The organism is Aeromonas sp. CA23, from assembly GCF_002587065.1.
Classification (GTDB): Bacteria; Pseudomonadota; Gammaproteobacteria; order Enterobacterales; family Aeromonadaceae; genus Aeromonas; species Aeromonas bestiarum.
Genome location: NZ_CP023818.1, coordinates 2,497,412 through 2,555,082, shown reverse-complemented (window position 1 = coordinate 2,555,082; position 57,671 = coordinate 2,497,412). Strand labels below are relative to the sequence as shown.

Genomic DNA, 57,671 nt, shown 5'->3' with positions numbered 1-57,671 from the left:
TGCGCTCTTCAGCATGGCCCAGCCACTACTTGCCTCACTGATCCCTGTGGCCGCCTGGCTCATTTTTACCCATGCAGCCACCGACACCCACAGGGTCGCTTATCACCATGTTGCGGGACCGATATTGGTTGCCGTCAGTCTCTGCACTCACCCCTTTCTCGCCTTGCCACTGGATGGGATCATTACAGCCATTTATCTGTTTTATGGCATCGCGCTGGTACGCTACTCCGCCAAAGAGCCGCTGCTTATCCATGTCTCATTCAGCCATTGGGAAGGCGTGAAAAGGGCAGAGCAGGTGGCGGGCTGGATGCTGTTGTTCTCTGCCATGATAGATGCGGCTATCTCACTCGACTTTGCGGTTAATCAGGGCGGATATTCCCTTTATATTTTGACGCTCGCTCACCTGGTGCTGCTGCCCGTGCTGGCAATTGCCGTCATCATGGTGAGCGTAAATACCCCCGCTGTCGAAGATATTGCCCAGCCGCAAATACCGGAGATTCCCAGGGCACCAAGCTCGGAGTCATTATTGACACAAGAGCGGGCCGACGAGATCGTGGCAAGAGTGGATAGATTGATGCGAGAAAAAGCCAGCTACCTTGACCCGGATCTGACCCTGGCAGCGCTGTCACGCAAACTGGGTATTCCCGCCAAGCAAATCTCGATGGCGGTCAACCAGGTACACCAGAAGAGCATCTCCAGAGTGGTCAATGAATATCGCATCGAGCATGCAAAACAGGCGTTGCTCACCACGGATGAGACCATTACCCACATATTGATGAATGCAGGCTTTCAGACCAAATCCAACTTTAATCGCGAGTTTTCCCGCATCGCCGGCCTGACCCCCAGCGCCTTCAGAAAACAGAGCGAAGCACGGCTCAGGTGATACGCAGCGAAGCATGATCGCAGGCATGAAACAGTCGCCAAAAGCCGGCCTGCCTGCGACTTGGCGGTAACAGAAGAGAGCGACCTCATCGTCCATTAATATATGGGATCAGCTTCATCCAGCATGGAAGAGGGGATAGTTGCACACGTTTTGGCCACCTTGAATGCCATGGCGGCATTCTCTACAATGACGCACTTTTTATCCATTTCAGGTCATATTGATGAGCGATACCAACACCAAGCCGGCACTGCCGGATCGCCTTGCAGGCAACCCGCGCAGCCCGCACCATGTCGCCGCCTGTTTCGAACACCAGATTGGTATTCGACTCAATGGCAAAGAGCGCACCAACGTCGAAGAGTATTGCATCAGCGAAGGCTGGGTAAAAATCCCCTCCCCCAAGGCGCTGGATCGTCGCGGTCAGCCCATTCTGATCACCCTGAAAGGTACCGTTGAGGCCTTTTATCTCTAAGTGAGTCAGGCGCCTGTCGCCAACAGGGTAAAAAAACAAGGCCACCATTCGGTGGCCTTGTCGTTTCTGGATTCTGCCCACACCAATAAGTTGCGGCAGAATCGGCGGCGCTTACACCCCCAAGCGGTCGCGCAGGGTATACCAGGCGGCGCCGGCGGCGGTGAAGGGGATGCGGAACAGGCGGCCGCCGGGGAAGGGGTAGTGCGGCAGCTTGGCGAAGGCATCGAAGCGCTCCGCCTGACCACTCAATACCTCGGAGAGCAGCTTGCCCGCCAGATGGGTACAGGTGACGCCGTGGCCGCTGTAACCCTGCATGTAATAGATGTTGGGGCCGATGCGGCCAAACTGCGGCAGGCGCGACAGGGTCAGCAGGAAGTTGCCGGTCCAGGTGTACTCCACCTTGACGTCCGCCAGCTGCGGGAAGGTTTTCAGCATCTTGGGGATGATCAGCCGCTCGATATCCGCCGGATCCCGCGCGCCATAGACAACGCCGCCGCCGTAGATCAGCCGGTGATCGCCCGAGGTACGGTAGTAGTCGAGCAGGTAGTTGCAATCTTCCAGGCAGTAGTTTTGCGGCAACAGGGCGCGGGCCCGCTCCTCCCCCAGCACCTCGGTGGCGACCACCTGAGTGCCGCAGGGCATGCTCTTGCCGGCGAGCTCGGGCACCAGGTTGCCGAGATAGGCGTTGCCGGCCACCACCACGAAGCGCGCCTTCACCGCTCCCTTGGCGGTCTTGACCAGGGCGGGCTGGCCCGGGGTGATGCTGGTGACGGCGGATTGCTCGAAGATCCTGCCGCCCTGCATGCGGATGGCTTCCGCCTCCCCCAGCGCCAGGTTGAGGGGGTGGATATGACCACCGCTCTTGTCGAGCAGGCCGCCGACGTAGCGATCACTCGCTACCACCTCGCGGATCCCGTCCCCGTCCAGCAGCTCCAGCTTGTCGTTGCCCCACTTCTGCCAACGGGCCTGCTGGGCCTTGAGCTCATGCAGCTGGCGATCCGTCTCGGCGGCAAAGACCCCGCCCTCCTGCAGGTCGCACTGGATGTTGTAGCGCTGGATGCGATCGCGAATGATCTGGCCCCCCTCAAACAACATGGAGCCGAGCAGCCTGGCCTGATCCGGCGGGCAGTTCGCTTCTATGGTGTCGATGTCGCGGCTGTAGGAGTTGACTATCTGGCCGCCGTTGCGACCGCTGGCGCCAAAACCCACCCGGGCCGCCTCCAGCACCACCACCGAATAGCCCTTTTCCACCAGATGCAGCGCGCTGGAGAGGCCGGTGTAACCCGCACCTATGACGCAGACATCGCACTCAAGCTGCTCGGTCAGGGTCGGATAGGGTGCGTGTTTGTTGGCACTGGCTGCGTAGTAACTGTTTACATGCTCGGTCATGATCCTGTTTCCTTACCGGTTCTTTTCCCAAACGAGACATAGTCTCAACACTAGAAGTTGGCCGGGGTATGGGCGCTGACGATGCGGCAGACCTGCCCCGACGGATTGCTGAAACTGTGGGGCTCGCCCGTGTCGATCACGTAGCTGTCCCCGGCACTGAGTTGATAGGCCTGGCCGGCCACCGTCAGGGTCACGGCCCCTTCCAGCACGGTTCCGACCTCCTCCCCCAGATGCTTGACCTGACCGCCGGTGTCGGTGCCGGGGGCATAGGTCTCCAGCATGAAGCCGAGCTGGCGACGGTTGTTGCCGTTGTGCACCAGCTTCATGGAAACCCCCTGACTGCCCAGCTCGATCAGCTGATCGGCCTTGATCACCACGCTCGGCGCGCGTCCCTCCTCCTCGGCGAAGAAGCGCGACAGCGGCAACTCATAGACGTTGAGCAATTTTTGCAGGGAGGCCACCGACGGGCTCACCTTGTCCTGCTCTATCATGCAGATGGCGCCATGGGTCAGCCCGCTCAGCTCGGCGACTCGCCGCTGGGAGAGCCCGAGACGACGGCGGGTGGCGGCGAGGCGCTCCCCCATGCTCTTGCCCATCAACGGGTTATCCGTCATGGTCTGCCACCTTGCCTCTCCTTGTGGTTGCTGCATCGCCCACCTCCTTGTGTGCCTGCGAACATATGTGGCGGCCGATCCGTTCGATTCGATGGCGCACCCGGTTAAAATAACGGGTCAATCTGTCGGGTGTGTTCGTTATCCTGCACGGCGCACGCCGTTCATTATTTTGCACACCCAGCACCGCAAAAACCGGTAAAATCGCCCTGACAGCTCCATTTCTAGCATGCGCAACCCAGTTTACTCAAATATATTTAACACTTGAAAAACATTTCAGCTCAATTTATGGTCTTCCTGTGCTTATTATTCTATACGGTGGCAGCACGGGATGACGTGACCACCCTGACCCACAATCGAGGCTTCTCATGTCAGCATCACAACCTGCTCTCTCCTTGATCAAATCCCTTGCCTATATAGGTGGCCGCTGGTGCGAGGCCCATGGCGGGCAGCGCTTCGAGGTGCACAACCCGGCCACCGGTCAGGTCATCACCCAGGTGCCCGACATGGACGAGGCAGACACCCGCCGCGCCATCGAGGCCGCCCACGCGGCCCAACCGGCCTGGGCGGCGCTCACCGCCAAGGAGCGCAGCAACAAACTCTACGCCTGGTTCGAGCTCATCCTGGCCAACCAGGATGAACTGGCCCGCATCATGACCTGCGAGCAGGGCAAGCCGCTGGCCGAAGCCAAGGGGGAAGTGGCCTATGGCGCCAGCTTCATCCAGTGGTTCGCGGAAGAGGGCAAGCGCGCCTATGGCCGCACCATTCCGGGTTTCTCCAGCGACCGGCGTCTGGCCACCATCAAGCAGCCGGTGGGGGTGGTCGCCGCCATCACCCCCTGGAACTTCCCCATCGCCATGATCACCCGCAAGGCGGGCCCGGCGCTGGCCGCCGGTTGCACCATAGTCATCAAGCCTGCCGCCGAGACACCGCTGTGTGCGCTGGCGCTGGCGGCACTGGCGGAGCAGGCAGGCATTCCTGCCGGGGTCATCAACATAGTGACCAGCCATCAGGCGGCCGCGGTGGGCAACGAGCTGTGCAACAACAAGACGGTGCGCAAGCTCTCCTTCACCGGCTCCACCCGCATCGGCAAGCTATTGATGCGCCAGTGCGCCGACACCATGAAGAAGCTGTCGCTGGAGCTGGGTGGCAACGCCCCCTTCATAGTATTTGACGACGCCGATCTCGATGCCGCCATCGCCGGGGCGCTCGCCTCCAAATACCGCAACGCCGGGCAGACCTGCGTCTGTGCCAACCGCATCCTGGTGCAGGACAGCGTCTATGACGCCTTCGCCGAGAAGCTCACCGCCGCAGTCAAGGCCTTCAAGGTGGGAGATGGCATGGCGGAGGGCACCCAGATTGGCCCGCTGATCAACCCGGCCGCCGCCAGCAAGGTGGCCGAGCTGGTCAAGCAGGCCACTGCTGCCGGTGCCGAGCTGCTGCTGGGGGGGGAAGCCCATCCCGCCGGCCCGCTCTTCTATCAGCCCACCATTTTGGGCAAGGTCGACAAGAGCAACCCCATTTTGCAGGAGGAGATCTTCGGCCCGGTCGCCCCGCTGGTGCGTTTCGAGACCGAAGCCGAGGCCATCGCCATTGCCAACGACACCCCCTATGGTCTCGCCGCCTACTTCTATGGCCGCGACATAGCCAGGGTGTGGCGCGTGGCCGAGCAGCTGGAATACGGCATGGTGGGCATCAACGAGGGGATCATCTCCACCGAACTGGCTCCCTTTGGTGGCATCAAGGAGTCGGGCCTGGGTCGCGAAGGCGCGGCCGAGGGGCTGGAGGAGTACCTCGAAACCAAATACCTCTGCTTTGGCGGCATTCGCTAGGGGCGGTTTTATACCGGCCCTCCCGGTCTCCCCCTTCTTGAGGGGGAGAGCAAACCGGGCCCGCCCTGCAGGGCGGGATAGTGCCAGCGCAGACAGACAGCAAGACAAGGACGAAGTGAGTGCTCCCCGCCGGGGAGGCTCGCCATCATTGAGACAGGGGCCCCTGGCCCCTCATGGAGGAAAACATGAGTCATGCAAACAACAACCAGGCCTGGCAAGCCCGCCGTGAAGCCGCCGTGGTCAACGGCGTCGGCACCCTGCTGCCGGTGTTTATCGAGCGGGCGAAGAACGCCGAGCTGTGGGATGTGGAGGGCAACCGCTACATCGACTTTGCCTCCGGCATCGCCGTGCTCAACACAGGCCACAACCACCCGAAAGTGGTGGCGGCGGTGCGTGAGCAGCTCGAAAAGTTCAGCCACACCTGCTTCCAGGTCACCCCCTACCCCGGCTATATAGAGCTTGCCGAGAAGCTCAACGCCCTGGTACCAGGATCCACCCCCAAGCGCACCCTGTTTCTCTCCACCGGCGCCGAGGCGGTGGAAAACGCCATCAAGATAGCCCGCGCCCACACGGGTCGCAGCGGCACCATCGCCTTCAAGGGGGGCTTTCACGGCCGCACCATGATGGGCATGGCGCTGACCGGCAAGGTAGTGCCCTACAAGACCGGCTTCGGCCCCTTCCCGGGGGAGGTCTATCACCTGCCCTTCCCGAGCGACTACCTGGGGGTGAGCGAGGCCGACGCCCTGGCCGCGCTGGATCTCTGCTTCAGCTCGGACATAGAGCCGGCCCGGGTCGCGGCCATCATTCTCGAACCCGTGCAGGGTGAGGGTGGCTTCTATGCCGCCTCCCCAAGCTTCATGCAAAGCCTGCGCAAGCTGTGCGATCAGCACGGCATAGTGCTCATCTGCGACGAGATCCAGAGCGGTTTCTGTCGCACCGGCAAGACCTTTGCCACCGAGTACAGCGACATAGAGCCGGACATAATGACGCTCGCCAAGAGCCTGGCCGGCGGCTTCCCGCTGTCGGCCGTGGTGGGCAAGGCGACCATCATGAACGCCGCCAAGCCGGGCGGTCTGGGGGGCACCTATGCGGGCTCACCCATCGCCTGCGCCGCCGCCCTGGCGGTGCTGGAGGTGATCGAGGAGGAGCGGCTCAACCAGCAAGCCCTGACCCAGGGTGAGCAGATCAAGGCCCGCCTGCACCAGCTGGCGGAACGCTTCGACTGCATCGGCGACATCCGCGGCCCCGGCGCCATGGTGGCCATGGAGCTGGTCAAGGGACGCGATGCCGGCCAACCCGATCCGGATCTCACCAAACGGCTGGTGGCCGAGGCGGGCAAGCGCGGGCTGGTGCTGCTCTCCTGTGGCGTGCGGGCCAACGTCATCCGCTTCCTGGCGCCCCTCACCGCCTCCCCGGCCTTGATCGAGGAAGGGTTGGGTCTGCTGGAACAGGCACTCACGGCCGCCAGTCAAGGCTAGATCCGCGCCGTTTTGCCAGTCGGTGCGAAAAATACCGTCAGATAACCGCAGGCCGCCCATCGCGGACGGCCTGCTCATACGGTATCATCGCCGCCCCAAAAAATGATGACAGGAGCGCTTGGCTCCCTCCAAGGCCGAGGCCCCCCTGTCACGGATCCTGCGCCTGCCCGCTGCGCGGGAAACCTGCACCGAATTCAAGGAGATAGGCCAATGGCTCCACGCCCGGCTCGATTGAAGCAAACCCTCACCCTGTGGCAAGTGGTGGTGATGGGATTGGCCTACATGACCCCCATGGTAGTGTTCGATACCTTCGGCATCGTCACCGACATCACCCACGGTCATGTCACCACCGCCTACCTGCTGGCCCTGGTCGGCGTGCTCTTTACCGCCACCAGCTACAGCCAGATGGTGCGTCACTACCCCTCGGCGGGCTCGGCCTACACCTATGCCCAGAAGGAGTTCTCCCCCGTGGTGGGCTTCATGGTGGGCTGGTCGTCCCTGCTGGACTATGTCTTCCTGCCGATGATCAACATGCTGCTGGCCAAGATCTATCTAAGCGCCCTCTTCCCCGGCGTCGAGCCCTGGATCTTCATCTGCGCCATGACGGCCCTGATGACCCTCATCAACCTGCGCGGCATCGATCTGGTGGCCAACCTCAACGGCATCATCATACTGATCCAGATCGCCATCATAGTGGTGTTCCTGGCCCTGATTGGCTATGGCATAGCCCAGGGTGAAGGGGTCGGTGCCGTCAGCCTGCAACCCGTCTACAGCGCCAACGCCGAGGTGCTGCCGCTGCTGACCGGCGCCACCATCCTCTGTTTCTCCTTCCTGGGTTTTGACAGTCTGAGCGCCCTGTGCGAAGAAACGCCGGAGGCGGGCAAGGTGATCCCCAAGGCCATCTTCCTGACCGCGCTGCTGGGGGGCCTCATCTTCGTGGTGGTGGCCTATGCCCTGCAGCTCTACTTCCCGGATGCCTCCCGCTTCAAGGAGCCGGATGCCGTGCTGCCCGAGATAGCCCTCTACGTGGGCGGCAAGCTGTTCCAGAGCGTGGTGCTGGTGTGTGCCTGCGTGGCCGTGCTGGCCTCCGGGCTCTCCTCCCACGCCGGGGTATCCCGCATCCTCTACGTGATGGGGCGGGACAAGGTGCTGCCCCAGCGCACCTTCGGCTACATACACCCCAAGTGGCAGACCCCGGTGTTCAACATCTTGCTGGTGGGCCTGCTGGCGCTGTCGGCCATCAGCTTCGATCTGGAAATCGCCCTGGCCCTGATCAACTTCGGCGCCCTGGTGGCCTTTACCGTGGTCAATCTGTCGGTGATCGCCTGCTATTACGTGCGTCAGGGGCGCAACAAGACCCTCAGGGATCACCTGCAATATCTGGTGCTGCCCCTGTGCGGGGCAGGGACTGTCGCGGTTCTCTGGTTCAATCTGGAACAAACCTCCCTTATCCTCGGCCTTATCTGGGCTGCCATAGGGGGAATTTATCTGTTTTTGCGCACCACCTTCTGGCGCGTATCCTTGCCGACCTATTGAGCCGCAACCCCTGCCACATCTGGGCTGGCGTCCATCTCCCGCACCCGGGACCGGACGCCATTTATTGATATAAACCAGGTCATTGATAATTCTCTTGCCTGGAATGGCCTTAGTGGCTTGTCTTCCCCCCCCATCTGGGGCAAAATCCCGCCGCTTTCATAACCGATGTGATCCCACATCGGTTATTTTCATTTTGAAAAAAAATCAATACCACTCGAGGCCGGAACCATTCCGGAAATGATATCAAGGTTCAGATGAACCTAATGCCGCAATGAGGAAAAACATGGGGCTCTTGTTTGCTTTGTCTCCGGTCGCCACCGGAACCTGCTTTGGTCGCCACGCGACCAACGTCTGTGGTTTGCATACCGATGTTGTGAGTACGCGAGAACCCGGTCCCATGGCCTCAAGCCATTCCACTTCCTGCCGTCCGTGCAAGGAGGAAGCCTGAATGAGCCAGCAGCAACCCGTTCGTCTGAAGAAAACCCTCAGCATGTGGCAGGTGGTGGTGATGGGCCTCGCCTATCTGACCCCCATGGCCGTATTCGATACCTTCGCCATCGTCGGTGACATCACCGAGGGCCGGGTCGCCACCGCCTATCTGCTGGCGCTGGGCGGCATACTGCTGACCGCGTTCAGCTATGGCCATCTGGTGCGCAAGTTCCCCTCTGCGGGCTCTGCCTATACCTATGCCCAGAAGGTGTTTAACCCCTACGTCGGTTTCATGGTGGGCTGGTCTTCCCTGCTCGACTACATGTTCATGCCGATGATCAACATCCTCTTGGCCAAGATCTACCTCACCGCCATGTTCCCGGGTGTCGATCCCTGGATCTTCATCTTCGGTCTGGTGACTGTGATGACCTTCCTCAACCTGCGCGGCATCAACCTGGTGGCCAACTTCAATGGCCTGATAGTGGTGATCCAGCTGGCCATCATCACCCTCTTCATCGGTCTGATGGGCTGGGGCATCTATCACGGCGAAGGCGCGGCAACCCTGATGAGCAGCCGGCCGTTCCACTTCGAATCCGCCAGCATGGTGCCACTGTTTACCGGCGCCACCATCCTCTGCTTCTCGTTCCTCGGCTTCGACGGTCTGAGCTCGCTCAGTGAAGAGACCCCGAACGCCGGCAAGGTGATACCGCGCGCCATAGTGCTGACCGCGCTCATCGGCGGCGTCATCTTCGTGGTGGTCTCCTACTGCCTGCAGCTCTACTTCCCGGATCTGGCCCGTTTCAAGGAGCCCGATGCCGTGTTGCCCGAGATCGCCCTCTACGTCGGCGGCGCCTTCTTCCAGAGCGTGGTGCTGGTGTGCACCACGGTCGCGGTACTGGCCTCCGGCATGGCGGCGCACGCAGGCGTGTCCCGCATCCTCTACGTGATGGGGCGCGATCGCATGATCCCGGAGCGGGTGTTTGGTTACATACACCCGAAATACCGGACTCCGGCCATCAACGTGCTGATGGTGGGCGGTCTGGCCCTCTCCGCCGTATCGTTCGATCTGGATACCGCGCTGGCGCTGGTGAACTTCGGTGCCCTGGTGGCCTTCACCTTCGTCAACCTGTCGGTCATAGGCCAGTTCTGGGTACGCGAGAAGCGCAACAAGAGCATCAAGGATCACCTGCTCTACCTGCTGCTGCCGCTGCTCGGTGCCGCCACTATCGGTGCGCTCTGGATCAACCTGGAGCAGAGCTCGCTGGAGCTGGGCCTGATCTGGGCGGGGCTCGGGGTCACCTACCTGTTCCTGCGCCTCGCCGTGTTCCGCATTCCCTTCCGTCAGTACGAAGAGACTGCCGACTCCCAATAAGGGACCGTGACACACAGCAAGAAAGCAGAAGGGGAGCCATGGCTCCCCTTCTTGTTTTGCACCCAGCCAGCGCCGGCCTGCCATGCCCGCAGCTGGCCTGCTGATCAGCCCTGGTTGATCACGGCGGTGGCGGCCGCCTTGAGCGGATCCTTGGCTACCGCCTTCACATCCTGCTGGGTCTGCTTGAGCTGCTGCCCGGCCTGGTTGACCTTGTGCTGGGTCGCCTTCATATCGCTCTTGCCCTCTTTGAGGCCGGCGGTCTTCTTGTCCAGCACGTCAGTGGTGTTCTTCTTCACTTCCGCCTTGGCTTTCTCTTTCTGCTGGCGCACCAGCTTGTCGGTGTCACAGTTGCCCTTGACCCCCAGGGTCGCATTGAGCGCCTCGTTCTTGACGGCCTTGTCGAGGTTGCACTCGGACTTGAACACGCTGGCCTGCGCACCGGCAGACAGCAGACCCAGGGAAAGACACAGTACCCATGCTCGCATAACAACATCACTCTCGTTGAGGGAAGGAAAGGAGGCCAGCATATAACCCTGACTCCCAGGTGCAAGCACCTGGGCCCGCGCGCCACCAAACGGGCCGAAATCGGCTCCGGCTCCGACACCGGTTGTCCGCCATGGACGGCGGCACGCCCCTCGTTACCCCGCGCACGGCCCCCTGCCGCCATGTCATCAAACCATCATAAAAGTGTCACCTTGTCATATTTCTGTCATGGAGCCTTGGTCTAATGCGCCCGTCCATTTTCACGCAGACTGTCCCAAGAGGCTTCATGCACAGCACCCCATCTTTCGCACAACAGCAGACCCGTCGTCCCGGCCCACTGTTCAACTGGCTCGCTGTCATCACCCTTATCTACCTGATCCTGGTGGCCGTCGGCGCCGTCTCCCACGGCTTCAAGGGCTTCTCCGGCGGCGCCGAGGGCGCGGCCCAGATCTTCGCCTTCGCGAGCAACCCCTTCGTCGCCCTGCTGCTCGGCATACTGGCCACGGCGCTGGTGCAATCGTCCAGCACGGTCACCTCGGTGATCGTCGGTCTGGTGGCGGGCGGCCTGCCCATCGGCATGGCCATCCCCATGGTGATGGGGGCGAACCTGGGCACCACCATCACCAACACCATAGTCTCCATGGGCCATATCCGGGACAGGGCCGAGTTTCGTCGCGCCTTCGCCGCCGCCACAGTCCACGACTTCTTCAACCTGCTGGCGGTGTTCATCTTCCTGCCGCTGGAGCTGATGTTCGGCCTGCTGCAAAAGAGCGCCGAGGCGCTGGCCAACCTGCTGGTGGGCTCCGCCGACATCTCGATGCAGGGGATGGATTTCATGAAGCCCCTCATCTCCCCCGCCCTCACCTTCATCGACGACCTGGTCGCCTTCCTGCCGGGCAAGGGCCCCGCCATCGCCACCATCCTCATCGGCATACTGCTGATCCTCGGCTGTGTCACCTGGCTCGGCAAGGTGCTGCAACGGGTGCTGGTGGGGCGTGCCCGGGATCTGCTGCACAAGGCGCTGGGCCGTGGTCCGCTGACCGGCATCGCCTCCGGCACCCTGGTCACCGTCATGGTGCAATCCTCCTCCACCACCACCAGCCTGATGATACCGCTGGCGGGGAGCGGCCTGTTCAGCACCCGTCAGCTCTACCCCTTCACCCTGGGCGCCAATATAGGCACCACCATCACGGCCCTGCTGGCGGCCACCGCCATCAGCGGCGCCGGGGCCAAGCTGGCGCTGACCATAGCCCTGGTGCACGTGCTGTTCAACCTGTTCGCCGTGGCGCTCATCTATGGCGTGCCCTTCCTGCGCGAGTTGCCCATCCGGGCAGCCGAGGGGCTGGCCCGGGTGGGCAGCGAGAACAAGCTGCTGGCGCTGGGTTACGTGGCGGGCCTCTTCTTCGCCCTGCCCGCCCTGATGATGGTGGCGGCGAAGTAATCCGCCCTCATCAGGCGAGGGGGCCGGTTCCTGGCCCCCTCGTCGTCTGTCTGCTGCGTCACATCCTCCCGCGTCCCGACTCGCCCTCCCTCCCCGACTGGGATAAGATGCCGCCTTCATTGCATTTAAGGAAAAACTGATGAAATTCATTCTGATCGCGCTGCTGGTTGCCGGTGTCGCCTACTACTTCTACTCGAGCAGCAACAACAAAAAGTTGGCGCAAGACAATGTGCGCAAAGGCGCCGAGTTCCTCGCCGGCAACAAGGACAAACCCCTGGTGACCACCACGGCCTCCGGCCTGCAGTACGAGGTGCTGACCCCGGGCAGCGGCACGGTCCACCCCACCGCCACCAGCAAGGTGAAGGTGCACTACGAGGGCAAGCTGCTGGACGGCACAGTGTTCGACAGCTCGGTCTCCCGTGGCGAGCCCATCGAGTTTGGCCTCAATCAGGTGATCGCCGGCTGGACCGAAGGGGTACAGCTGATGGTGGAAGGGGAGAAGACCCGCTTCTACATCCCCGCCAACCTGGCCTATGGCGATCGTGCCGCCGGCAAGATACCACCGGGATCCGTGCTGATCTTCGACGTGGAATTGCTGGGCATTCAATAAACCGACTGTGCCATCGGCAAGATCCCGCTGAACGCCCGCGCTCCTCTTCGACATGGCGCTGCCGGGCATTCAATAAGCCTGATGCCGTGATAATCAGACAAGGCCAGCGCCATGCGCCGGCCTTGTCGTTTATGGGATCAATCCCCCGGTTTTCGCCACAACTATCAACCTATAGTGAACAGTGCTTATACATGACACTGGATTGTTAACCATCAATCCTGGGCAGATAATGAGCTCATCGTCAGTGGCAACACGCCCTGACCCGGGTTTCTGGTACGCCGCGCGTACCGACACAGCTTATATGGAGTCTTGTCATGTCTATCGCCCCTGTATGGTTCATCTCTCACGGTGCCCCGGATCTGGTTCTGCGCGACCAGCCGGCGACCCACTTCCTCAAGACCCTGCGCCTTGGGGATATCAAGGGGCTGGTGGTGATCTCGGCCCACTGGTTCAGCCGCACCGAGCTGCAGATCAACGTCGAGCCCAACCCGGCGCTCATGTACGACTTCTACGGTTTTCCGGAGCCGCTCTACCATATTCGCTGGCCGGCGCAGAGCCCGCAGTGGCTGCAGGAGGCGGTGGGCGATCAGCTGATGCTGGCGGGCTTGCCGGCCACGCCGGTGCGGCGCGAACTGGATCACGGCGTCTGGTCGCCGCTCTCCCTGATGGATCCGGCCAGCGAGATCCCGCTGGTGCAGATCTCCATCCCGGCCAACTTCGACCCGAGCCAGCTGTGGCAGCTGGGCGAGGCGCTGCAGAGCCTGCGCGAGCAGGGGATAGGCATACTGGCCTCCGGCGCCATCACCCACAACCTGCGGGCGCTCGGGCCGGAAAACTCGCCCGTCCCCGGCTGGGCAAGCGCCTTCGTCAACTGGCTGGAGCAGACCATGAGCGAGGGTGACAGGCCCGCGCTGGAGGATTACCGGGCACGCGCGCCGGGGGCGGTGGAATCCCATCCTCACGACGATCACCTGCGCCCGCTGTTCGTGGCGCTCGGCGCCGCCGGCCAGGACAAGCCCCTCAAGCTGCACGACAGCTGGGATGGCGGTAGCCTCTACATGGGCTCCTACCGCTTCGGCTGACGCCGTGCAAATCGAGTCGATATGGCGGGCCTGTCCCGCCATTTTTCATGGTGCTAGCACTGACAAACAGGTAAATAGGGACTCATGGCGCGGGACTTTGCGGTAGAATCGCCCCTTTCGGGCGTTTTCTGACAGGCAGGGATGGTTGTCGCAACCCAGGTAGCATGATGAAGCTTACAAGATCCCTGTTCCTCCTCGGCCTGCTGATCTCCCTGCCGCTGCAGGCGCTGACCCTGCACAGCCGCCACTACATACAGAGCAGCTACGCCTCCCAGGTGCCGGCCGAGCAGCACTGGCTCAGGCAGGTCAAGGCGCTGCGGGTCGGCGTGCTGCGCCACGACTATCGTCCGTTCGCCATGATAGTCTCGGACAGCCGCTTCGAGGGGATCTCCGCCGATTACCTGAACATAGTGGCCAAGACGCTGCAAAAGCCGATCGTGCTGCAGGCGTTCGATGACAAGCAGAGCGCGCTGGCCGCCTTGCGGGCGGGCAAGCTCGACCTGGTCAATCTCGGCAACCTCAGCCTGAGCAAGCGCCAGCTGAGCGGCATCGCCCTCAGCCAGCGTTACTTCAGCAACACCCCCATCTTCTCGGCCTTGAAATCTGAATCCGGCCCCCTGCTGCTGCCGGGCCAGCGCGTTGCCACAGTGCAGGGGTACGTCGATCCGGCCGAGTTCAAGCGCGACTACCCGCAGCTCACCCTGGTCAGCTACCCCTCCAACGTGGCGGCCTTCGATGCCGTTTTCTTCGGGCGGGATCAGCTGCTGCTGAGCGACATCCACTCCATGCACTACCTCAACAGCGAGCGCTTCGACAAACTCATCCAGCGCCGCGAGGCACAACCCAGCCTGGCCCCGGACGGCTTTCGCTTCGCGGTCTCGATGCGCAGCCCGCACCTGCTGGCCTTGCTCAACCGCACACTGCAAGAGGTCAACGACGTGACCCGCAGCCTCATCTTCAGCCAGTGGAACGGGCCCATCCGCGACATAGTCGACAACCCGGCCGACATCTATGACGCCGCCGAGCTGGCCTGGCTGGCCAGGGCCAAGCCCGTCAAGGTGTGGCTGGTGGACGATCTCTATCCCTATGGTGTGCGGGATTACGACAACCAGCTCACCGGCATGTCGGTGGACATGCTGGCCAAGCTGAGCAAGCGCTCCGGCCTGACGTTCGAATTCGTGTCATTTCGCTCGGAGCAGGCCCGCAACGAGGCCCTGCGCAGTGGCGAGCTCGATCTCATAGGCGCCATCTCCAAGCCGGTGGCCGAGAGCTACCGGCTGCACGCCTCCATCCCCTACTCCACCGACGATATCTATGTGATAGTCGCGCGCAAGGGGGATGAGTTGCATGGCACCCTGGAGGAGCTGGCGGGCAAACGGGTGGGTTCGACTGACTACAACCCCATAGCCAGGGGCCTGACCGCCAGCCAGGTGAGCTTCATGGAGAGTGCGGACGAGGCGATGCGGGCCGTCGACAGTGGCCAGCTCGATGCCGCCATAGTGCCGCTCTACTTTGCCCAGAACGCGGTGGACTGCGGCCGGCTGGCCAGGATCCGCATCGCCGGGCCCGCCGACAGCATGCCCATCAAGATGGGCTTTGCCAGCATGCCGGGCCACGACATGCTGATGCGCATCATAGACAAGACCATACTCTCCATCTCCCCCAACGAGCTGGCCATGATGAGCTACGAGTGGCGCAACCGGAAACTACCGGCGCCCACCTTCATGGAGCGCAACGCCCACTACTTCTACCTGCTGTTTGCGGCCCTGTTCGGCCTGGCCTTGCTGCTGTTTTACCGCAACCGCATGCTCAACCGGCTGGCACAAGCGGAGCAGGCCTCCCGCCGCCAGCTGGAGGAGCATGTGCGTTTCATCGAGGCGCTGGGGGAGAGTCTGCCCCACCCCATAGTGGTGCGTGACACGGGCGGCAAGGTGATCCTCTGCAACAGCAAGTACCTGGCCATACTGGACGCCCGGCTGGAGCAGGTGCTGGGCAAATCCTTCGTCGAAGGGCTTCGGGGGCACATCAATGCCGATGCCATCGCCGCGCTGGAGCAGGATTTCCAGCAGGCGCTGCGAAGCGGCAGCCCCATCCTCTCGGATCGCATCTTCAGCAACACGGAGCGGCGCCAGTTCGTCTACCACTGGATGGTGCCCTACTTCGACGGCCAGGGGGCCATCAGCGGGGTGATCAACGGCTGGATCGATATCACGGAGCGCAAGACCATGGAGGAGGCGCTGCGCCACGCCAAGGAGCAGGCCGACAACGCCAGCCGGGCCAAGAGCGATTTTCTCGCCACCATGAGCCACGAGATCCGCACCCCCATGAACGCCATTCTCGGCATGCTGGAGCTCGCCATTCAGGATCCGGCGCTCGCGCCCCACACAGGCGAGCAGTTGCGCATCGCCTCCGAGTCCGCCAACGGCCTGCTGGATCTCATCGGCGACGTGCTCGACATCTCCAGCATAGAGTCGGGCCAGATGACGCTCTCCCCCGCCCCCTGCGAGCTGGCGCCGCTGCTGCAATCCGTGGCCCAGGTGTTCAGGGGCATGGCCGAGCAGAAGGGGCTGAATTACCTCGTCACCCTGGACGCCCTGCCGCGGGTGCTGATCGATCCGCTGCGGCTGCGCCAGATCATCTTCAATCTGCTCGGCAACGCCATCAAGTTCACCGAACAGGGGGAGGTGAGCCTCAGGGCCACACTCGGCGGGGACGCCACTCGCCCCCTGCTGCTGCTCACCATAGCCGACAGCGGGGTGGGCATAGCACCCGACAAGCTGCCCCTGCTGTTCAACCCCTTCTATCGCGCCCACGACCCTTATCAGTACGCGGGCACAGGCCTTGGCCTCAACATTGCCCGGATCCTGTGCCAGATGATGGGGGGCAAGATAGAGGTCAGCAGCCAGCTCGGGGTGGGCACAGAACTCAGGATCCGCCTGCCGCTGACCCCGCTGGACGATGCCGCCGCGCAGCCGCCCTCGCCCCGACACGGCGACGGGGTCAGATCCCCGGCACCGGGTGGCGCGGCGCAACTGCAGATCCTGGTGGTGGATGACAACCACGCCAACCAGATACTGTTGCGCCAGCAGCTCAAGCACCTGGGTCACGAGGTGAGCGTGCGCGGCAACGGAGTCGAGGCGCTGCGGGCCATCCAGAGCCACCCCTTCGATCTGGTCATCACCGACTGCCAGATGCCGCTGATGGATGGTTTCGAGCTGACTCGCCGCATCCGCGCCCGCGGCCATGAGCTGCCGATCTGGGGCTTCACCGCCCATGCCCTGCCCCGCGAGCGGGCGCTCTGTCTGGCCGCCGGCATGGATGATTGCCTCTACAAGCCCATAGGTCTTGCCCGCCTGCGCACCGCGCTCGCCAGCCTCAACCAGCTTGAGACCCGGCCCCGGACAGGCGAGCGGGTTTAACCCTGCATGGATGACTGCCTCTACCACATCCATCGAGGGCTGGCCCGCCTGCGCACCGCGCTCGCCAGCCTCAACCAGCTTGAGGCCCGGCCCCGGACAGGCGAGCGGGCTTAAGGGCTGGAGTATCCGCCCGCAAGCGTGTGTAATAGCCGTTTGTTTTCAGCAGGCGCGCACACTTCATGCAACTCAAACCGCTTCTCAAGGGGCGCTTTCAGCCCCACTGGCAGGCCGGCCACGATCTCATCGAACAGGTAGTCAGCTCCTGCATCACGGAGCGGCGGCTTATCCCGGAAGGGGAGCCCCTGATGCGCCAGGGGGAGCCGTTGCGGGATCTGGTGCTGGTGAAGAGCGGCCGCATCGCCATGGGCCACACAGCCATGAATGGCCGCCGCTTTCAGCTCGGCACCCTGGAGTGCGACAACCAGCTGTTTGGCGAGATGGAGTTCTTCACCGGCTACCGCTGCCAGCTCGACATCATGGCCGAGGAGCCGCTCGAAGTGGCCCGCATCGACGGCGAGCAGCTGGAGCAGGCGCTGGTCGCCCATCCCAAGGTGGCGCTCTTCTTCGCCACCGCCATCGCCATCGACTATCAGGACACTGTGGATATCTTCACCTGCCGCATGCTCTACCCCATCAGCTACAACATCGCCCTCGACCTCTATCACAGCCACTGCCACGACAACCCGGTGAGCGGCTTTCGCAAGGGGTATCAGGAGGCGGAGCGCTTCGGCACCACGGACAGGGTCTACCGGCGAGCGGTGAAGGAGTTGATGGACAAGGGGCTGGTGGTGCGCGGCGAGGAAGGGTTGCAGATCCGCGATCTGACGGGGCTCAAGGCGTTTCTGGAGCAACCATAAACAAAGCGGGCAACGCCCGCCGACAGGGTGCAATAACAAGATAAAAAGAGGGGCGGTCGATACCGCCCCTCTTGCTGTTTACTCTCCCGCTCAGGCCAGACAGGACTGGGGCCGAGCCATTTTCAGCGACGCCACCAGCATGGCGAGGATCAGGCCGTAGATCATCGGGATGGCATACATCACCGCCTGCAGACCTATCACCTGCTCGAACAGGGCGCTGATGGCCGGGCTGAACATGGCCCCGGCGCTGCCGCTGATGAGGATGTAGGAGACGTTCTTGCTCGACGCCTGGCGCACGAACGACACCCCATAGGCAATAAAGGCGTTGTAGAGGGCCGCGCAGACGAAGCCGTAGCCATAGGTGAGATAGGGCAGCTGGCTCAGGCTGTCGGTGGTGACGATGAGCGTCGTCATCCCCATCGCCAATGTGATGATCACCAGCAGGAAGGTGCGGATCGGAATGCGGGTGACGATGGCGGTCGACACCAGGGCGCCGAGCAGGGCCGCAGTCCAGTACTGGGTGATGATATTGCCCGCCTCCTCAAACGGAATGCCGAACTTGTTCTTCACGAACATGGGTGCCCAGGTGAGGAAGGTGTAGAGCGCCAGCATGCCGAGAAAGAGCCCCAGGCCGCCGCTGATGATGCCAAGGTTCCACTCCGAGTGCTCGTTGCCGGCGCTCTCGCCCCCCGCCTCGCAACTGCGAAAGTTGGTCAGCACCGCCACCAGCATGGTCGCCAGCGCCACCACACCCACCGCCAGATAACTCCAGCTCCACGCCATGGCGTGGGTCAGGGTGTAGGTGGTGATGAGTGGAAAGACCACCCCGGCCACGTTGAAGGTCGCATCCTGCACCACCAGCATGGTGCTCTGCATCCGCGCCTTCCAGACGCTCACCACCAGGGTCCCCGCAATGCAGAGCCCCACCCCGCCACACAGACCAATCACCGTCATCGCAGCCATCACCACATAGAGGGAACCGGTCAGGTGAAGCGATGCCGCCGCCAGCGCGATCAGGCCGTAGCAGAGCAGCGTCATCCGCTTGAGACCCACCTTCTCGATGAGGAAGAAGGCCGCTATGGTGCCCGCCAGCGCCCCGCCGTTGAGCAGGGAGAAGATGGAGGCCACCTGATTGACGTCGGCGCCGAACTTGGCGGCTATGGGGTCGATCAGCATGCCGAACTGGGTCGCAAAACCGGCCATCACGAAGTTGGCCAGGAAGCTGATGGCCGTGAGGGAGAGCTTATTGTTCATATTGGATCTCTCATAAGGGTCAGGGTGCGTGCAGGGTACAGCGGGGTGGCGGCGCTACAGCGCTGTGTGCAGCGCCAGCTCGATCATCTGGTTGAAGGAGAGCTGCCGCTCGGAGGCGCTGGTCTCTTCACCGGTCAGGCAGTGGTCTGAGACAGTCAGTATGGCGAGCGCCTCTATCCCCTGCTGATGGGCCAGCCCGTAGAGACCGGCTACCTCCATGTCGATGCCGAGCACACCGAACTTCTCCAGCGCCGGGATCAGGTTTTCGTCCGGATCGTAATAGAGATCGCCGGTGAAGATATTGCCCACCTTGACCGGAATGCCCTTCTCCTGCGCCTTGGTGAACGCCTTGTGCAGCAGGGCGAAATCGGCCGAAGTGGCCATCTGGTAACCGGCGCTGCGCTTGGCATTGGTCGGGGAGTCGGTGCCCGCCGCCTGCGCCAGAATGACGTCACGCATCTGCACGTGGCGCTGGGTCGCCCCCAGACTGCCGATGCGGATGATACGCTTGACCCCGAAGTCGTTCACCAGCTCGTGGGCGTAGAGCACCATGGAGGGGATCCCCATGCCGTGGCCCATCACAGAGATACGCTGGCCGTTGTAGTAGCCGGTGTAGCCCAGCATATTGCGCACATTGGTCACCTCGCGCGCATCGGTCATAAAGGTCTCGGCGATATAGCGGGCCCGCAGCGGGTCCCCCGGCATGATGACGGTCTCGGCGAAATCGCCCGGGTTGGCATTGATATGAGCTGTCATTGTTGTTGTGCTCCAGTTTGACTCGTTTTTTGTTTTGATGTGGCCATCCTAGTCCCCGCCCCGCCTCCCCTTGCAGGACAAAAGTCCTGTTGCGCCGATCGAGATCCCAGTTCCGGCAACTTCTCCAAGGCCACCCCCGGTTGCTCGCCTTCGCCGCCGCTTATCTGCTCTCAATCAGCCCTGCCCTTGCGGCAAGCGCCCCATCACTCGCTCAGCGATAACGCCCCTGCGCACAAAATAGCGCGGGGGGCCATCAGGCCCCCCGCAAACACACCGGATAAGAAAACGCCTTACTTGGCGGCGCTATCCTTCACACACTTCTGGACAAAGCTGTTCTTGGCCGCGCCAGCCAGCTTCTTGTCAGCAGCCGCCTTCTCGCACTTGGCCGCCGGATCCATAGCCGCGCCCGTCTTCACGCACTTCTGGATAAAGCTGTTCTTGGCCGCACCGGCCAGCTTCTTGTCAGCCGCCGCCTTCTCGCACTCGCCGCTCGCAGCGCCGGCGGCATCTTTCACGCACTTGCCCACAAAGCTGGTCTTGGCGGCGCCCGCCAGTTTTTTGGCCGCGGCCTGCGCCTCGCACTGCAACTGGGCAGCGTCGTTGGCAAAGGCCGGATTGGCCAGCAGCACGCTGCCGCAGAGCAGGCCGAACAGGATGGCAATACGCTTCATATGACGTTCCTTATTGTGATGTGTTTGCAACTGCTGATTGTTGCCACAGATCCCCTGCATTGCCAGTCAGGTCCGCAAGGAGCAGGGCACCATAGCCGCACTATAGCGCCGATTGGCTAAGCGGGATTCTCCCCGACCAGCTCCGCCTCAACAGCAAGCCAGACCCCTCTTCTCCGCCACGCCTGCCAACCCCAATAAAATCAAGGGCCATGGGAATCCAGCCCTCTGTATCTGCCATTTCTTGAGCTGGCGCATAAAACGCAGATATTCCTGATAGTTACGTCAATTTTTGACTGGTGAGCCGAGTGAAAATCTAGGATGGAAAATCTAGGACACCCACCTTTCTGAGCCAGCCACTGCTCGGCTGGCTATCTCTGCAATCATGAATACTGACTCCAAGAAAACAGTAAAAATCGGGCAAACGAGCAGTTTTTGCCTGACAGATCACTTGTACAAACGTGGCAATGCCTGACACCGGAACATAGGCCAGAACGAGGAGAAGACAGGGTCTAGCGGATTAGTACGGTGGCTGGTGACATCGTTGTTGACCACAGTGGTGGGCGAACTGCCGACAATGCGCCTTGTCTCCCACAACTCTGAGCCCTTGTCGCCGAAACAGGGTCACCTGTTTCAGCCATCGGGTACCATCCAGGTTCAACCGCACCAAGATTGGGGCCAGGCGGACCGGAATATAACCCCGCTTGTCGGTCCGAATTGCACGGCCGGTCCAGTCAACCAGCATCAGATAGTCAGAAAAGGCATAGGGCAGGCCGTCAGGTTCGCACTTACTGGCAAACGGCAGCAATAGTGGTGGCAAAACATCGGTGCCGGGATCTTTCTCGAGACGCTGTTTGATACTGGTGTAATCGCTCTGCTCGGGCCGGTCAGCCAATCCAGCCCGTATCGGGTTGAGGTCCACATACGCCATGCAGGCGAGCAGGGCCGACTCGGTCAGCAAAGCCTGGCTTTTGAAGCGCCCTTCCCAGAAATGGCCCTTGCAGCCATCTTCCCGATTGGCCTGCCGTGCCAGGGTTTCATTGAGCAGCCGCACAAACCAGCTAATGGAGTGAAGCCGCTCGCGCCACTCCCCTATCAGCTGCTGCACCACAACCAGCTCGGGCTCAATCAGGGATTCCCCCTGGTACCAGCGCCGTACCTGCAGCGGCCATTGAAACAGGGCAGCCCAGCGCTCGGCCACCTCCCGCTCGCTCCAGCTGGCAGCTGTATCGGGTTCCACCTTGAGCACCAGATGGTAGTGGTTGCTCATCACCGCATAGGCGCAGACGCTGATGGCGAACAGACGCGACAGCTGGCCCAGCTTGTCAACCACCCACTGGCGCCTGTGCTCGTAACTCTGGCCAGAATGAACATCTTCCCCACACAGGAAAGCACGCCGCACACAGCGGCTGACCACATGGTAGTAAGGCGTATCCTGCAAGCTGATCTGACGTAAACGGGCAATGGTCATGGCTCACCCCTCGACAGTGACCTCTCATCTCAAGCCAAGTACAGGGTTACGCCGCTGCCAAAAAGGTGGGTGACCCAATTTATCCCAGAAACTATTACTATCCAGCCCCCACTAAACAACATACGAACGCCTCTACTCGAAGCCCAAGAATAAAGCCAGTAATGATTGAAAAGTAAAATATATACACTTGCAACTGTCTTGTCATCATCATTTTAAAAAGATGAACACACACAAATTTCAGTATACAGCTCACGACAAGGTAAATAGCAAAAATAAATAGCGCAACCAGCAATTCTCACTCCACCATAAAATATAGAAAGACCATAGGAGAATATACTACTCTGGCCATTCATTACTTTTTAGATGGCAAGATGCACATCCACCGACAACAGAGGCACCAATAGCAGCGGCAAGCTTAGGGTTATTTGTGAACTTTTCAACTACACCGGCAGCAGCTCCTCCTGTAGCTAAAACGGATAGTTTATACATGTCCAAATCTTCTCCAAAGGCATACGACTCTGCAATTGCCCCAAATGCTGCTAGCGAAGCTCCTTGTGCAGCAGCAACAAATACCATGCCAGCGCCTCTAATAATATAACCATATGCATTACTATACCCAGAAGGATGCATGCCACTCGGTTCTATATACATCAACTCTTTTCTCCTAACAGCATCATGGAAGTATGATAGTGTTAAGTTTTTATTATCCTCATATGCTACTCTATCACCATCTTTAAATGATGTTTCTCCAATCAAAATTAACTTTTCCTTGAGCTTAGGAAAAATATTGTAAACTGCATGGTCACGCTCTGAATCTAAAATAAAACGGCCATATGATACTGTCATATCATTGGGTTCTAAATATGCAGCGCCAGCAATAGATGCGAATTTTATAGTCTCCGATGTCATATTTACCAGTGTATATACTTCAGGCTGAACATGATCATTTTGTGGCCTGTTAAAAATTTTACAGCGTTTACTACCAGCTTTCAAAATAAAGTATGGTTTCCCCACCCAACCACATCGCAAAGGATCTATTGCTATTTTGATAGGGCTTATCCTTATCTCATGATGTAGTTTTGCACGCTGTTCCTCCGTCAATGGAAAAGCATGAACACTGATTGAAAATAAAAAAATAAGGATGAATCTAAGTATATTCATAATCATACGACCACGCAAATGATAATCATTTTCATTTTGCATGGATAGTATTCACCCATGCTTTGTATGTCAACCAATAGCTATTTTTTCGTAACCATATGGGGGGATAATCCAGAATATTAGGGAAAAATTTCGGGCACTTAATTTTCTAAACTATCGATTCCCCAGTTTCCCTACCCAGGGTATATTCCCGCCCAATCCCCACTCCCGTAACAAACTCGGGATCGTGGGAGAGCAGCAGCAGCAATGTGTCCGGGTAATCAGCCAGCACCTGTGTGAGCAACTGGCGAGAGGCGTTATCCTGGTGGCTGTCCAGCTCATCTAGCAACCGCAACTCGGGCTGTTGGACCATCGCCATCAGCAGGATGCTGTAACTTATAGGATTACATCCAACAACGAGGTCCCGTAGGCGCTATCTATGGTGCAGCGTCACTGCCCATCGGCCTCTTTGCGAAACACATAGGTGGCGCGGCGGGTTTCATCAGTCAGGCCCCCCTGACCATCCGGGTAATCGAGCCGGGTCTCCATGATCACCAGCGCATTGTCGGCCCCCTCGATCACCTCCATGGCGCCCTGCTCCACCTTGAGCTGCCCCTGAAAGTAATCCGAGATTGCGGTGAAGGCGCGGCGGATGGCGGGAATGCCGCGCACCACCATACCGGGCTTGACCACCAGGGCGGCGTCCTCGGCGTAGAAGGCCATCAAGGCGTCGAAATCGCGCCGGGAGATGGCGGCATCGCAGGTCTCGATGAGAGTTCGAAGGGGATGCTGACTCATCTTCACTCCTTATATGGGGCGGCTTGACCGCCCTGTCACGGATAGAAAACAACGGATAGAAAAATCCCCCGAGGTCGGGGGATTGGCAATCAACTTAACCGAGCAGGAAGGCCCTTAGGCGAGCAAACTCCGCCGGCAGGTTGTGGGACAAGAGCGGCAGCACGGCATGCTTGGCCAGCGGGCCCGGCAGCGGCACATCCAGCCCCAGGATCTCGTCCACCGACTCCTTGAACTTGGCAGGATGGGCGGTGCAGAGGAAGACCCCCACCTCATCTTCACCGAGCTGCTCGTTCAGCAGATCCCAGGCGATGGCGCCGTGGGGCTCGCACAGGTAATCCAACTGGTGCAGGCGTTTGAGCGCATCGCGGGTCTGAGCGTCGTCACGCATGCCTGACCCCAGGGTTTCCAGCGCCCAGCCGTTGCGGCGGCACAGCTCCTCTACCCTAGGGGGGGGGGGCCTAGGCCAGTTGTTGGGGCGGCTCACATCCATGGCGTTGGAGAGGGTCGCGACCGTCTGGTGCGGCTCCCACTGACCGGATTTGAGGTAGCGCGGCACTGTGTCGTTGGCGTTGGTGGCAGCGATAAAGCGCTTCACCGGCAGCCCCAGCGCCTTGGCGATGAGGCCCGCAGTCAGGTTGCCGAAGTTGCCGGACGGCACGCTGATGACCGCCTTGGCGCGATCCGCTTTTGGCAGTTGGGCCAAGGCCTCGAAATAGTAGCAGACCTGGGCCAGCAGGCGGCTGATGTTGATGGAGTTGGCGGAGTTGAGGCCGATGGCCTTTTTCAGCGCCTCGTCATCGAACGCATCCTTCACCAGCGCCTGACAGGCGTCGAAGTCGCCATCGATGGCGATGGTGCGGATGTTGCCGCCCAGGGTGCAGAACAGCGCCTCCTGCAGGGGGCTGATCTTGCCCTTGGGATAGAGAATGACCACCTCAATCCCCTCCAGGCCATAGAAGGCGTGGGCCACGGCGGCGCCTGTGTCACCGGAAGTGGCGGTGAGTATGGTGATCTTGTCGTTGGTTCTGAACGCGGCCAAACACTGGGCCATAAAGCGGCCGCCGAAGTCCTTGAAAGCCAGGGTCGGGCCGTGGAACAGCTCAAGGGCATAAGTGCCATCTTTGAGCTTCACCAGGGGTGCCGGGAAGGTGAAGGCGGCGTCGATCAGCTCGCTGACCTTGGCCGCAGGCACCTCGTCCCCCAGCAGGTGGCTGATGATGCGTGCCGAGCGAGGCACGAGTGGCAGCGCCAGCAGGGCGTCCACATCGGCCAGCGGCGCAATCACCTCGGGGAAGAAGAGACCCTGATCGCGGCCCAGCCCCTGACGCACCGCCTGCGCGAAGCTCACCTGTTCACTCTTGTCCTTGATATTGTAAAGATTCATAGCTCGCTTCCTGTTACCCGTGCCCCGGTCATGTCCAGTTTGCAGACCCGGGCAAATCCATCTTCGTTGTGCACAAAATGTGCGTCCATCCAATCCTTCATGCGCTCGGCCTGGGCCAGATCCTTCATCACCACGAAGACGCTGGGGCCCGAGCCGGAGATGCCGGTGGCCAGCGCCCCGTTCTGGGCGGCCTGGGCCCGCACCTCGTTGAAACCTTCGATCAGCGCCGCGCGGTAAGGTTCGGCAATCACGTCTTTCAATACGCTCGCGGCCAACCCCTCCTGCCCTGTGTAGCTGGCGTGCACAAAGGCAGCCAGCCGACGACCGTAGGTGAGGCAATCCTGACGGCGATATTGCGCAGGCAGTATGGCGCGGGCAGCGGCGGTCGACACCACAGTACCCGGATAGCAGACCACCCAGTACCACTGCTCGAACACAGGTATGCCCTGGCTGATGACGCCGTGCTCTTCCAGCACCAGCTGCATGCCGCCGAGATAGCAGGGGGCCACGTTGTCGTAATGGACCGAGCCGGAAATCTTGCCTTCCATCTCCCCCATCAGCAGCAGCAGGTCGTGCTCATTGAGCGGCGCGCCGTGGAAGGCGTTGAGGCCTTCGAGTGCCGCCACCACGCTGCAGGCGCTGGAGCCCAGACCCGAGCCCACCGGCAGGTTCTTCTCCAGCACCATTTCGAGGGGCTTGAGTTTGATGCCGCGCTTCTCCAGCGCCTCGCCATAGGCGAGCCAGCAATCATAGAGGATGTTCTTTTTCGGATCGTCGGGCAGCTTGTGGGCATAGCGGCCCACGGAAGAGAGGGCGAACGCCACGTCAGCCGCCTTCACCTGGACCCGATCCCCCAACAGGGAGCCATCCACGGGGGCGAGCGCCGCCCCCAACACATCGAATCCCACGCTCAGGTTGGCGCTGGAGGCCGGGGCATAGGCCACCACGCTACCGCTCTGGTACATGTCTGAACTCATGCTTACAACTCCTGCTTCCAGTTCTGGGTGCGCAGCACGTCGGCAAAGACGCCGGCGGCGGTCACTTCGGTACCGGCGCCATAGCCGCGCAGCACCAGCGGGATCGGCTGGTAGTAGGTGGAGAAGAAGGCGAGCGCGTTCTCCCCGTCTTTCACCTTGAACAGCGGCTCGTCAGCGCCGACCGCCTTGATGGCGACCTTGCACTTGCCACCCTCGATGGAACCCACGTAGCGAAGCACCTTGCCGTCACGTTGGGCCGCCGCGAACTGGTCGCGGAACCAACCGTCAGCCTCCGGCAGGCGGGCCATGAAGGCTTCCACGTCGCCGCTCACGTCAAAGCCCGGCGGCAGAGCCTGCTCTACCTCGACATCGGAGAGCTCCAGCGCCATGCCGGCCTCGCGGGCCAGAATGAGCAGCTTGCGGGCCACGTCCATGCCGTTGAGATCGTCGCGCGGATCCGGCTCGGTAAAGCCGTTGCCACGGGCAATCTTGGTGGCATCGGAGAAGGCCATGTCCTCGTCCAGCTTGCCGAAGATGAAAGAGAGTGAACCGGACAGCACGCCGTCGAAGGCGCGCAGCTTGTCGCCGGCCTTGATGAGGTTCTGCAGGTTCTCGATGACCGGCAGACCGGCGCCGACGTTGGTCTCGTACAGGAACTTGCGGCGAGTCTGGCGGGCAGTGCGGCGCAGCGCCTTGTAGTAATCGAGCGACCCTGTGTTGGCCTTCTTGTTCGGGGTGACCACGTGGAAACCGGCGGCCAGGAAGTCGGCGTACTGGACGGCGACCGCCTCGCTCGAGGTGCAATCCACGATCACCGGGTTGATGAGGTGGCTCTCCTCCACCAGCTTTTGCACCGCTTCCAGACTGAAGCTGTCGCGCGCCTCCACCAGCTGTTCACGCCAGTTGGCGAGATTCAGCCCATCCTTGTTGACCGCCATCTGGCGGCTGTTGGCGATGCCGACTACCCGCAGGCCTGTACCCTGCTCGGCCAGCACGGGTTGCTGGCGGGCGATCTGATCCACCAGGGCCGCACCGACGCCACCGACACCGACCACGAACAGGTCGATGAACTGCTGGCTGCCGAAGAAGTTCTGGTGGCAGGCCTTGATGGCTTCCGCCACCTTGCGATCCCGCACCACGGCGGAGATGGAGCGCTCGCTCGACCCTTGCGCGATGGCGACGATGTTGATGGAGGCCTGAGCCAGCGAGGTGAAGAAGCGAGCCGCCATCCCCTTGCTGGTGCGCATGCCGTCACCGATCAGGGAGATGATGGCGAGATCGCTCATGATCTCGAGCGGATCCAGCAGCTGGTTCTTGAACTCCAGCTCGAACTCGCGCTCCAGCACCTTGCGAGTCTTGTCGCTGTCATAGCTGTGGATACAGAAGCTGACGCTGTATTCAGAGGATGACTGGGTGATGAGGACTATACTGACCCCGGCGCGGGAGACGGCGGAGAAGATGCGGCCGGCCATGCCCACCATGCCCTTCATGCCGGGGCCGGAGACGTTGAACATGCACATGCCGGACAAGTCCGAGATGGCTTTCACCTTCAGGTCGTCATCCCCCTGCTCGACACCGATAAGCGTCCCCGGCCCCTGCGGGTTGAAGCTGTTCTTTATGAGGCAGGGAATGTGGAACTGGGCCACCGGCGCGATAGTTTTCGGGTGCAGCACCTTGGCGCCAAAATACGAGAGCTCCATCGCCTCTTTATAGGAGAGGGTTTTCAGCAGGTAGGCATCCGGCACCAGGCGCGGGTCGCAGTTGTAGCAACCCTCCACGTCAGTCCAGATCTCGCAACACTCGGCATCGACGCAGGCGGCCAGCACGGCGGCTGAGTAATCCGAGCCGTTACGACCCAGCAGCACGGTCTCACCCTTGTCGCTGCCACCGGTGAAGCCCGGCATCAGGTAGAGACAATCGGAACGCAGCCCCTTGGCGGCAAAGCGCAGGCGGGAGGCCTCGATGTCGACGTGAGCTTCGAGGTAGCCGCCGTCGGTGGCCAACAGTTGCTCCGGTACTATGATATCCAGCTCGAGGCCGCGCACTCGCAGCAACTCGTGCATGAAGGCGATGGAGAGGTTCTCGCCACGGCTCAGGATGCGGGCCTGTACGTTGTCCGGGCAGAGCCCCAGCAGCCTTATGCCCTGCATCAGTCGCTCTACCTGATCCAGCTCGGCGGTGAGACGAGCCTGCAGCGCCTTGTCGTCCAGCGCCGGATAGGCTGCCTTCAAGCCGGCCAGCAGGCGAGAGAAGATGCCGTTGATTTCAAACAGGGTGGAACTGGCATCCATGCCGCGACTGGTCTGCTCCACCAGGGCGACCAGGTGATTGGTCACCTTGGCTGGTGCCGACAGCACCAGGGCAACCTGGGATTGGCCGTGGGTATTGACCGCGATATCGGCTACCCGTAAAAAACGCTCTGCGTCGGCCAGTGACGACCCGCCAAACTTCAACACTCTCATCGCTTATCTCCCTGTGAACCCTGCAAATTGATCTGAAAACGGTCTAAAAACAACTCAACAAAAAGGCCCGTACTGGGTGGGTACGGGCCTTTTTTGATTTCTGTGCTTGTTCGTCAGCGCATCAACCGGCCCCAGTGCCACCTGTGGTGGTACCGGTAATAATGGTGGTGGTGATGATGACGTTGGTGAATGACTGCATGACGAACACTCTTGAACGAAGCTGGCTTTTAGCAATACCGCGCCGGGCGCAGGGCTGTCAACCTAAACCTCTTTGCCGAGTTTGCGGGCGAGGTCTTTACAGAGCAGATGCAGCATATTCAAATCCCGCTGCGGCAGCATGGGCACTCGGTCCATTACCCATTGATGTAGTTTTTCATCCTGAGAAACTCCGAGTTCACCAAGTATTTCTGCTGTTTTGTGTTTCAGTACCCGAACCTGCCCGGCGTTATCAAAATTTTCTGCTATAGCCTGCGGCTCATCCAGCAACTGGCTCATCTCGTAGGCATACAGCATGATCGCCTGCCCCAGGTTCAGCGACGGGTAGCTCACCTTGAGCGGCAGGTAGCTCAGCAGGTCGGCGTGGGCCAGCTGCTCATTGGAGAGGCCGGACTCCTCACAGCCGAAGACGATGGCGACCTTGCCGAGTGAGGGCTTGGCGCGGATCTGCTCGCGGATCTCCCCCGGCGTGAGGTAGTGCTGATAGCGGCCGCGCTGACGGGCCGTGGTGGCGATCACCAGATCCATGTCGGCAAGCGCCTCCGGCAGGGTGTCGAATGCCTCTGCGTTGGTCAAAATGTCCTGCGCCCCGTGGGCTACCCAGCTCGCCTCCTCCTCTTCGTGTACCCGGCTCGCCACCAGTCGCATGGCATCGAAGCCCATGGTTTTCATGGCGCGGGCAGCGGCCCCGACGTTGGGTGCCCGGGCAGGCGCCACCAGCACAAAATAGAGTTTCATTGGGTTTCCTCTTGGGCAGGCCGACCGCTCGAACAGGCGGCAAGTGGTCGGCAAAACAGGGGCGCAATCTACCGTTTATCCCCCGAAATTGCCACTTGAACAGACGTTTGAATGTTGCCATAGTGGCCAGACGTGTGAACAAACTGCCAGCCATTCTCGGCATGAATGCCGCGATTGATTGAGCGCTTGCAGGGCAAGGACAGGACGACAGACCAGCCCCGGACTCAGCCGCCATACCGGCCGACACATCACAAGGAAGAGAGAGATGCAGCAGCCATTGGAACAGGCCGTCGCCGAGACTATCTTGCAACGCTTCGAGTCGTTTTACAGCCGGTTTCTCGAGATAACCCAGGGCAGCAAGAGCCGCTTCGAGAACAGCGACTGGCTGGGAGTGCAGCTCGCCGGGCGTGAGCGCATTCGCCTCTACGATCACCACGTCGGCGCCACCACGGCCCTGATCAAGCAGATGATGGGGGAGCATCACGCCACTCAGGAGCTGCTCAAGCGGGTAAAGGGCGCCTTCAGCGATCTGCTGCCCCGCTGTGACAACTTCGAGGTAGCGGAGTCCTTCTTCAACTCCGTCTATCGCCGCATCTTCCGCCATCGCAACATTCGCGACGAGAACCTCTACATCCACCCGTTTCGCAGCCGGGGAGAGCATCCCGACTTGAGCGCCCTGCTGCGGGTCTATCGCACCGATCTGGCCCACCTGCCGCAGACCCTGAGCCAGATGCTGGGGGATTACAGCTTCACCCTCCCCTACGAGGACAAGCAGCGCGACATTGTCGACATCCACCGCCATCTTGCCGAGAACGGCCCGCAGATCCTGCATGAAGAGCCGTTCGCCATCGAGCTGCTCAAGGAGGTGTTCTACCGCAACAAGGGGGCTTATCTGGTGGGGCTTATTCGGGTGAAGGGACAGGTATTCCCCTTCATTCTGCCGCTGCTCAGCACAGGCCAGAGCATCTATGTGGATACCGTCATCTTCGAGCCTGAGCTGGCTTCCATCGTATTCGGTTTCGCCCGCGCCTACTTCATGGTCTACGCCCCCGTGCCGGCGCTGTTTGTGGTGTTTCTGCGCCAGATCATGCCCCACAAGCCCGATTACGAGATCTACAACGCCATCGGCTGCCAGAAGCACGGCAAGACAGAACTCTATCGTCACTATCAGCAGCACCTGGCCCAGAGCCGGGAGCAGTTCGTCATAGCCCCCGGCATCAAGGGGATGGTGATGAGCGTGTTCACCCTCCCCTCCTATGACGTTGTGTTCAAGGTGATAAAAGACGAGTTCACCCCGCCCAAGGACGTGAGCCACGAGCAGGTGAAGGCCAAGTACCGGCTGGTAAAGCAGCACGATAGGGTCGGTCGCATGGCCGACACCCAGGAGTTCACCAACTTCGAGTTTCCCCTGGATCGCATCTCCCCCGAGCTGCTCACCGAGCTGAAAACGGTGGCCCCCTCGGCGCTCACCATCACCAGCGACAAGCTGGTGATAAAACACCTCTACACAGAGCGCAAGATGATCCCGCTCAACCTCTATCTGGACAAGGCGGACGAGCAGCAGACCCGGCTCGCTCTGGAGGAGTACGGCAACGCCATCAAACAGCTGGCGGCGGCCAACATCTTCCCCGGCGACATGCTGTTCAAGAACTTCGGCGTCACCCGCCACGGCCGGGTGGTCTTCTACGACTACGACGAGATCTGCTACATGACGGAGTGCAACTTCCGCCAGATCCCGCCACCGCGCTACCCGGAAGATGAATGGAGCGCCGAGCCCTGGTATTCGGTGGCCCCCAACGACATCTTCCCCGAGGAGTTCGCCACCTTCCTGCTGCAAAAGCCCCAGGTGCGGGAGATCATGATGCAACTGCACAAGGAGATGTTCGACGCCAACTACTGGAAGATGCTGCAGAGCAACATCAAGGTGGGGGTGTTCGAGGATGTCTATCCCTATCGACGCAAGAAGCGCTTCAAGTTCCAGCGGGGGGGATGAGGATTAGCTCGTGGCGCCTTGCCGGTGACTCAAGATGCGATGCATCTTGCGATGCTTGCTGGCACAAGCCGCAAAACGGCATTGAAAAAGGGACGCCGCGGCGTCCCTTGCTGATCGCGGCTGCCTGCTCGCGCTACGACAGCCTCTGACAGGAATATCAGTTACTTGGCGGCCGGCATGGCATCGAAGGTGAGCAGCGCCACCTTGTTGGCATCACTCAGCACCAGCTGTTGGCCGCTGACCTTGAAGGTTGCCACCTTCTCCAGTTTCTGCAGATAGAGCATCTCCTTGCCGGCCAGATCGCCCATGCACATCATGCGGGTCGAGCCCATGGCCCCCAGCGTCAATACACCGTCACCCTGCTGGGTGATGCCGCCAAAATAGCGGTTGCAGCCGCCCTTGCCCGCCACCTTGTCACCCGCAACCTGCAGGGTGAAGGTATCGCCGCTCGCCCCCTGCAGCTGCCAGGTGGAGGCTTGCAGTTGAGCCAGATTGGAACCAGTTGCCATGGCGCAGCCTCCCAGTGCCAGTGCGGCCAGCAGGGTCAGTTTCTTGTTCATGGGTTCACCTCTTGATGTGAGAGAAATAGGGGAAGGAAAGTGATGATGGTGGCCTGTTTATCATGAGTCGGCGGCAGATTAAAACTGTTTTATTGTGATCTGGGTTGCCTTTACTAGCAGCTGGCATGTGCCATGCTTGTATTCCTGTTCCGGACCCAGGGAGGGGAAAAGAATGGTCAAACCACTCATCATCGCACTCGCTTCATGCCTCAGCCTCGGTGCCCAGGCCGCCGACTGGGATTTCCTCAAGAGCGAGGCAAACAGCCAGCTCTACGTAAAAAGCTATTCCGGCGTGCTGCTCGGCAGCCAGTCCCATCACAGCGACAATTTCGATCTCTGGCTCATCAACACCGGCTACCAGTATCCGGTACAGGATGATGTCAGCCTCTACATGGAAGCCGGGCCGGCTGTGGGTACCCACAGCGAGCAGACTGGCTTCAATATCAGCTCGGGGGTGCGTTATCAGCTCTCCCCCTCGCTGAACATCGGCAGCCAGCTCAAGCAGCTGGAAGTGAACAAGGCCAGCACACTGCTGGAGCTCAACACCAGCCTGCTGCTCACCCCGCAGCTGGCCATCACGGCCAACTATGGCGTCAGCGCCTTCAGCACGGAACAGTCCCTCAGCATAGGCGTCGGCCTCAACTTCTGACCGCTCAGATGAGCCGGGTGGCGCTCACCAGTACGCCGTTGAGGTCGGCGTAGACGTAGTCACCCGGATGTATGGTCATCCCGGCAAACGACACCACGGCATCCAGCTCACCCTGACCCCGCTTCTCGGTCTTGACCGGGCAGGCCGCCAGCGCCTTGACCCCCAGCGCCAGCGTCGCCAAGGTGCCCACGTCGCGTACGGCGCCGTGGATCAGGATCCCCTCCCATCCCTGCTCCGCCGCCTTGATGGCCAGCTGATCACCGAGCAGGGCGCGGCGCAACGAACCACCGCCATCGATCACCATCACCCGCCCCTGGCCGGGCCGAGTGACCAGCTCCCGCACCAGGCTGTTGTCTTCATAGCAGGAGAGGGTAACCGCCTGGCCATAAAACAGCGGCTTGCCACCAAAATTGTGGAACAGCGGATCGGCCACTTGCAGGGCATCGCCGTGTTGATCGCAGAGGTCGGGCAGTAGATCCAGCATCATAAGCTTCCTTCCATGGACATGAATTCGCTCATTCTTTCATCAAGCCGGGTCTCTGACAATCCAGTGGGATTCAATTCTGCCCAGATGGAGAGGTATGCCTTTCATCAATACCGGCAACAACCAGAGCTCCCCCCGCTCCACCCAATAGAGGGCGTTCTGGCCGAAACGGGCTGCCAGATCGATGGCCTCAGCGCGGGAGGAAGCCAGCAACAGCGACGATTCACGCCAACTTTCATCGGGCGAGCTCCCCCAGCAGGGCCCCATGGCCATCATGCGGGGAGATGCCGCGATCACCCGCCAGAGAGCCCGCTGGCGCCGGGTATTACGACGCATTCCCACCTCGCGACTGGCCGGATTCCAGGCCGTCACTATGGCGTAGGCGGGCCATTGCGGCGCCGCAAAGGGTGCAATAAAACAAATTTTTCTGTAGTTTTCCCACAAATTCATGTCAACCACATGTTACATTCCATTACATTTTATAAGGGCGAAAATGGGGGCAACCCCAAGTATCATGCTGTGAACTCAGGGTTTGACCTATATCAAACCAGAGTTAAAAAGTTGCTATCTGACGGCAAAGAGTGTTGTTATGCGCCTGTTAACTGATAAAATGCAGCCACTTTTGTAATGGACTACCTTTCCAGGCTTCTCTCGATCAGACTTGTTGAGAGCCTATGTGTGGCACAGGGATGTTTGCCAACGCTGATGCCAAATTCGCGATAATCCGACCTGACATTCATACCCAGGATGACGTAATAAATTTTCAGGACCGGTCGGGTAACGCCAAAGAGTGTTAAAATTTAGATAACTAACTGATAAGAATCTGGGAATACTCATGCAAACACCACACATTCTGATCGTCGAAGACGAACTGGTCACCCGCAATACCCTGAAAAGCATCTTCGAGGCCGAAGGCTACATAGTGCTCGAAGCCAACAATGGCGACGAGATGCATCAAGCCCTGACCGCCCACACCATCAATCTGGTGATCATGGACATCAACCTGCCGGGCAAGAATGGCCTGCTGCTGGCACGCGAGCTGCGTGAAGATGACAACATAGCCCTGATGTTCCTGACCGGCCGTGACAATGAAGTGGACAAGATCCTGGGTCTGGAAATCGGCGCCGATGATTACATCACCAAGCCGTTCAACCCCCGTGAACTGACTATCCGTGCCCGCAACCTGCTGAGCCGCACCATGAATGTGGCCGCCGGTGGCGAAGAGAAGAAGCTGGTTGAACGTTACCTGTTCAACGGCTGGGCACTGGACATCAACAGCCGCGCACTGGTCAGCCCGGCTGGCGACATGTTCAAGCTGCCGCGCTCCGAATTCCGTGCCATGCTGCACTTCTGCGAAAACCCGGGCCAGATCCAGACCCGTGCCGAGCTGCTCAAGAAGATGACAGGCCGCGAGCTCAAGCCTCACGACCGTACCGTGGATGTCACCATACGCCGTATTCGCAAGCACTTCGAAAGCGTCAATGACACCCCGGAGATCATCGCCACCATACATGGCGAAGGCTACCGCTTCTGTGGCGAGCTGGAACAGGAATAATCCCTGCTCGTCGGATCCCAGTGTGGTAAGAGAGGCGCCGTTGGCGCCTCTTTCGTTTACGGCGATCGAGGCAAGCACAGCGGGCAACACCCGATGAGCCAGAAAACAAAAAGCCCACTCGCAGGAGTGGGCTTTTTGCATGAAAGCTGGAGCGGGCAGCGGGAATCGAACCCGCATCATCAGCTTGGAAGGCTGAGGTAATAGCCATTATACGATGCCCGCTAGGCATCAAAATCGCAGCAGATACCAGGCATCAAACGAACGTCGAGAAGCAGTGCGCTAATAACAAGACGGCTTGGTTACCGGGGATCAGAATGTGGAGCGGGTGATGGGAATCGAACCCACGTATGCAGCTTGGGAAGCTACCGTTCTACCATTGAACTACACCCGCGTCAGGGCCTCTACTATATGCATTTTGCCGCCGAGCGCAATCACCGCAGTGCTGTTTTTTACCATAAATCAAGCTGTTCGACCAACTAATGAGCAGCAAGCTGTTTTTTCCATCAAACATTTTCAACACCGGGAATTTACAAGGTTGCCAATGCCGGGGGCCGAGGATAGTCTTGCGCCACTCGACGCGAGGATGGTGGTAATGGACAAGAAAACTCAGAAACATCTCTATGGCTGGTTGCGCAACCAGTCGAGCCACGGCCGACGCTGGATCGGTCTCTCCATCGGCTTTGGTCTGGGTCAGGGCATACTGATGGTGGCACAGGCCTGGTTGCTGGCGACCCTGTTGCATGGCTTCATCATAGAGGGAGCCACTCCGGAACAATCCATTCCCCTCTTCATTACCCTGCTGCTGGTCACCCTGACCAAGGCGGCGCTGGCCTATGGCCGTGAAGTGACCAGCTTCAAGGCGGGCAGCGCGGTGCGCCAGGCCATTCGCGAGCTGGTGCTCACTCGCCTCGGCCGGCTCGGCCCCGCCTATATCCAGCGACGCCCGGCCGGCAGCTGGGCCAGCCTGCTGCTGGAACAAATTGAAAACATGCAGGATTTCTTCTCCCGTTACCTGCCGCAGATGGCCATTGCCGTCTTTATTCCCGTGGTGATCCTGGTGGCCGTGTTCCCGGTCAACTGGGCGGCGGGTCTGATCCTGCTGGGCACGGCGCCCCTCATTCCGCTGTTCATGATCCTGGTGGGGGTGGGCGCCGCCGATGCCAACCGCCGCAACTTCCAGGCGCTGGCGCGCCTCTCCGGCCACTTCCTCGATCGCCTCAAGGGGCTGCGCACTTTGCAACTCTTCATGCGCACCCAGGCGGAAGGGGATGCCATTCGCGATGCCTCGGAAGATTTTCGCGAGCGCACCATGGAGGTGCTGCGCCTCGCTTTCCTGAGCACGGCCGTGCTGGAATTCTTCGCCGCCATCTCGGTGGCGCTGGTGGCTGTCTACTTCGGTTTCTCCTACATAGATCACCTGAACTTCGGCCACTATGGCACCAAGGTCACCCTGTTTACCGGCCTGTTCGTGCTCTTCCTCGCCCCCGAGTTCTACGCCCCGCTGCGCGAGCTTGGCGCCCACTACCACGCCAAGGCGCAGGCCATAGGCGCGGCCGAGCAGTTGCTGGAATTCCTTGAGGCCGACGTGAGCGAGCCAGCCTCTGGCAAGGCCCCTTTCCATGCCGACACCCCCATCAAGGTCGAAGCCAAAGACCTTGAAGTACTGAGTGCCGAAGGCAAGGTGCTGGTCGGCCCCATCGACTTCACCCTGGAGGCGGGTTCACGCACGGCGCTCATCGGTGTCAGCGGCGCCGGCAAGAGCTCGCTCGTCAACGCCCTGCTCGGCTTTGCCCCCTATCGTGGTGAGCTCAAGGTCAACGGCCAGGAGCTGGCCAGCCTCGACATGAGCCAGTGGCGGCTGCAGCTGGGCTGGCTCTCCCAGAACCCGCAGCTGTTCCACGCCTCCTTGCGCGACAACCTGCTGCTGGCCAAGCCGTCAGCCAGCGATGCCGAGCTGGAAGCCGCCCTGAAACGGGCACAAGCCTGGGAATTTGCCATGGAGAAGGGGCTCGACTATCCGGTCGGGGATCAGGCGGGCGGCCTCTCGGTCGGTCAGGCCCAGCGTCTCGCCCTGGCCCGTACCCTGCTCAAGTCCACCCAGCTGATGGTACTGGATGAGCCCACCGCCAGCCTGGACCGCCACTCGGAGCGCGCCATCATGACCACGCTGGAGCAGGCGATGGCGGGCCAGACCCTGCTGATGATCACCCACCGCCTCGATCAATTGACCAAGATGGACAAGATACTGGTGCTGGCGCGCGGCCAGCTGGTGGAGCAAGGCAACTTCCAGCAACTGAGCAGGGCGCAGGGCCCGTTCGCCCGCCTCTTGTCCCAACACCCGGGGGATTCTCTCGATGACTGATCTATTGCCGTTTCTGCGCCTCTATCGTCAGCACTGGCTGAGCCTCTCGCTGGGCCTGCTACTGGCCCTGGTGACCCTGGTGGCCGGCATGGGACTGCTGTCGCTCTCCGGCTGGTTCCTCTCCGCCGCCGCCGTGGCGGGGCTGGCTGTCGCCAGCCGCGACACCTTCAACTACATGACCCCGGCTGGCGGGGTACGTTTCTTCTCCATCATCCGTACCGCGGGTCGCTGGGGCGAGCGAGTGGTGAGCCACGACGCCACCTTCCGGGTGCTGACCCGGTTGCGGGTCTGGTTCTGGCAAAAGCTCTCGCCGCTCTCCACCGGCACCCTGGCCGGCTTTCGCCAGGCGGATCTGCTCAACCGGCTGGTAGCCGACATAGACGCCATGGATCACGTCTATCTGCGTCTGGTCACCCCCATAGGCGCGGCCCTGCTCAGCTGCGCCGGCCTGGTGTTCTTCCTCTCCTTCTTCGACGGCCGTCTCGCCCTGACTCTGGGCGCCATACTGCTGTTTGGCATGATAGCCCTGCCGCTGGTGTTCTACTTCCTCGGGCGCCAACCCGGTCGTCGGCTGATCGCCGAGAAATCGGCCATGCGTACCCGCATGGTGGACTATCTGGACGGTCAGGCCGAGCTGCAGATGTTTGCCGCCGCCCCCAAGGCGCTGACCGAGCTGAAACAGGCTGAACAGGCGCTGCTGACCGCCCAGGCCCGCATGGCCAGGGTGAGCGGCCTTGCCAACTTCTCGGTGCAGCTGCTCAGCGGCTGGACCCTGACTCTGATGCTCTGGCTGGCCGGCCACGGTGTGGCAGGTGCCGGGCCGGATCCCATCACGGCGCTGATGGTGTTTGCCACCCTGGCGAGCTTCGAGGCCTTGCTGCCGCTGGCGGGTGCCTTCCAGCACCTCTCCACCAGCCTCACCTCGGCCCGCCGTCTCAACGAGATACTGCAGGAGGCCAAGGCCCCCGAGTGGGGAGCCGAGCAGCAACACGCCAGCGTCGGCACCCTGCAGATAAGCGACCTCTATTTCGGCTATCCCGGCAACCCGCATCCTGTGCTGCGCGGTTGCACCCTGCAACTGCAGGCGGGCGAGAAGCTGGCGCTGCTGGGCCAGACAGGTTGCGGCAAGTCCACCCTGATGGGGCTGTTGACCCGGGAGTGGAGCCCGCAGGCGGGCAAGATCCTGCTCGATGGCAAGCCGCTCACCGACTACAGCGAAGGGGCGCTGCGCGCCTCGCTGTCGGTGGTGAGCCAGCGGGTTCACCTGTTTGCCGCCACCTTGCGCGACAACCTCAGGCTGGCGGCCCCGATGGCGTCTGACGAGCGGTTGACCGAGGTGCTGACCCAGGTCGGTCTGGCCAATCTGCTGGAGGATGACAACGGCCACAGCGACAGCGGACTGAACGCCTGGCTGGGAGACGGCGGTCGTCCGCTCTCCGGTGGTGAGCGACGCCGCATCGGCATCGCCCGCGCCCTGCTGCACGATGCCCCGCTCTGGCTGCTGGATGAGCCGACCGAGGGGCTCGACAGCCAGACCGAACGGGAGATCATGGACCTGTTGTTCAGACTGGGGGCGGATCGCTCCTTGCTGCTCATCTCCCACCGCCTGCTGGGGCTGGAACAGATGGACCGTATTGCCCTGATGGAAGAGGGGCAGATCCGCCTCTGCGCTCCCCATCACGAGTTGCTGGCCGATGATTACTACCGCAGCCTGCATCAGCGGCTGGCACCGGCATGATCGCAAGCACGGCAGAGGGGCGCACCTGCGCCCTTCTCACATCATGAATTGCTGGCCGATGATTACTACCGCAGCCTGCATCAACGGCTGGCACCGGCCTGATCGCAAGCACGGCAGAGGGGCGCACCTGCGCCCTTCTCACATCATGAGTTGCCGGCTGATGATGACTACCGCAGCCTGCATCAACGGCTGGCACCGGCCTGATCGCAAGCTCGGCAGAGGGGCGCACCTGCGCCCTTCTCACATCATGAGTTGCCGGCTGATGATGACTATCGCAGCCTGCATCAACGGCTGGCACCGGCCTGATCGCAAGCACGGCAGAGGGCCGCACCTGCGCCCTTCTCACACCACGAGTTGCTGGCCGATGATTACTACCGCAGTCTGCATCAGCGGCTGGCACCGGTCTGATCGCAAGCACGGCAGAGGGGCGCACCTGCGCCCTTCTCACATCATGAGTTGCCGGCCGATGATGACTACCGCAGCCGGTATCAGCGTGCAATAACCTGTCTGATCCCCGTCACACCCCGTCTCCATGGCTGAAAATGGGGCTGGTCGCAGGCAGCGACTGACCCCTATAATGACCCCCTCACAGTTCAACAAGATACCGACATGAAACGCCTTATCCTGATGATGCCCCTGATCGCCTCCGGTTGCGCCGACTTCTCTTTCAACAGCAACCTGGACAAGGAAAATTTCGACGAGTACTTCAAGCCGGGCGGCGTCCAGATCTATGAGCAGGGTCAGCTGGCTGACCTCAACTACCTCTACCTCGGCACAGTCGAGGGGGAATCCTGCCAGAGCGATGCCAAGCAGCCCATCCCCAACGCAGGTGAAGCCCGCACCCTGGCGCGCCGCCGCGTGGCCGACATGGGTGGCAACGGTGTCACCTTCGACAAGTGCGCCGAGTTCAGCGACACCCCGGGCTGCCTGAAACAGGTGATCTGCTACGGGCAGGCGCTGAAAGTGGCGCAAGAGAAGTAAAGACCCAATGGCACTGGCCATAGTCCGGCTCGGCAGCCCCCGCCTCCCCGATGAGGGGCTGCGCATCGGCACTGTGCGGCGCCCGCCCCGTGGCGTGCCCAAGAGCGAATTTGCCAGTCAGGATTGGTACGACGTCTGGTTCCCCAACCTGGCCCCCAGCAGCGAGACCATGAAGCTGGGCCAGGCTGCCGAGACCCCGGCCCAATGGGCGGCCTTCTGCAAGCAGTACAAGGCCGAGATGGCCAGCCCCTGCGCCCGCCACGATCTGGCGCTGCTGGCCGCCCTCTCTCACACCACCAACCTGTCGGTGGGTTGCTACTGTGAGCAGGCCGAACGTTGTCATCGCACCCTGCTGAAAGAGCTGCTGATCCAGTGCGGCGCCAGGCTGCGCTGACCCGCACCGCCGGTGAATGAAAGAGGGCGTCCCGCAGGACGCCCTCTTTCATATGCTGGCCATCAAGGCAGGGGGGACACCCCGACCCTATTGCAGACTGCCCACCCGCAACACTTGCTGCAACGCCCGCTCCTGCTCGACCGTCATCCCGGCCACCAGGGCCTGATCGTTATCCGCCAGCCACTGGGCCAGATCGGCCACCGTCTCCTCCAGCGGCCGAAAGTTGAGCCCCTGTACTATGGCCGCCTCGGCGCTGATGCGGCCATAGCCGGCATACTCAGGCTGCTCGTTGGGCAACAGGGTCGGGTAGCTCTGCCAGGGCTCGACACCGGCCGCCAGCAGCGCGGGCCAGGGCACCCACTCAGGTTGCGGCGCCATGGCGGGCGCGAGTCGGGCGGCGATGCGATCCACCCAGTCCGCCAGCGCTATGCCGGGCTTGAGCAGGTTGAAGATGCCCCCCAGCTGCTGCTCGGCGGCCCGCAGCACGAACTCGGCGCAGTCGCGCACGTCCAGGTATTGCAATCGATCCTGCCCCTCCCCCGGCAGCAGCCAGGGCCCCCCTTGCTGTATCCGCTTCACCCACCAGGCCAGACGGCCGGTCGGATCATAGGGGCCGCACAACACGCCGGGGCGCAGAATGCAGAGCCGCTCGCCCCAGCGAGCCCGATATTCGGCCTCGCACAACACCTTCAGGGGGCCATAGTCGGTGGGCGTCTCCCCGGCCCCTGTCTGGTGCAGCGGCGCCGACTCATCCATCCCCCGCAGGGCGAAGTCGCGATAGACGCTGATGGTGGAGATGAAGATCAGCCGCTCGCAGCGCCCGAGCAGGGCCGCCGAGAGGCTGGCCGCCTGCTCGGGCCGGTAGCAACAGGTGTCGATGGCCAGATCCCAGCCGGGCCCTTCCCCGTGCAGGGCGTGCAGATCCTTGTCCCTGTCACCGATGAGCTGAACCAGATCGCGCCAGTCCGGGTGCTGGCGATGACCCCGATTGAACAGGGTCACCTCGTGGCCCCAATCCAGCGCCAGCGAGGTGAGGTGGCGGCCCAGAAAACCTGTGCCGCCGATGATCAGCAGTTTCATCCATGTCCCTCCTGTCCGGCACTATTGGCTGTCTCGGGTATGACGCGCCTTGCATGCCGGTATTCATAGTGCCCCCACCCTACCCAAGTTGGTGGCGGGGTACAGCCTCCATGGCGCGGGGATGAGACTGTGATCACGGCAAGGCATGAGGAAAATAGTCTGGGAAAGGGAGGCAGGGAGCCCGGCCAGGCAAGGGAAGCGAGGCCTGCGTTTTGGCGCCGCCTGTGCTAAATTGCCGGGGTTTTCAGTCAGGATCCGCCATGAAGTTCGAAATCGACACCCTGGGTATCATCCGCTCTCCCTACAAGGAGAAGTTCGCCATCCCCCGCCAGCCCGGTCTGGTCAAGTCGGCCCGTGCCCGCCTCGAGCTGCTGCCCCCTTACGATCAACCGGATGTGCTGCGCGGCATTGAGCAGTTCTCTCATCTCTGGCTCAGCTTCGTGTTTCACCAGACCATGGAGCAGGGCTGGCACCCGACGGTGCGTCCGCCGCGGCTCGGCGGCAACGAACGGGTCGGCGTCTTTGCCACCCGCTCCACCTTCCGCCCCAACCCGCTCGGTCTGTCGGTGGTCGAGCTGCACGGGGTGGGTCGCGAGCGGGGCAAGCTGTGGCTGGATCTTGGCGCGGTCGATCTGCTCGATGGCACCCCCATAGTCGACATCAAGCCCTATATCCCCTATGCCGACAGCCTGCCGGACGCCCGTGGCGGCTTCGCCCCCGACGCCCCCACCCCGCCGCTGGCGGTGAGTTTCAGCCCGGAGGCGGAGCAACAGCTGCAACCCTGGCTCAAGGCCCATCCCGAGCTGCGCCTGCTGGTGAGCGAGGTACTGGCCCAGGATCCCCGTCCCGCCTACAAGAAGGGCAAGCCGGACGACAAGGAGTACGGGGTACGCTTGTTCGATCTCAACGTGCGCTTTCGCATCAACGAACCCGACTGCCTGGTGCAGGCCATAGAACCCGCCTGATCGCCAGGCGATGCGAGCAATAAAAAAACCACCCGAAGGTGGTTTTTTTATCACTCCTGATCCCTGTGCTCGGCGGCAATCTGCCTGAAAGCCCCCTCGCAGGCGAGGAAGGCATCGACCATGCCGGGATCGAAATGGCTGCCGCGCCCCTGCACTATGATGGCTTTCGCCTCTTCGTGGGTGAAGGCGGGCTTGTAGACCCGTTTTGAGATAAGGGCATCGTAGACATCCGCCACCGCCATCAAGCGGCCCGAGAGCGGGATCGCCTCCCCCGCCATGCCGGCCGGATAACCGCTGCCATCCCACTTCTCGTGATGGGTGAGGGAGATTTCGCGGGCCAGTCGCAGGAAGGAGTTGGAACCGAGCTGGGCCTCGGCGCTGGCCAGCGCATCGGCCCCTATCTGGGGATGGCGCTTCATGATGGCGAACTCTTCGTCGGTCAGCTTGCCCGGCTTGAGCAGGATCGCATCGGGAATGCCCACCTTGCCCACGTCGTGCAGCGGCGCCGACTTGAACAGCAGGTCTATGGTGGCGTCATCGAGGGGATAATGCTCGGCGTCGTGGCGGCTCAGGTGTTCGGCCAGCACCTTGACGTAGTGCTGGGTGCGGATGATGTGGGCGCCTGTCTCGTTGTCCCGGGTCTCCGCCAGCGAGGCGAGGCCGAGGATGGCCACGTCCCGGGTCAGGTTGAGTTCGTCGCTACGCGCCTTCAGCTCGCCGATCATCTGGTTGGTGCTGGCGGCGATCAGGCCGAATTCGTCATCCCGGGTCACCGGCACCCGCGCATCCAGATCGCCGCACTGCACCTGTGCCATGGTGCGTGTCTGGTGCATCAGGGAGAGGGTCAGATTGCGGCCATAGCCACGAATGATGAGCCAGAGGTAACAGAAGGTCACCGCCATCACGAAGGCGATTTCCAGCAATATGTAGTGCTGGGCATCGAGCCGCGACAGGCTTCTGTCCACCGTCGCCAGCCACTCCAGATCCTTGTTGAACAGCAGGAAGAAGACGCCCCCCAGCAGTGCGAGCGTGGTGAAGGTAAACAGGGAGAACTTGCGGGAAACCGGCATGGCCAGCGGCCGGGTCAGCACCAGCGAGCCCTGATGCTCCCGCAGTTTGGCCAGGTTCCAGTCCCGCACCAGCGACAGATCCGCCGCCACCAGAAAGCCCAGGGTGCTCATCCCCAATAGAATCTTCAGGTGACTCTCCAGCGGAAAATGGTACATGAGGCCGTTGTAGCCCGAGAGCAGCAGGGCCCCCAGCAGGTAGAAGCCCACCTCCAGCGCGAAGCCACCGAGCCCGCTGCCGGGCAGCACCAGCCGGTGCAACACCCGATCGCGCACGGCGAACATGATGGCGAAGACCAGCAGGGTGGGCCCCAGCAGCTGGGGCAGGGTCAGGCTCTCCAGAAACGGACAGACCTGCAACCCATAGAGGCAAAAGAGCGACAGCGTCACCCCGTAGTGCAGGGCGCAGCGCCCCGTGATTTTCTGCATGATTCCACCCTGACCGCTGTTTATTGTTATGACGGCGGGGATATGCCCCCGCCCCTCACAGGCGCCGCAGCAGCAGGCTCCCTATCGAATAGCCGGCGCCAAACGAGCAGAGCACGCCGCGGGCCCCCGCAGGAAGGTCGCGATTGTACAGATGGAACGCGATAATGGAACCCGCCGAGCTGGTGTTGCCGTAACTGTCGAGGATCACCGGCGCCTCCTGCTGGCTGGCATCGTGACCCAGCAGCTTGCGGCCGATGAACTGGTTCATGGTGAGGTTGGCCTGATGCAGCCAGAGCCGGCTCAGGGTATCCGCCGGCCAGCCCTGCTCGTCGAGCTGGCTGGCTATCTGATCGCACACCAGCGGCAGCACCTCCTTGAACACCTTGCGCCCCTGCTGGCAGAACAGCTTGTCATCGCCATAACGGGTGCGCGGGCTGAGCCGGTTCAGGAAGCCGAAGTTGTTGCGAATGTTGTTGGAGTACTGGGTCACCAGCTTGCTGGCCACCAGTTGCCAGGGATTGGCCACCTTGCAATCGGCCTCCCGCTCCAGCAGCACGGCGGTGCAGGCGTCGCCGAAGATAAAGTGGCTGTCTCTGTCCCTGAAATTGAGGTGGCCGGAGCAGATCTCCGGGTTCACCACCAGCGCCAGTTTGGCGCTGCCGGCCGCCAGCATGTCGGCTGCCGCCTTGATGCCGAAGGTGGCGGAGGAGCAGGCCACATTCATGTCGAACGCCATGCCACCTGCTCCCAGGTAGTGCTGCAGCTCGATGGAGAGCGCCGGATAGGGACGCGGCATGTTGGAGGCGGCGACTATGACCAGATCGATCTCACCCGGCTCGCGGCCAGCGGCGATCAGCGCCTGCTCGGCGGCGGCCACCGCCATCTCCACCATGATGGAGGGTTTGTCATCCGGGCGCTCTGCCATCAGCGGCTGCATGATGTCCGGATCCAGCACCCCTTCCTTGCTCACCAGATAGCGGCTCTTGATGCCGGAGGCCTTCTCGATGAACTCGCAGCTGGAGTGCTGCTTGGCGGGCAGCTGGCCCGCATCGATGGCGGAGGCATTCTCCTCGTTGTAGAGATCCACATACTGGTTGAAGGCGGCCACCAGCGCTTCGTTGCTGACGGCAAAAGGCGGGGTATAGAGGCCTGATCCACTGATCACGATAGAAGTCATCTTTGCTCCTGGCCGGGTTCGTTCCCGGCTTGTTGGCTTTTTAGGGTAGAGAGGTCATTACAGCTGATCGATCGCCGCGGCGAGACCGGCCAGAGTCAGCGGATGCATGCGCCCGCCAACCAGTTCATTCATCAACTTGATGGAGGGGTGCCAGAGCCACTCCCGGCGCGGGACAGGGTTGAGCCACACCAGTTTGGCATAGTGCTGCTGCAGGCGGGCGAGCCACACCTGACCCGCCTCCTCGTTCCAGTACTCGACACTGCCACCGGGCCAGGTGATCTCATAGGGGCCCATCTTGGCGTCCCCCACCAAGATCACCCTGTAGTCGCTGCCGTAGGTGCGCAGCAGCCGCAAGGTATCAAAACGCTCCTCGGCCCGGCGGTTGTTGTCCTGCCAGACGAAGTCGTAGAGACAGTTGTGAAAATAGAAGTACTCCAGATGCTTGAACTCGTGGCGCAGCGCCGAGAAGAGCCGCTGCACCTCGGCCACGTGGGCATCCATGGAGCCCCCCACATCGAAGAAGACCAGCAGCTTGACGCCGTTGTGGCGCTCCGGCCTCAGCTTCACATCGAGCCAGCCCTGACGGGCCGTGCTCTGGATGGTGCCGTCGAGATCCAGCTCGTCCGGGTTGCCCTGGCGCACCCAGCGCCTGAGCTTGCGCAGCGCCAGCTGGATGGCACGCTGCCCCAGCGGCGAGTCGTCGCTGAAGTTGCGATAGTGATGCAGCTCCCACACCTTGACCGCCTTGCCATGCTGGCCTTCGCCCCCCATGCGGATCCCTTCCGGGTGAAAACCGCCGTGGCCGAACGGACTGCTGCCCCCCGTACCCACCCACTTGTTGCCACCGGCGTGGCGCTCTTTCTGTTCGCTCAAGCGCTGGTTGAGGGTCTCCAGCAGCTTGTCGAGCCCGCCGAGGGAGGTGAGCAATGCCTTCTCCTCGGGGCTCAGCAGTCGCTCGAACTCCTGGCGCAGCCACTCATCCGGCAGGGTCTCGGGCAACAGGGGAGTGGCCTGCAGGCCGTCGTAATATTCGGCAAAGGCGCGATCGAAGCGATCGTAATGGGCCTCGTCTTTCACCAGCAAGCAGCGGGAGATCTGGTAAAAATCGTTCATGTCGACCGTGGCAAGCCCGGCCGACAAGGCCCCGTGCAGATCCAGCAATTCCCGCAGGCTGCAGGGCAGCTTGTAGCGACGCAGATGGAGGAAGAAGTCGATCAGCATTCAGCTACCGCGACGCGCCAGGAAGGCGAGCTTTTCGAACAGATGCAGGTCCTGCTCTGTCTTGAGCAGGGCGCCGTAGAGGGCAGGCACCAGCTTGCCAGGCTCACGGGTGCGCATCACCTCGGGGGAGATGTCGTCGGCCAGCAGCAGCCGGATCCAGTCCAGCAGCTCAGAGGTGGAGGGCTTCTTGCGCAGCCCGTCCACGCCCCGCAGTTCGAAGAAGAGCGCCATGGCCTCGTCCAGCAGCGCCGCTTTCAGGTTCGGATAGTGCAGATTGACGATGGCCTGCATCTCGGCCTTGTCAGGGAAACGGATGTAGTGGAAGAAACAGCGGCGCAGGAAGGCATCCGGCAGCTCTTTTTCATTGTTGGAGGTGATGATGACCACGGGGCGCTGGCGGGCCTTGATGCGCTCGCCGGTCTCATAGACGTCGAACTCCATCCGATCCAGTTCCAGCAGCAGGTCGTTGGGAAATTCGATGTCCGCCTTGTCGATTTCGTCGATGAGCAGCACGGGCCGCTGCTCGGCGGTGAAGGCCTGCCACAGCTTGCCCTGGCGAATGTAGTGGCTGATGTCCCCCACTTTAGGATCGCCGAGCTGGGAGTCCCGCAGCCGCGCCACAGCATCATACTCATACAGCCCCTGCTGGGCCTTGGTGGTGGATTTGATATGCCAGGCGATCAGCTCGGTGCCCAGATGGCGGGCCACGGCTTCGGCCAGCTCCGTCTTGCCTGTGCCGGGTTCACCTTTGATCAGTAACGGTTTTTCCAGCACTATTGCCGCATTGACCGCCATCTTCAGCGCCTCTGAGGCGAGATAGCGATCGCTTCCTGCAAATCCCATAACGTCCATTCCTTTGACGACAAGAGACCTTTTTGAGATCGAGGCCTCAGTAAGAAAGAATAAGCTCTATATCTTGTAATAACATATTGTTATAACAAATCGTCACTTCTCATTCAGAAACCACAGGGTAATCTTGTTTCATCGCCGTAACAAACAGGGATAGCACCATGAGCAAAATTTTTGAGGACAACAGCCAGACCATAGGTCACACCCCGCTGGTTCGACTCAACCGTGTTACCAAGGGCCGCGTACTGGCCAAGATTGAGAGCCGTAACCCGAGCTTCAGCGTCAAGTGCCGCATCGGCGCCAACCTGATCTGGGATGCCGAGAAACGCGGCGTCCTGACCAAGGGCAAGGAGATCATCGAACCCACCAGCGGTAACACAGGTATTGCTCTGGCTTTCGTGGCCGCCGCTCGCGGCTATCCCATCACATTGACCATGCCCGCCACCATGAGCCTGGAACGCCGCAAGCTGCTCAAGGCGCTCGGCGCCAATCTGGTGCTGACCGAAGGGCCGCTCGGCATGAAGGGCGCCATCGCCAAGGCCAACGAGATCCTCGAATCCGAGCCGGGCAAATATGTCCTGCTGCAACAGTTTGAAAACCCCGCCAACCCGGAAATCCACGAGAAGACCACGGGCCCCGAGATCTGGGATGCCACCGATGGTCAGGTGGACGTGTTCGTGGCGGGCGTCGGCACGGGTGGCACCATTACCGGTGTCTCCCGCTATCTGAAACAGACCAAGGGCAAGGCTGTGGTCTCGGTCGCCGTCGAGCCGAGCGAGTCACCCGTGATCAGCCAGCGTCTGGCCGGTCTCGAGATCAAGCCGGGCCCTCACAAGATCCAGGGCATTGGCGCCGGTTTCATCCCGGGCAACCTGGACCTGACCCTGCTGGACCGCGTCGAGCAGGTAAGCAGCGATGATGCCATCGAGATGGCCCGTCGCCTGATGGAAGAAGAAGGGATCCTGGCCGGGATAAGCTCGGGGGCCGCCGTGGTGGCCGCCGCCCGTCTGGCCGAGTTGCCGGAGTTTGCCGACAAGACAATCGTCGTCATACTGCCGAGCGCCGCCGAGCGTTATCTCTCCAGCGCCCTGTTTGCCGGGGTGTTCAGCGAGCAGGAACTGCAGCAATAGGTGATCGGATTCTTTCAAAACAACGGCGCTCCCAGGAGCGCCGTTTCTTTATGAGCTAGACTGAGCACTTGGCAGCGCCACTCGGCCCCTTATTTTTTGGGGTAAAATAACAAGCTGGCGGGCGACAAAAAAAGCAGACATTCCGTGATAAATCTCATATCCTGTGCGGCGTCACGAGGTGTTTGCCGACTAGGTATCACAAAGTAACAAAGTGTTATTTTTCGTTATAAAATAATTTCAAGCCAGTATTTATGCGGCTTGTAGCGCGATAACGGAAAAGAGTTTGGGCAGACACCGAATACTGCACAGAAAATTGACCTGGATTAAACCATTGCAGGTCTGATTTCGTTACTTTACAACATATCCATACTGACACGGTGAGATAAGGAAGCGTCAAAAGCATCCATCTCTCCAAAAAATATCAATAATATGGGGTGAAACCATGTACGAGAAGTCTGTTGTTATCACTGCTGAAAACGGTCTGCACACCCGTCCGGCAGCTCAGTTCGTGAAAGAAGCCAAAGAATTCCAAAGCGAGATCACTGTGGTCTCCGGTGGCAAATCCGCCAGCGCCAAGAGCCTGTTCAAGCTGCAGACTCTGGGCCTGACCAAAGGCACCAACGTGACCATCCAGGCCGACGGCCCGGACGCTCAGAAAGCCGTTGAGAAGCTGGTTGCCCTGATGGACGAGCTGGAGTAATCCAGCTTTACTCCTCCCCCACAGTCGTTTTAATAGGAAGGATTATGATATCTGGCATTCTTGCGTCCCCCGGTATCGCATTCGGTAAGGCGCTTCTTCTGAAAGAAGATGAAATCGTTATCAATCAGGGCAAGATTTCTGCTGACCAGATTGACGCCGAGATCAACCGCTTCCTCGAAGCCCGCACCAAGTCAGCTGCCCAGCTGGAAGCCATCAAAGCCATGGCTGGTCGCACCTTCGGTGAGGAAAAAGAGGCCATCTTCGAAGGCCACATCATGCTGCTCGAAGATGAGGAGCTGGAAGGGGATATCAGATCCTTCATCAAAGACAACAAGGCCACCGCTGATAAGGCCGTCTACGAGGTCATCGAGCAATACGCCAAGATGATGGCCGATCTGGACGATCCCTACCTGCGCGAGCGCGCCACCGACTTCCGTGACATCGGAACCCGTCTGGTGAAGAACGTGCTGGGCATCGCCGTTGTCAACCTGAGCACCATAGACGAAGAGGTCATCCTGGTCGCCAAAGACCTGACCCCGTCCGAGACTGCCCAGATCAACCTGAAATATGTGCTGGGTTTCGTTACCGACATCGGTGGCCGTACCTCTCACACCTCCATCATGGCGCGCTCCCTGGAGCTGCCGGCCATAGTGGGCACCAACGACATCACCGAGCGCGTCAACAATGGCGAGATGCTGATACTGGATGCGATCAACAACCAGATCATCATCAACCCGACCGCCGAGCAGCTGACTGAAGCCAAGCAGTTCCAGGCCCAGTTCCAGGCCGAGAAGGACGAGCTGGCCAAGCTGAAAGACCTGCCTGCCATCACACTGGATGGTCATCAGGTTGAAGTCTGCGCCAACATAGGTACCGTCAAGGATACCGAAGGTGCCATCCGCAATGGCGCCGAAGGCGTGGGTCTGTACCGTACCGAGTTCCTGTTCATGGACCGTGATGCGCTGCCGACCGAAGATGAGCAGTTCAAGGCCTACAAAGAAGTGGCAGAGGCCATGCCGGATCAGCCGATCATAGTCCGTACCATGGACATTGGCGGCGACAAAGAACTGCCTTACATGAATTTCCCGAAAGAGATGAACCCCTTCCTGGGCTGGCGTGCCGTGCGTATTTTCTTCGATCGCGAAGACATCATGCATGCCCAGCTGCGGGCCATATTGCGTGCGTCTGCCTTCGGCAAACTGCGCATCATGTTCCCGATGATCATCTCCGTCGAAGAGTTCCGTAGCCTGAAGGCCACCGTAGAGAAGCTGAAAGCCGAACTGCGCACCGAAGGCAAAGCCTTTGATGAATCCATCGAAGTGGGTATCATGATCGAGACTCCGGCTGCTGCCGTGATGGCTCATCATCTGGCTAAAGAAGTGGATTTCTTCAGTATCGGTACCAACGACCTGACCCAGTACACCCTGGCCGTCGACCGTGGTAACGAGATGATCTCCGCCATGTACAACCCGCTGTCACCCTCCGTCCTGACGCTGATCAAGATGGTTATCGACGCTTCCCATGACAATGGCAAGTGGACCGGTATGTGTGGTGAGCTGGCTGGTGACGAACGCGCCACACTGCTGCTGCTGGGTATGGGTCTGGATGAGTTCTCCATGAGCTCCATCTCTGTACCGCGTATCAAGAAGCTTATCCGCAACACCAACTTCGAAGATGTGAAGGCAATGGCTGACCAGGCTCTGAGCTATGCAACCGCCGCCGAAATCGAAGCCTGTGTAGATAACTTTATTAAGCAGAAGGCAGTCTGCTAAGATCGGCTGCAAACAGCGACAATCATCTCTAGGAGCTTTTACTATGGGTCTGTTTGATAAACTGAAGAAACTGGTTTCCGACGATAGCTCTGATACCGGCGGCATCGAAATTTTTGCCCCGCTGTCAGGGGAAATCGTGCCGATCGAAGATGTGCCTGACGTTGTCTTCGCCGAGAAGATCGTCGGCGACGGTATCGCCATCAAGCCGGCTGGCAACAAGATGGTTGCACCGTGCGATGGCACCATCGGCAAGATCTTCGAGACCAACCATGCGTTCTCGCTGGAATCCGACTCAGGTATCGAGCTGTTCGTTCACTTCGGTATCGACACCGTTGAACTGAAAGGTGAAGGCTTCAAGCGCATCGCTCAGGAAGGTCAGAAGGTCAAGCGCGGTGATACCATCATCGAGTTCGATCTGGCCATCCTGGAAGCGAAAGCCAAGTCTACCCTGACGCCTGTGGTCATCTCCAACATGGACGAGATCAAAGAGCTGATCAAGATGACTGGCGCCGTGACCGTGGGCGAGACCCCGGTGATCCGCATCAAGAAATAATGCGCTCTGGCTGGTGCCAGTGACTGCAACAAAAAACCGAAGCCAAGCGCTTCGGTTTTTTTATGGGCCGTGCTGACCATTGACGCCGGGCTAGGTCTTGCCAAATACCACCCGATTGCGCCCCTGCGCCTTGGCCTGATACAGGGCCCGATCGGCCACCAGCAACAGGTTGTCCAGGCTCTGCCCGGCAGCCAGGGTGGCGCAGCCAAAACTCATCGTCAGCGAGAAATGGTGATGGTGCCAACTCATGGGGCTGGCAGACAACAGCTGACGCAGCTGCTCCGCCCTGGCAAGCACCTGCGTGGTGTCCGCTCCCGGCAGGATCAGCAGGAACTCCTCCCCTCCCCAGCGAGCCAGACACTCGGCCCCCTGCAGCTGCTCTTCCATGATGCGGGCAACGCCACACAGGGCAGCATCCCCGGCGGGATGGCCATACCTGTCATTGACCTGCTTGAAGTGATCGATATCGCACAGGATCACCGAGAACATGTGGCCCTGCAGCCAGAGCGCCTGCAACTGCTGCTCGGCACCGCGCCGGTTGCCGAGCTCTGTCAGCGGGTCTGTACAGGAAAGGCGACTCACCTCCTCTATCATGCAGTGCAGATCGTGAATGTCGCGAAACGTCACTATGTGCCAGCCGGGCATGGCATCGGCAGTAAGCTGGGCCGTGATGGTGAACCAGCGCCGCTGGCCACTCTTGCAATAGATCTGGATGGCCATCTCAGCCACGGACGAGCCATTGGCCAGACTGGTCATGACAGCCTGATTCCAGTCCTGGATGGCCTGGGTTCTGCTCTGCTCGTCGTGATACACAGTCGCAAACCAGGCGGTCATGTCGGGCAGGTCGGCCAGGGTGTAACCCAGTTGCGCCGAGAAGGCCTGGTTCACAAACCTGTGATGACGCACGGGGATGTCCGACAGCGTGGTCGGTATGGTGCCAAGGGTGTCACCACAAATCGCTTCCGAAATGAGGATTGGAAACGGGATCACGTCAAAGGATCGAAACAGGATCTGCTGCAATTCGGTCAATATCGCCGACTCGGATATGTTCAAGGCCATTCCCTTACCAATATTTCACTCAAAAGTAAGTGAGTCTGCCGACTCGGTAAACTGGATCATGGCGTCGTTCGGACCGCCTTGGTCGCAGCGCTTTCTCCCGGCTGCCACTCCTGATAGGGACCATGGATGCCGGAGTAGATCTGGCCCAGCTGGCCGGTGGCCCTGAGCCTTTCGATGGACTGCGTCAGGAAGCGGTCCACCGCGTCGCCTCTCTCCCCCTTGGGGATGATGAACACATCGTCAAACTCGCCAAAATAGACTCGATGGATATTGGTCAGTCCCATCTTCTTGAGTGCAAAATCCGCCTCCTCCTGCGCCCAGAGGAAGGCATCGATACGGCCCCTGCTCAACTTGCCGAGGGACTGCTCGATAGAGAGGGAACGCTTGACCGAGAAGGGCCAGAAGTCGCTCACCCCCTCGATGAGCAGGTCGCGCTTGGTGTACTCGTAACCGAGCACCATGGCCGGAGTGATGGGAGCGGCGCTGTTGCTGTAGAGCACATGGGTCACCTTGCCGAAGGTCACCGAACTGAAGCGATAGGGCAGCATGGACTCGTCGATATAGGGATTGCGCAGGGCGGGCAGATTGAAGTCCGCCTCCCCCACCACCACGCTGCGCGTCGCACGCGACATGGGGTAGACCATCACGCTCACCTCAACCCCGTCATCCAGCGCGGCTATGGCCTTGACCAGATCGACGAAGGGGCCGCTCCCATCGGAATCGATGAGCCCAGGCAAGAGCCCCAGATAGGCGGAAAAGTGCGATGGATGCTCAGGCTCTGCCGCAGAGAGGCGATCGCTGCCACTGCCCGCCACGCCAAGCAGAATTGCGCCCAGCATGAGCAGCAGCACAGCGCCCAACCCAAGATGTTTCATGACCAGATCCTCATCAGCACTGCCGTTACCAGAAGCATAGCCCTGCGCAGAGAGGAGCCTCGCCGGGCACCGCCTGAGAGATGAGAATAAAATGTTAAAAAGTTATCGAGATCAAAGTTTGGTCGAACAGGACTTGTAACATGGAGATGGATGCAAGGAGGTCCGGGCACAGGAAGCAGCCCGGATGAATAAAAAGTGATGCAATGAGTGCCCAGAGAAGGACATGAACATGTTGAAGAATACCGAACAACGTTACGGCAGCCTGAGTATCGGCCTGCACTGGCTGACCCTGCTGCTGATGATCGCCGTCTACGCCCTGATGGAATTCAGGGACATCTTTCCCAAGGGCTCGGCCGGGCGCGACCTGATGAAGGAGTTTCACTTCATGGCGGGCTTGCTGATCCTGGCACTGGTCGTGGCGCGGTTGCTGGTGCGTTTCAGCAGCCCCTCACCCCGTATAGTGCCCGAACAGTCTCCCCTGATGCTCAAGCTGGCTCAGCTCGCCCATCTGGCGCTGTATGGTTTTCTGATCCTCACCCCGCTGCTGGGCTGGCTGCTGCTGAGCGCAGGCGGCAAGCCCATCCCCTTCTTCGGGTTCGAACTGCCCGCCCTGATTGCGCCGGATGATGGCATTAAGGGAACGATAAAGGAGCTGCACGAGACGCTGGCCAACATAGGCTATGCCCTGATCGCCCTGCACGCCGTTGCCGCCATCTATCACCACCATGTGCTCAAGGACAACACACTGACCAATATGTTGCCCGAGCGGAAATAAGCACATGTCTGGAACACGCCAACAAAAAGGCCCCTTTGACAGGGGCCTTTTGCCATGGCTGAAACATCACCATCAGGGCAGCACCACCCGGCTCTCGCCGCCGCCGAGGGCCTCGACCCGGATCTGCACACCGATCCGCTCCACCAGGGTCTGCACGTGGGAGATGACGCCTATCTGGCGGCCGGCCGCCTGCAGCGAGTCCAGGCTGGAGAGCGCGAGATCCAGGCTGTCCGGATCCAGGGTGCCAAAGCCCTCGTCGATAAACAGCGACTCTACCTGGGTCTGGCGCGACGAGAGGCTGGAGAGGGCCAGCGCCAGCGCCAGCGACACCAGGAAGCTCTCGCCACCTGAGAGGGAGTCCACGGATCGCACCTCGTCCCCCATGTCGAGATCCACCACCTGCAGCGCCAGATCCGTGCCGGGTACCCGCTCCAGCCGGTAGCGCGGCGACAGCTCACCGAGCTGGGCATTGGCCTCCAACAATAGACGTTCGAGCGTAAGGCTCTGGGCGAAGGTGCGCAGCTTGGCGCCGCTGGCGGAACCGACAAGCTCGGACAGCTGCTGCCAGTGATCCGCCACCGCCTGCTGGCGGCTCAACTCCTCTTGCAGGGAGCCCGCCTTGAGGGCAGCCGCCTCGGCCTGGGCCAGGGTGCTCTTGCACTGGAACAGTTGCTCTTCCAGCTCGCGGCAATGGGCCTCGCTGGCCCCCAGGCGCAGGCCAAGATCCTGTGCAGAGAGGGCGGTCAGCTCGCCGTGATGCTCGCGATAACGCGCCAGCTTGACCTCCTCCAACGCCAGCGCCCGCTGGCGTTCGGCCAGCCGGGTACGGGCCTCGGCCAGGGCGTCGTCCAGCTGCTGCAAGGCGACACGGCGAGCCTTGAGCTCATCCGGCCCCATGGCCAGCAGCCGCCGCAGATCATATTCGGCGATGCCCAGGGTGCTGGCGTGCGCCGCCCAGCGTCCCAGCACCTCGCGCCGGCGACGGCTGCTCACCTGCTTGTCCTGCTCAAGGTGAGTCAGCCTGGCCTTGAGCTCGGTCTGTTTCTCCCGGGCAATCCGCAAGGCGGCCACCGCCTCCTCGAGCTGGCTGGCGGCATGTGACAGCCGCCGTTGCCATTCGCCTTCGACCTCGGCGACAGGGCGGCCTCCGAGGCAGGCCTCGCGGCTGGCGAGCAAGCCGTGGCGCTGCAACTCGGCCTCCTTGTAGTCGCGCTCCAGCTTGTGCAGCAACGCGTTCTGGCTCTGCACCCGCGCCTCCTGCGCGCTCACGCCCGGCGTCAGGCTGGCGAGTTCACTGCCAAGCTGCTCCCACTCGCGCTGCCCCTGCAGATAGGCCTCGCAGGTCTGCTGCCATTCGAGCCACTGCCGGCTGCCGAGCCACTGGCGCCAGGGTTCGGCCCCCATCTGTTCATCGAGTCGAGCCTCTCCCTGCATCAGACGCTGGCGCAGTGCGGCCTCCTGCTCAGCCAGCGCCTTGAGTTCGGCCTCCCACTCTATCTTCTGCCGCTCGGCCTCCTGCCACTGCTGTTCAAACTGCTGATGACGGGCAGTCAACTGGGTCAGCTGATTGCGCAGCCCCATCAACAGCTGTTGCCCCTGCTGGGCCTGCTGCAGTTGGCGCTGGCCGGCCACCAGACCCAGCTCCAGGGTCTCTCCCTGTGCCAAGAGATGCGCCAGCAGATCCGCCCACTCAGCCGGACTCTGGCGCAAGGGCAGCTCATGCCCCAGCAGGGTATTGCCGCCCAGTTGCAACCAGCGCTGGGTCAGCTGTTCGGATCTCGCCTCAAGCTCAGGCTGGCGCTGCTGACGGGCGGCCAGCTGACGGGCCAGTTCCACCCGCTCGCTCTCCCCCTGAATATGTTGATGATTGAGCCGCTCCCACTCCAGTTCCAGCTGACGGGCACGCTCGGCCAGTTGCGCCAGTATGCCGGCCACCTGCGGCTGGCTCTGGCTATAGGGGTGCTCCTCGGCGCCGCAGAGCGGGCAGGGAGAGCCATCGCTGAGCACGTGACGGTACTGCTCCAAGCTGGCCACGGCGCGAGCCTGCTCCAGGGCATGGCGCGCCTCGCCACGCTGGGTGGCGAGCCGTTCCAGCGCCGGCACCAGCTCATCGCGCTGACCGGCCAGGCGGTGCAGATGTTGCTCGAGCAGCGCCATCTCTTGCAGCAAGCGCTCCTGTTGCTCGCTGTGATTGCGGCCCGCCTCCGCCAGCTCCAGCAGTTGCCGCACCCGCGCCAGCTGCTCGGTCTGGGCCTGCCGCTGCTCCTGCGCCCTGGCGACCTGGCCGTCCCACTCCTGCGCCTGCAACTGATCGTGCTGCTGTTGCAGCCGCGTGCGCTCCTGCAGCCAGTAGTCCCGCTCCTGCTGACCCTGCTCCAGCCGGCTGTTGAGATCCCGCAGGGCATGGCCCTTGTGCTCACGACTCTGCAGCAGATGTTGCAGCTGATCCCGACCCTCGGCCCAATCCTGCATGGCCGCCAGCAAGGGTTGCCACTGGCGCGCCAGGGGTGCCAGCGCCTTGCGCTCGTCCAGCCAGAGTGCCCATTGCTGGCGGCGTGTCTCGAGTGCCTGCACCCGGCCCGCCTGCTGTTGCCACTCCTGCTGCAGCGCCAGTTGCAGGGTGCGCGCCTGCGCCCCCTGCTGCTGGACGTCCTGCAACTGGCTGCCCTTCTCCCTGATGCGGGTATCCAGCTCCTGCGCCCGCTTGAGCTCGGGTTGCAGCGCCCCCCATTCACGCTCGGCGGCTATCTTGTCGGCCAGCAGTTGCTGCTCGCGCAGCGCGGCCTGCTGCTGTGCCAGTTCAACCTGTGCCAATTCGGGCCCCAACTGGCCGATTAGCTGCTCCTGCTGCTGCACCTCCAGGGTGAGACGCGCCAGCTCGTCGTGATCGGCGCGGGCCACCTGGGCCTGCTCGGCGCGGGCAAACTCCTCCCGCTCGGGCGCTGCCTGGGCGTGAGCCGCTTCGGCGGCGGCCAGTGCCGCCTGCCCCTCCTGACAGGCCAGCAACTGGGCGGCGATGCGATCGTTGAGATCGCGCAAGTCCTGCAACAGCTGGCGCTGCTGCTGCTCGTGCTTGAGGCCGGTGGAGAGACTCAACTGTTGGGTGACCCACTGCTCGCGGGTCGCCTCGTCCATCAGCGCCACGTCGCCGAGCCGTTGCCCTATGGCGGCCAACTTTTGCTGCTCCTCCCGCGCCCGCTCATGGGTCTGGATGGAGATGGCGGAATAGAGCTCGGTGCCCGTCATGCGCTCGAGCAGGGCGGATCGCTCGTCGGCACTCGATTTGAGAAAGGCGGCAAACTCCCCCTGGGGCAGGATCACGGCGCGGCGGAACTGCTCCCAGGAGAGCCCCACCAGCTCGTCGATGCGATCCTGCAGCTCCCGCTTGCTGCCGGAGAAGACCTGGCCCGACGCCACGTCAGTCAGGCTGCGCTCCTGAGCCTGAAAGCGCCCCTCGGAGCGGTTGCGGGCCCGCCGCACCGCCCAGCGCGCCAGCCAGATGCGACCGTCACAGCCGCGAAACTGCACCTCGGCACAGCCGCTGGCGT

The 57,671-nt window shown here is 61.2% G+C and carries 47 protein-coding genes, 2 tRNA genes, 1 pseudogene and 1 other annotated feature (2 of these 51 running past the window's edge); of the genes and pseudogenes, 24 read left to right on the top strand and 26 right to left on the bottom strand.

The genetic code is table 11. The features are described 5' to 3' along the window. Together CK910_RS12050 and CK910_RS12045 are read left to right on the top strand one after the other, a co-directional pair. Positions 1-883: the 3' portion of a helix-turn-helix domain-containing protein gene (locus CK910_RS12050; protein WP_098983277.1), read on the top strand. It extends 161 nt beyond the left edge of the window; the window shows 883 of its 1,044 coding nt (coding positions 162-1,044); its start codon lies off the left edge, out of view; its stop codon occupies positions 881-883. A 220-nt stretch (positions 884-1,103) separates the two neighbouring features. Beyond that, positions 1,104-1,352, top strand: coding sequence for a DUF3297 family protein (locus CK910_RS12045; RefSeq protein ID WP_042034019.1), 249 nt, complete (start codon positions 1,104-1,106; stop codon positions 1,350-1,352). Positions 1,353-1,463: 111 nt separating this feature from the next. Here the strand turns inward: CK910_RS12045 and CK910_RS12040 are convergent, their stop codons facing one another. Both CK910_RS12040 and puuR read right to left on the bottom strand, forming a co-directional pair. Beyond that, positions 1,464-2,741, bottom strand: a complete 1,278-nt coding sequence (locus CK910_RS12040) for an NAD(P)/FAD-dependent oxidoreductase (protein WP_098983274.1) — start codon at positions 2,739-2,741, stop codon at positions 1,464-1,466. A gap of 50 nt (positions 2,742-2,791) precedes the next feature. Further along, a complete protein-coding gene (gene puuR, locus CK910_RS12035; protein ID WP_098983271.1) occupies positions 2,792-3,391 on the bottom strand; it encodes an HTH-type transcriptional regulator PuuR in 600 nt (199 codons plus the stop codon). A 329-nt stretch (positions 3,392-3,720) separates the two neighbouring features. Between puuR and CK910_RS12030 the strand changes: the two genes are divergently transcribed. The 4 genes from CK910_RS12030 (at position 3,721) to CK910_RS12010 (ending at position 9,999) form a co-directional block, all read left to right on the top strand. Next, positions 3,721-5,184 carry an NAD-dependent succinate-semialdehyde dehydrogenase gene (locus CK910_RS12030; RefSeq protein WP_098983268.1) on the top strand — a complete coding sequence of 488 codons (1,464 nt, stop codon included), beginning with the start codon at positions 3,721-3,723 and terminating at the stop codon, positions 5,182-5,184. Positions 5,185-5,369: 185 nt separating this feature from the next. Then, entirely contained in the window at positions 5,370-6,662 is a 1,293-nt protein-coding gene (gene gabT, locus CK910_RS12025; RefSeq protein ID WP_098983266.1) for a 4-aminobutyrate--2-oxoglutarate transaminase, read from the top strand. Positions 6,663-6,872: 210 nt separating this feature from the next. Beyond that, positions 6,873-8,198 carry an APC family permease gene (locus tag CK910_RS12020; RefSeq protein ID WP_043134347.1) on the top strand — a complete coding sequence of 442 codons (1,326 nt, stop codon included), beginning with the start codon at positions 6,873-6,875 and terminating at the stop codon, positions 8,196-8,198. Between the two features lie 448 nt (positions 8,199-8,646). After that, positions 8,647-9,999 carry an APC family permease gene (locus CK910_RS12010; RefSeq protein ID WP_098983261.1) on the top strand — a complete coding sequence of 451 codons (1,353 nt, stop codon included), beginning with the start codon at positions 8,647-8,649 and terminating at the stop codon, positions 9,997-9,999. Positions 10,000-10,103: 104 nt separating this feature from the next. On the opposite strand, the gene CK910_RS12005 is transcribed toward CK910_RS12010, so the two are convergent. Then, positions 10,104-10,484 (bottom strand): hypothetical protein, encoded by a 381-nt coding sequence (locus CK910_RS12005; protein WP_098983258.1) that lies wholly within the window; start codon positions 10,482-10,484, stop codon positions 10,104-10,106. 284 nt (positions 10,485-10,768) lie between these two features. On the opposite strand from CK910_RS12005, the gene CK910_RS12000 reads away from it, so the two are divergent. The 5 genes from CK910_RS12000 to CK910_RS11980 all read left to right on the top strand — a co-directional run bounded on the left by CK910_RS12000 (position 10,769) and on the right by CK910_RS11980 (position 17,891). Further along, positions 10,769-11,923 carry a sodium:phosphate symporter gene (locus tag CK910_RS12000; protein ID WP_098983255.1) on the top strand — a complete coding sequence of 385 codons (1,155 nt, stop codon included), beginning with the start codon at positions 10,769-10,771 and terminating at the stop codon, positions 11,921-11,923. A gap of 139 nt (positions 11,924-12,062) precedes the next feature. Further along, on the top strand, positions 12,063-12,533 hold the full coding sequence (locus CK910_RS11995; RefSeq protein WP_098983252.1) for an FKBP-type peptidyl-prolyl cis-trans isomerase: 471 nt from the start codon (positions 12,063-12,065) through the stop codon (positions 12,531-12,533). Between the two features lie 314 nt (positions 12,534-12,847). Next, a complete protein-coding gene (locus CK910_RS11990; protein WP_098983250.1) occupies positions 12,848-13,615 on the top strand; it encodes a DODA-type extradiol aromatic ring-opening family dioxygenase in 768 nt (255 codons plus the stop codon). 167 nt (positions 13,616-13,782) lie between these two features. After that, on the top strand, positions 13,783-17,034 hold the full coding sequence (locus CK910_RS11985; protein WP_098983247.1) for a response regulator: 3,252 nt from the start codon (positions 13,783-13,785) through the stop codon (positions 17,032-17,034). A 179-nt stretch (positions 17,035-17,213) separates the two neighbouring features. Next, a complete protein-coding gene (locus tag CK910_RS11980; protein ID WP_098983244.1) occupies positions 17,214-17,891 on the top strand; it encodes a Crp/Fnr family transcriptional regulator in 678 nt (225 codons plus the stop codon). Between the two features lie 90 nt (positions 17,892-17,981). On the opposite strand, the gene tsgA is transcribed toward CK910_RS11980, so the two are convergent. The 10 genes and pseudogenes from tsgA to CK910_RS11930 all read right to left on the bottom strand — a co-directional run bounded on the left by tsgA (position 17,982) and on the right by CK910_RS11930 (position 29,755). Beyond that, a complete protein-coding gene (gene tsgA / locus CK910_RS11975) occupies positions 17,982-19,145 on the bottom strand; it encodes an MFS transporter TsgA (RefSeq protein WP_098983241.1) in 1,164 nt (387 codons plus the stop codon). 54 nt (positions 19,146-19,199) lie between these two features. Next, on the bottom strand, positions 19,200-19,901 hold the full coding sequence (deoD, locus tag CK910_RS11970) for a purine-nucleoside phosphorylase (RefSeq protein WP_098983238.1): 702 nt from the start codon (positions 19,899-19,901) through the stop codon (positions 19,200-19,202). Between the two features lie 290 nt (positions 19,902-20,191). Further along, entirely contained in the window at positions 20,192-20,572 is a 381-nt protein-coding gene (locus tag CK910_RS11965) for a hypothetical protein (protein ID WP_172955299.1), read from the bottom strand. Between the two features lie 517 nt (positions 20,573-21,089). Continuing rightward, complete coding sequence (locus CK910_RS11960; RefSeq protein ID WP_098983236.1) at positions 21,090-22,040, bottom strand: transposase; 951 nt, start codon at positions 22,038-22,040, stop codon at positions 21,090-21,092. A 336-nt stretch (positions 22,041-22,376) separates the two neighbouring features. Next, on the bottom strand, positions 22,377-23,243 hold the full coding sequence (locus CK910_RS23725; protein ID WP_156995007.1) for a hypothetical protein: 867 nt from the start codon (positions 23,241-23,243) through the stop codon (positions 22,377-22,379). A gap of 390 nt (positions 23,244-23,633) precedes the next feature. Further along, positions 23,634-23,978, bottom strand: a pseudogene (locus CK910_RS11950) (YybH family protein); the annotation flags it as partial. Between the two features lie 94 nt (positions 23,979-24,072). Continuing rightward, positions 24,073-25,362 (bottom strand): threonine synthase, encoded by a 1,290-nt coding sequence (gene thrC, locus CK910_RS11945; protein WP_098983231.1) that lies wholly within the window; start codon positions 25,360-25,362, stop codon positions 24,073-24,075. After that, entirely contained in the window at positions 25,359-26,339 is a 981-nt protein-coding gene (gene thrB / locus CK910_RS11940) for a homoserine kinase (RefSeq protein WP_098983228.1), read from the bottom strand. Before thrB ends, thrC begins: the two co-directional genes overlap by 4 nt. A gap of 2 nt (positions 26,340-26,341) precedes the next feature. Next, entirely contained in the window at positions 26,342-28,801 is a 2,460-nt protein-coding gene (gene thrA, locus CK910_RS11935) for a bifunctional aspartate kinase/homoserine dehydrogenase I (RefSeq protein ID WP_098983225.1), read from the bottom strand. A gap of 56 nt (positions 28,802-28,857) precedes the next feature. After that, positions 28,858-28,990, bottom strand: a sequence feature (Thr leader region). Between the two features lie 72 nt (positions 28,991-29,062). Continuing rightward, positions 29,063-29,755, bottom strand: coding sequence for a tRNA/rRNA methyltransferase (locus CK910_RS11930; RefSeq protein ID WP_098983223.1), 693 nt, complete (start codon positions 29,753-29,755; stop codon positions 29,063-29,065). Between the two features lie 265 nt (positions 29,756-30,020). Between CK910_RS11930 and aceK the strand changes: the two genes are divergently transcribed. Further along, complete coding sequence (gene aceK, locus CK910_RS11925) at positions 30,021-31,748, top strand: bifunctional isocitrate dehydrogenase kinase/phosphatase (RefSeq protein ID WP_098983220.1); 1,728 nt, start codon at positions 30,021-30,023, stop codon at positions 31,746-31,748. A 161-nt stretch (positions 31,749-31,909) separates the two neighbouring features. Here the strand turns inward: aceK and CK910_RS11920 are convergent, their stop codons facing one another. Beyond that, positions 31,910-32,308: an META domain-containing protein gene (locus CK910_RS11920; RefSeq protein WP_042871037.1), complete on the bottom strand. Its 399-nt coding sequence runs from the start codon at positions 32,306-32,308 to the stop codon at positions 31,910-31,912. 172 nt (positions 32,309-32,480) lie between these two features. Between CK910_RS11920 and CK910_RS11915 the strand changes: the two genes are divergently transcribed. Then, entirely contained in the window at positions 32,481-32,957 is a 477-nt protein-coding gene (locus tag CK910_RS11915; protein ID WP_042871036.1) for a hypothetical protein, read from the top strand. A gap of 4 nt (positions 32,958-32,961) precedes the next feature. Here CK910_RS11915 and CK910_RS11910 read toward each other — a convergent pair whose 3' ends face one another. Together CK910_RS11910 and CK910_RS11905 are read right to left on the bottom strand one after the other, a co-directional pair. Beyond that, positions 32,962-33,441, bottom strand: a complete 480-nt coding sequence (locus tag CK910_RS11910) for a putative 4-hydroxy-4-methyl-2-oxoglutarate aldolase (RefSeq protein ID WP_098985066.1) — start codon at positions 33,439-33,441, stop codon at positions 32,962-32,964. 42 nt (positions 33,442-33,483) lie between these two features. Beyond that, on the bottom strand, positions 33,484-33,900 hold the full coding sequence (locus tag CK910_RS11905) for a DUF3293 domain-containing protein (RefSeq protein WP_098983218.1): 417 nt from the start codon (positions 33,898-33,900) through the stop codon (positions 33,484-33,486). Between the two features lie 376 nt (positions 33,901-34,276). Here CK910_RS11905 and arcA point away from each other — a divergent pair, with 376 nt between their 5' ends. Next, a complete protein-coding gene (arcA, locus tag CK910_RS11900) occupies positions 34,277-34,996 on the top strand; it encodes a two-component system response regulator ArcA (protein WP_010633329.1) in 720 nt (239 codons plus the stop codon). Between the two features lie 147 nt (positions 34,997-35,143). On the opposite strand, the gene CK910_RS11895 is transcribed toward arcA, so the two are convergent. Then, positions 35,144-35,218, bottom strand: a tRNA-Gly gene (locus tag CK910_RS11895). Between the two features lie 95 nt (positions 35,219-35,313). Further along, a tRNA-Gly gene (locus CK910_RS11890) sits at positions 35,314-35,387 on the bottom strand. Positions 35,388-35,588: 201 nt separating this feature from the next. Here CK910_RS11890 and cydD point away from each other — a divergent pair. The 4 genes from cydD (at position 35,589) to CK910_RS11870 (ending at position 40,471) form a co-directional block, all read left to right on the top strand. Next, positions 35,589-37,358 carry a heme ABC transporter permease/ATP-binding protein CydD gene (gene cydD, locus CK910_RS11885; RefSeq protein WP_098983215.1) on the top strand — a complete coding sequence of 590 codons (1,770 nt, stop codon included), beginning with the start codon at positions 35,589-35,591 and terminating at the stop codon, positions 37,356-37,358. Next, the gene (gene cydC, locus CK910_RS11880; RefSeq protein WP_098983212.1) at positions 37,351-39,096 is read left to right on the top strand and encodes a heme ABC transporter ATP-binding protein/permease CydC; all 1,746 of its coding nucleotides are present in this window, start codon (positions 37,351-37,353) and stop codon (positions 39,094-39,096) included. The genes cydD and cydC overlap by 8 nt, the downstream gene beginning before the upstream one ends. A gap of 609 nt (positions 39,097-39,705) precedes the next feature. Then, positions 39,706-40,077, top strand: coding sequence for an Rcs stress response system protein RcsF (gene rcsF, locus CK910_RS11875; RefSeq protein ID WP_042871028.1), 372 nt, complete (start codon positions 39,706-39,708; stop codon positions 40,075-40,077). 7 nt (positions 40,078-40,084) lie between these two features. After that, the gene (locus CK910_RS11870; protein ID WP_043137973.1) at positions 40,085-40,471 is read left to right on the top strand and encodes a DUF488 domain-containing protein; all 387 of its coding nucleotides are present in this window, start codon (positions 40,085-40,087) and stop codon (positions 40,469-40,471) included. A gap of 87 nt (positions 40,472-40,558) precedes the next feature. Here the strand turns inward: CK910_RS11870 and CK910_RS11865 are convergent, their stop codons facing one another. Beyond that, entirely contained in the window at positions 40,559-41,551 is a 993-nt protein-coding gene (locus tag CK910_RS11865; protein ID WP_098983209.1) for an NAD-dependent epimerase/dehydratase family protein, read from the bottom strand. A gap of 260 nt (positions 41,552-41,811) precedes the next feature. Between CK910_RS11865 and tsaA the strand changes: the two genes are divergently transcribed. Further along, a complete protein-coding gene (gene tsaA / locus CK910_RS11860; protein ID WP_098983207.1) occupies positions 41,812-42,516 on the top strand; it encodes a tRNA (N6-threonylcarbamoyladenosine(37)-N6)-methyltransferase TrmO in 705 nt (234 codons plus the stop codon). 50 nt (positions 42,517-42,566) lie between these two features. Here tsaA and CK910_RS11855 read toward each other — a convergent pair whose 3' ends face one another. The 4 genes from CK910_RS11855 to CK910_RS11840 are packed head-to-tail and all read right to left on the bottom strand — an operon-like array spanning position 42,567 to position 47,253. Beyond that, entirely contained in the window at positions 42,567-44,012 is a 1,446-nt protein-coding gene (locus CK910_RS11855) for an HD domain-containing phosphohydrolase (protein ID WP_098983204.1), read from the bottom strand. Positions 44,013-44,067: 55 nt separating this feature from the next. Beyond that, positions 44,068-45,189 (bottom strand): beta-ketoacyl-ACP synthase III, encoded by a 1,122-nt coding sequence (locus CK910_RS11850; RefSeq protein WP_098983201.1) that lies wholly within the window; start codon positions 45,187-45,189, stop codon positions 44,068-44,070. A gap of 57 nt (positions 45,190-45,246) precedes the next feature. Further along, entirely contained in the window at positions 45,247-46,410 is a 1,164-nt protein-coding gene (locus tag CK910_RS11845) for a vWA domain-containing protein (protein WP_098983199.1), read from the bottom strand. Then, a complete protein-coding gene (locus CK910_RS11840; RefSeq protein ID WP_098983196.1) occupies positions 46,411-47,253 on the bottom strand; it encodes an AAA family ATPase in 843 nt (280 codons plus the stop codon). It lies immediately after the preceding gene. Positions 47,254-47,420: 167 nt separating this feature from the next. On the opposite strand from CK910_RS11840, the gene cysK reads away from it, so the two are divergent. The 4 genes from cysK (at position 47,421) to crr (ending at position 51,414) form a co-directional block, all read left to right on the top strand. Beyond that, positions 47,421-48,389 (top strand): cysteine synthase A, encoded by a 969-nt coding sequence (cysK, locus tag CK910_RS11835; RefSeq protein ID WP_042871008.1) that lies wholly within the window; start codon positions 47,421-47,423, stop codon positions 48,387-48,389. Positions 48,390-48,831: 442 nt separating this feature from the next. Beyond that, positions 48,832-49,089, top strand: coding sequence for an HPr family phosphocarrier protein (locus tag CK910_RS11830; protein ID WP_005303128.1), 258 nt, complete (start codon positions 48,832-48,834; stop codon positions 49,087-49,089). 44 nt (positions 49,090-49,133) lie between these two features. Beyond that, entirely contained in the window at positions 49,134-50,861 is a 1,728-nt protein-coding gene (gene ptsI, locus CK910_RS11825; RefSeq protein ID WP_021139119.1) for a phosphoenolpyruvate-protein phosphotransferase PtsI, read from the top strand. 43 nt (positions 50,862-50,904) lie between these two features. Then, positions 50,905-51,414, top strand: coding sequence for a PTS glucose transporter subunit IIA (crr, locus tag CK910_RS11820; protein ID WP_042871003.1), 510 nt, complete (start codon positions 50,905-50,907; stop codon positions 51,412-51,414). Between the two features lie 90 nt (positions 51,415-51,504). Here crr and CK910_RS11815 read toward each other — a convergent pair whose 3' ends face one another. Beyond that, positions 51,505-52,473 carry a sensor domain-containing diguanylate cyclase gene (locus CK910_RS11815; protein ID WP_378081546.1) on the bottom strand — a complete coding sequence of 323 codons (969 nt, stop codon included), beginning with the start codon at positions 52,471-52,473 and terminating at the stop codon, positions 51,505-51,507. Positions 52,474-52,529: 56 nt separating this feature from the next. Beyond that, on the bottom strand, positions 52,530-53,348 hold the full coding sequence (locus tag CK910_RS11810; protein WP_098983190.1) for an ABC transporter substrate-binding protein: 819 nt from the start codon (positions 53,346-53,348) through the stop codon (positions 52,530-52,532). A 229-nt stretch (positions 53,349-53,577) separates the two neighbouring features. Between CK910_RS11810 and CK910_RS11805 the strand changes: the two genes are divergently transcribed. Then, positions 53,578-54,123 carry a cytochrome b gene (locus CK910_RS11805; protein ID WP_098985065.1) on the top strand — a complete coding sequence of 182 codons (546 nt, stop codon included), beginning with the start codon at positions 53,578-53,580 and terminating at the stop codon, positions 54,121-54,123. A 72-nt stretch (positions 54,124-54,195) separates the two neighbouring features. Here the strand turns inward: CK910_RS11805 and CK910_RS11800 are convergent, their stop codons facing one another. Continuing rightward, positions 54,196-57,671 carry the 3' portion of an AAA family ATPase gene (locus CK910_RS11800; protein WP_098983187.1) on the bottom strand. It continues 283 nt past the right edge of the window, so 3,476 of the gene's 3,759 nt are visible here — the last part of the coding sequence; the start codon falls outside the window, past its right edge — the gene reads right to left on this strand; its stop codon occupies positions 54,196-54,198.

Bases quoted from the DNA above. Each gene is read 5' to 3' on its own strand.
- cysK (WP_042871008.1), top strand. From the start codon at position 47,421: ATGAGCAAAATTTTTGAGGACAACAGCCAGACCATAGGTCACACCCCG.
- crr (WP_042871003.1), top strand. From the start codon at position 50,905: ATGGGTCTGTTTGATAAACTGAAGAAACTGGTTTCCGACGATAGCTCT.
- puuR (WP_098983271.1), bottom strand. From the start codon at position 3,391: ATGCAGCAACCACAAGGAGAGGCAAGGTGGCAGACCATGACGGATAAC.
- CK910_RS11980 (WP_098983244.1), top strand. From the start codon at position 17,214: ATGCAACTCAAACCGCTTCTCAAGGGGCGCTTTCAGCCCCACTGGCAG.
- CK910_RS12030 (WP_098983268.1), top strand. From the start codon at position 3,721: ATGTCAGCATCACAACCTGCTCTCTCCTTGATCAAATCCCTTGCCTAT.
- aceK (WP_098983220.1), top strand. From the start codon at position 30,021: ATGCAGCAGCCATTGGAACAGGCCGTCGCCGAGACTATCTTGCAACGC.
- cydC (WP_098983212.1), top strand. From the start codon at position 37,351: ATGACTGATCTATTGCCGTTTCTGCGCCTCTATCGTCAGCACTGGCTG.
- thrC (WP_098983231.1), bottom strand. From the start codon at position 25,362: ATGAATCTTTACAATATCAAGGACAAGAGTGAACAGGTGAGCTTCGCG.
- arcA (WP_010633329.1), top strand. From the start codon at position 34,277: ATGCAAACACCACACATTCTGATCGTCGAAGACGAACTGGTCACCCGC.
- CK910_RS11845 (WP_098983199.1), bottom strand. From the start codon at position 46,410: ATGCTGATCGACTTCTTCCTCCATCTGCGTCGCTACAAGCTGCCCTGC.
- CK910_RS11920 (WP_042871037.1), bottom strand. From the start codon at position 32,308: ATGAACAAGAAACTGACCCTGCTGGCCGCACTGGCACTGGGAGGCTGC.
- CK910_RS12020 (WP_043134347.1), top strand. From the start codon at position 6,873: ATGGCTCCACGCCCGGCTCGATTGAAGCAAACCCTCACCCTGTGGCAA.
- CK910_RS11995 (WP_098983252.1), top strand. From the start codon at position 12,063: ATGAAATTCATTCTGATCGCGCTGCTGGTTGCCGGTGTCGCCTACTAC.
- thrA (WP_098983225.1), bottom strand. From the start codon at position 28,801: ATGAGAGTGTTGAAGTTTGGCGGGTCGTCACTGGCCGACGCAGAGCGT.
- thrB (WP_098983228.1), bottom strand. From the start codon at position 26,339: ATGAGTTCAGACATGTACCAGAGCGGTAGCGTGGTGGCCTATGCCCCG.
- CK910_RS12040 (WP_098983274.1), bottom strand. From the start codon at position 2,741: ATGACCGAGCATGTAAACAGTTACTACGCAGCCAGTGCCAACAAACAC.
- CK910_RS23725 (WP_156995007.1), bottom strand. From the start codon at position 23,243: ATGCAAAATGAAAATGATTATCATTTGCGTGGTCGTATGATTATGAAT.
- rcsF (WP_042871028.1), top strand. From the start codon at position 39,706: ATGAAACGCCTTATCCTGATGATGCCCCTGATCGCCTCCGGTTGCGCC.
- cydD (WP_098983215.1), top strand. From the start codon at position 35,589: ATGGACAAGAAAACTCAGAAACATCTCTATGGCTGGTTGCGCAACCAG.
- CK910_RS11960 (WP_098983236.1), bottom strand. From the start codon at position 22,040: ATGACCATTGCCCGTTTACGTCAGATCAGCTTGCAGGATACGCCTTAC.
- CK910_RS11815 (WP_378081546.1), bottom strand. From the start codon at position 52,473: ATGGCCTTGAACATATCCGAGTCGGCGATATTGACCGAATTGCAGCAG.
- CK910_RS12045 (WP_042034019.1), top strand. From the start codon at position 1,104: ATGAGCGATACCAACACCAAGCCGGCACTGCCGGATCGCCTTGCAGGC.
- CK910_RS11915 (WP_042871036.1), top strand. From the start codon at position 32,481: ATGGTCAAACCACTCATCATCGCACTCGCTTCATGCCTCAGCCTCGGT.
- CK910_RS11810 (WP_098983190.1), bottom strand. From the start codon at position 53,348: ATGAAACATCTTGGGTTGGGCGCTGTGCTGCTGCTCATGCTGGGCGCA.
- CK910_RS11855 (WP_098983204.1), bottom strand. From the start codon at position 44,012: ATGCAGAAAATCACGGGGCGCTGCGCCCTGCACTACGGGGTGACGCTG.
- tsaA (WP_098983207.1), top strand. From the start codon at position 41,812: ATGAAGTTCGAAATCGACACCCTGGGTATCATCCGCTCTCCCTACAAG.
- CK910_RS11930 (WP_098983223.1), bottom strand. From the start codon at position 29,755: ATGAAACTCTATTTTGTGCTGGTGGCGCCTGCCCGGGCACCCAACGTC.
- CK910_RS12005 (WP_098983258.1), bottom strand. From the start codon at position 10,484: ATGCGAGCATGGGTACTGTGTCTTTCCCTGGGTCTGCTGTCTGCCGGT.
- CK910_RS12000 (WP_098983255.1), top strand. From the start codon at position 10,769: ATGCACAGCACCCCATCTTTCGCACAACAGCAGACCCGTCGTCCCGGC.
- CK910_RS11805 (WP_098985065.1), top strand. From the start codon at position 53,578: ATGTTGAAGAATACCGAACAACGTTACGGCAGCCTGAGTATCGGCCTG.
- CK910_RS12010 (WP_098983261.1), top strand. From the start codon at position 8,647: ATGAGCCAGCAGCAACCCGTTCGTCTGAAGAAAACCCTCAGCATGTGG.
- CK910_RS11870 (WP_043137973.1), top strand. From the start codon at position 40,085: ATGGCACTGGCCATAGTCCGGCTCGGCAGCCCCCGCCTCCCCGATGAG.
- CK910_RS11840 (WP_098983196.1), bottom strand. From the start codon at position 47,253: ATGGGATTTGCAGGAAGCGATCGCTATCTCGCCTCAGAGGCGCTGAAG.
- tsgA (WP_098983241.1), bottom strand. From the start codon at position 19,145: ATGAACAATAAGCTCTCCCTCACGGCCATCAGCTTCCTGGCCAACTTC.
- CK910_RS11990 (WP_098983250.1), top strand. From the start codon at position 12,848: ATGTCTATCGCCCCTGTATGGTTCATCTCTCACGGTGCCCCGGATCTG.
- CK910_RS11965 (WP_172955299.1), bottom strand. From the start codon at position 20,572: ATGAAGCGTATTGCCATCCTGTTCGGCCTGCTCTGCGGCAGCGTGCTG.
- CK910_RS11850 (WP_098983201.1), bottom strand. From the start codon at position 45,189: ATGACTTCTATCGTGATCAGTGGATCAGGCCTCTATACCCCGCCTTTT.
- gabT (WP_098983266.1), top strand. From the start codon at position 5,370: ATGAGTCATGCAAACAACAACCAGGCCTGGCAAGCCCGCCGTGAAGCC.
- deoD (WP_098983238.1), bottom strand. From the start codon at position 19,901: ATGACAGCTCATATCAATGCCAACCCGGGCGATTTCGCCGAGACCGTC.
- ptsI (WP_021139119.1), top strand. From the start codon at position 49,134: ATGATATCTGGCATTCTTGCGTCCCCCGGTATCGCATTCGGTAAGGCG.
- CK910_RS11910 (WP_098985066.1), bottom strand. From the start codon at position 33,441: ATGCTGGATCTACTGCCCGACCTCTGCGATCAACACGGCGATGCCCTG.
- CK910_RS11865 (WP_098983209.1), bottom strand. From the start codon at position 41,551: ATGAAACTGCTGATCATCGGCGGCACAGGTTTTCTGGGCCGCCACCTC.
- CK910_RS11830 (WP_005303128.1), top strand. From the start codon at position 48,832: ATGTACGAGAAGTCTGTTGTTATCACTGCTGAAAACGGTCTGCACACC.
- CK910_RS11985 (WP_098983247.1), top strand. From the start codon at position 13,783: ATGAAGCTTACAAGATCCCTGTTCCTCCTCGGCCTGCTGATCTCCCTG.